The 54,248-nt window shown below is 70.2% G+C and carries 56 protein-coding genes (1 of these 56 running past the window's edge); 23 read left to right on the forward strand and 33 right to left on the reverse strand.

From position 1 onward, the window contains the following. Positions 1–950 precede the first annotated feature (950 nt). Positions 951–2,411: a PQQ-binding-like beta-propeller repeat protein gene (locus ACIBQ8_RS39140; RefSeq protein WP_397194575.1), complete on the reverse strand. Its 1,461-nt coding sequence runs from the start codon at positions 2,409–2,411 to the stop codon at positions 951–953. A gap of 334 nt (positions 2,412–2,745) precedes the next feature. Continuing rightward, positions 2,746–4,098, reverse strand: a complete 1,353-nt coding sequence (locus ACIBQ8_RS39145) for a hypothetical protein (protein ID WP_397194576.1) — start codon at positions 4,096–4,098, stop codon at positions 2,746–2,748. Positions 4,099–4,415: 317 nt separating this feature from the next. Between ACIBQ8_RS39145 and ACIBQ8_RS39150 the strand changes: the two genes are divergently transcribed. After that, positions 4,416–5,480 (forward strand): serine hydrolase, encoded by a 1,065-nt coding sequence (locus tag ACIBQ8_RS39150; RefSeq protein ID WP_397194577.1) that lies wholly within the window; start codon positions 4,416–4,418, stop codon positions 5,478–5,480. On the opposite strand, the gene ACIBQ8_RS39155 is transcribed toward ACIBQ8_RS39150, so the two are convergent. Genes ACIBQ8_RS39155 through pstS form a run of 5 tightly spaced genes read right to left on the reverse strand, consistent with a single transcriptional unit; the run spans position 5,449 to position 9,937 of the window. Further along, a complete protein-coding gene (locus ACIBQ8_RS39155) occupies positions 5,449–6,174 on the reverse strand; it encodes a response regulator transcription factor (protein WP_352366039.1) in 726 nt (241 codons plus the stop codon). The genes ACIBQ8_RS39150 and ACIBQ8_RS39155 overlap by 32 nt on opposite strands. Continuing rightward, positions 6,174–6,950: a phosphate ABC transporter ATP-binding protein PstB gene (gene pstB / locus ACIBQ8_RS39160; RefSeq protein WP_352322866.1), complete on the reverse strand. Its 777-nt coding sequence runs from the start codon at positions 6,948–6,950 to the stop codon at positions 6,174–6,176. Before pstB ends, ACIBQ8_RS39155 begins: the two co-directional genes overlap by 1 nt. Before the next feature lie 15 nt (positions 6,951–6,965). After that, positions 6,966–7,838, reverse strand: a complete 873-nt coding sequence (gene pstA / locus ACIBQ8_RS39165; RefSeq protein WP_397179831.1) for a phosphate ABC transporter permease PstA — start codon at positions 7,836–7,838, stop codon at positions 6,966–6,968. After that, positions 7,835–8,815, reverse strand: a complete 981-nt coding sequence (gene pstC / locus ACIBQ8_RS39170; protein ID WP_352322868.1) for a phosphate ABC transporter permease subunit PstC — start codon at positions 8,813–8,815, stop codon at positions 7,835–7,837. Before pstC ends, pstA begins: the two co-directional genes overlap by 4 nt. A 6-nt stretch (positions 8,816–8,821) precedes the next feature. Next, positions 8,822–9,937, reverse strand: coding sequence for a phosphate ABC transporter substrate-binding protein PstS (pstS, locus tag ACIBQ8_RS39175; protein WP_397179830.1), 1,116 nt, complete (start codon positions 9,935–9,937; stop codon positions 8,822–8,824). Between the two features lie 137 nt (positions 9,938–10,074). Between pstS and ACIBQ8_RS39180 the strand changes: the two genes are divergently transcribed. The 3 genes from ACIBQ8_RS39180 (at position 10,075) to ACIBQ8_RS39190 (ending at position 11,858) form a co-directional block, all read left to right on the forward strand. Beyond that, positions 10,075–10,548, forward strand: a complete 474-nt coding sequence (locus tag ACIBQ8_RS39180) for a low molecular weight protein-tyrosine-phosphatase (protein ID WP_387671284.1) — start codon at positions 10,075–10,077, stop codon at positions 10,546–10,548. Next, positions 10,535–11,320, forward strand: a complete 786-nt coding sequence (locus ACIBQ8_RS39185) for a fructosamine kinase family protein (RefSeq protein WP_397179828.1) — start codon at positions 10,535–10,537, stop codon at positions 11,318–11,320. The genes ACIBQ8_RS39180 and ACIBQ8_RS39185 overlap by 14 nt, the downstream gene beginning before the upstream one ends. 166 nt (positions 11,321–11,486) lie before the next feature. Beyond that, the gene (locus ACIBQ8_RS39190) at positions 11,487–11,858 is read left to right on the forward strand and encodes an Rv3235 family protein (protein WP_397179827.1); all 372 of its coding nucleotides are present in this window, start codon (positions 11,487–11,489) and stop codon (positions 11,856–11,858) included. Between the two features lie 9 nt (positions 11,859–11,867). Here ACIBQ8_RS39190 and hisN read toward each other — a convergent pair whose 3' ends face one another. Continuing rightward, positions 11,868–12,701, reverse strand: coding sequence for a histidinol-phosphatase (gene hisN / locus ACIBQ8_RS39195; RefSeq protein WP_397194578.1), 834 nt, complete (start codon positions 12,699–12,701; stop codon positions 11,868–11,870). Positions 12,702–12,755: 54 nt separating this feature from the next. On the opposite strand from hisN, the gene ACIBQ8_RS39200 reads away from it, so the two are divergent. After that, positions 12,756–13,211 carry a DUF4442 domain-containing protein gene (locus ACIBQ8_RS39200; RefSeq protein ID WP_397179825.1) on the forward strand — a complete coding sequence of 152 codons (456 nt, stop codon included), beginning with the start codon at positions 12,756–12,758 and terminating at the stop codon, positions 13,209–13,211. A 12-nt stretch (positions 13,212–13,223) separates the two neighbouring features. On the opposite strand, the gene rsgA is transcribed toward ACIBQ8_RS39200, so the two are convergent. Together rsgA and aroA are read right to left on the reverse strand one after the other, a co-directional pair. Further along, entirely contained in the window at positions 13,224–14,255 is a 1,032-nt protein-coding gene (gene rsgA, locus ACIBQ8_RS39205; RefSeq protein ID WP_397194644.1) for a ribosome small subunit-dependent GTPase A, read from the reverse strand. Positions 14,256–14,346: 91 nt separating this feature from the next. Further along, positions 14,347–15,621 (reverse strand): 3-phosphoshikimate 1-carboxyvinyltransferase, encoded by a 1,275-nt coding sequence (aroA, locus tag ACIBQ8_RS39210; RefSeq protein ID WP_397179824.1) that lies wholly within the window; start codon positions 15,619–15,621, stop codon positions 14,347–14,349. Between the two features lie 176 nt (positions 15,622–15,797). On the opposite strand from aroA, the gene ACIBQ8_RS39215 reads away from it, so the two are divergent. After that, on the forward strand, positions 15,798–16,541 hold the full coding sequence (locus ACIBQ8_RS39215) for an SOS response-associated peptidase (RefSeq protein ID WP_387654916.1): 744 nt from the start codon (positions 15,798–15,800) through the stop codon (positions 16,539–16,541). Positions 16,542–16,697: 156 nt separating this feature from the next. After that, on the forward strand, positions 16,698–17,030 hold the full coding sequence (locus ACIBQ8_RS39220; RefSeq protein WP_397194579.1) for a TraR/DksA family transcriptional regulator: 333 nt from the start codon (positions 16,698–16,700) through the stop codon (positions 17,028–17,030). 66 nt (positions 17,031–17,096) lie between these two features. Here the strand turns inward: ACIBQ8_RS39220 and ACIBQ8_RS39225 are convergent, their stop codons facing one another. Next, the gene (locus ACIBQ8_RS39225) at positions 17,097–17,837 is read right to left on the reverse strand and encodes a class I SAM-dependent methyltransferase (RefSeq protein ID WP_397179822.1); all 741 of its coding nucleotides are present in this window, start codon (positions 17,835–17,837) and stop codon (positions 17,097–17,099) included. Between the two features lie 123 nt (positions 17,838–17,960). On the opposite strand from ACIBQ8_RS39225, the gene ACIBQ8_RS39230 reads away from it, so the two are divergent. The 7 genes from ACIBQ8_RS39230 to ACIBQ8_RS39260 all read left to right on the forward strand — a co-directional run bounded on the left by ACIBQ8_RS39230 (position 17,961) and on the right by ACIBQ8_RS39260 (position 24,499). After that, the gene (locus tag ACIBQ8_RS39230; protein WP_387654924.1) at positions 17,961–18,677 is read left to right on the forward strand and encodes a sigma-70 family RNA polymerase sigma factor; all 717 of its coding nucleotides are present in this window, start codon (positions 17,961–17,963) and stop codon (positions 18,675–18,677) included. Next, positions 18,674–18,940 (forward strand): mycothiol system anti-sigma-R factor, encoded by a 267-nt coding sequence (gene rsrA, locus ACIBQ8_RS39235; RefSeq protein ID WP_352322878.1) that lies wholly within the window; start codon positions 18,674–18,676, stop codon positions 18,938–18,940. Before ACIBQ8_RS39230 ends, rsrA begins: the two co-directional genes overlap by 4 nt. Positions 18,941–18,950: 10 nt before the next feature. Then, positions 18,951–19,889: an NAD-dependent epimerase/dehydratase family protein gene (locus ACIBQ8_RS39240; RefSeq protein WP_397179821.1), complete on the forward strand. Its 939-nt coding sequence runs from the start codon at positions 18,951–18,953 to the stop codon at positions 19,887–19,889. A 225-nt stretch (positions 19,890–20,114) separates the two neighbouring features. After that, entirely contained in the window at positions 20,115–21,470 is a 1,356-nt protein-coding gene (locus ACIBQ8_RS39245; RefSeq protein WP_397179820.1) for an HD-GYP domain-containing protein, read from the forward strand. Next, positions 21,467–22,765 (forward strand): HD-GYP domain-containing protein, encoded by a 1,299-nt coding sequence (locus tag ACIBQ8_RS39250; protein WP_397179819.1) that lies wholly within the window; start codon positions 21,467–21,469, stop codon positions 22,763–22,765. The genes ACIBQ8_RS39245 and ACIBQ8_RS39250 overlap by 4 nt, the downstream gene beginning before the upstream one ends. A gap of 99 nt (positions 22,766–22,864) precedes the next feature. Further along, positions 22,865–24,244 (forward strand): acetyl/propionyl/methylcrotonyl-CoA carboxylase subunit alpha, encoded by a 1,380-nt coding sequence (locus ACIBQ8_RS39255; RefSeq protein ID WP_397179818.1) that lies wholly within the window; start codon positions 22,865–22,867, stop codon positions 24,242–24,244. Between the two features lie 42 nt (positions 24,245–24,286). Beyond that, positions 24,287–24,499 carry a biotin/lipoyl-binding carrier protein gene (locus tag ACIBQ8_RS39260; RefSeq protein WP_397179817.1) on the forward strand — a complete coding sequence of 71 codons (213 nt, stop codon included), beginning with the start codon at positions 24,287–24,289 and terminating at the stop codon, positions 24,497–24,499. Here the strand turns inward: ACIBQ8_RS39260 and ACIBQ8_RS39265 are convergent. After that, positions 24,489–24,872 (reverse strand): thioesterase family protein, encoded by a 384-nt coding sequence (locus ACIBQ8_RS39265; RefSeq protein WP_397179816.1) that lies wholly within the window; start codon positions 24,870–24,872, stop codon positions 24,489–24,491. The two genes, ACIBQ8_RS39260 and ACIBQ8_RS39265, sit on opposite strands and share 11 nt — an antisense overlap. A 239-nt stretch (positions 24,873–25,111) precedes the next feature. On the opposite strand from ACIBQ8_RS39265, the gene ACIBQ8_RS39270 reads away from it, so the two are divergent. Next, positions 25,112–26,800: a serine/threonine-protein kinase gene (locus ACIBQ8_RS39270; protein WP_397194580.1), complete on the forward strand. Its 1,689-nt coding sequence runs from the start codon at positions 25,112–25,114 to the stop codon at positions 26,798–26,800. A 3-nt stretch (positions 26,801–26,803) separates the two neighbouring features. Here the strand turns inward: ACIBQ8_RS39270 and ACIBQ8_RS39275 are convergent, their stop codons facing one another. The 4 genes from ACIBQ8_RS39275 to ACIBQ8_RS39290 form a co-directional block, all read right to left on the reverse strand. Further along, the gene (locus ACIBQ8_RS39275) at positions 26,804–28,450 is read right to left on the reverse strand and encodes an acetolactate synthase (RefSeq protein WP_397179814.1); all 1,647 of its coding nucleotides are present in this window, start codon (positions 28,448–28,450) and stop codon (positions 26,804–26,806) included. A gap of 91 nt (positions 28,451–28,541) precedes the next feature. Continuing rightward, entirely contained in the window at positions 28,542–29,318 is a 777-nt protein-coding gene (locus ACIBQ8_RS39280) for a DUF4097 family beta strand repeat-containing protein (protein ID WP_397194581.1), read from the reverse strand. Then, on the reverse strand, positions 29,315–29,968 hold the full coding sequence (locus tag ACIBQ8_RS39285; protein WP_397179812.1) for a response regulator: 654 nt from the start codon (positions 29,966–29,968) through the stop codon (positions 29,315–29,317). The genes ACIBQ8_RS39280 and ACIBQ8_RS39285 overlap by 4 nt, the downstream gene beginning before the upstream one ends. Continuing rightward, the gene (locus ACIBQ8_RS39290; RefSeq protein ID WP_397194582.1) at positions 29,959–31,119 is read right to left on the reverse strand and encodes a histidine kinase; all 1,161 of its coding nucleotides are present in this window, start codon (positions 31,117–31,119) and stop codon (positions 29,959–29,961) included. The genes ACIBQ8_RS39285 and ACIBQ8_RS39290 overlap by 10 nt, the downstream gene beginning before the upstream one ends. Positions 31,120–31,254: 135 nt before the next feature. Between ACIBQ8_RS39290 and ACIBQ8_RS39295 the strand changes: the two genes are divergently transcribed. After that, positions 31,255–31,830, forward strand: coding sequence for a hypothetical protein (locus tag ACIBQ8_RS39295; RefSeq protein WP_397194583.1), 576 nt, complete (start codon positions 31,255–31,257; stop codon positions 31,828–31,830). Here the strand turns inward: ACIBQ8_RS39295 and bioD are convergent. Both bioD and ACIBQ8_RS39305 read right to left on the reverse strand, forming a co-directional pair. Continuing rightward, a complete protein-coding gene (gene bioD / locus ACIBQ8_RS39300; RefSeq protein WP_397179809.1) occupies positions 31,827–32,534 on the reverse strand; it encodes a dethiobiotin synthase in 708 nt (235 codons plus the stop codon). The two genes, ACIBQ8_RS39295 and bioD, sit on opposite strands and share 4 nt — an antisense overlap. A gap of 35 nt (positions 32,535–32,569) precedes the next feature. After that, positions 32,570–33,289: a GntR family transcriptional regulator gene (locus ACIBQ8_RS39305; protein WP_090772855.1), complete on the reverse strand. Its 720-nt coding sequence runs from the start codon at positions 33,287–33,289 to the stop codon at positions 32,570–32,572. Between the two features lie 452 nt (positions 33,290–33,741). On the opposite strand from ACIBQ8_RS39305, the gene ACIBQ8_RS39310 reads away from it, so the two are divergent. Next, entirely contained in the window at positions 33,742–35,211 is a 1,470-nt protein-coding gene (locus ACIBQ8_RS39310) for a histidine kinase N-terminal domain-containing protein (RefSeq protein ID WP_357985039.1), read from the forward strand. A 184-nt stretch (positions 35,212–35,395) separates the two neighbouring features. Here the strand turns inward: ACIBQ8_RS39310 and ACIBQ8_RS39315 are convergent, their stop codons facing one another. Together ACIBQ8_RS39315 and ACIBQ8_RS39320 are read right to left on the reverse strand one after the other, a co-directional pair. Beyond that, complete coding sequence (locus ACIBQ8_RS39315; protein ID WP_113705541.1) at positions 35,396–35,650, reverse strand: WhiB family transcriptional regulator; 255 nt, start codon at positions 35,648–35,650, stop codon at positions 35,396–35,398. A gap of 275 nt (positions 35,651–35,925) precedes the next feature. Beyond that, entirely contained in the window at positions 35,926–36,891 is a 966-nt protein-coding gene (locus tag ACIBQ8_RS39320; protein ID WP_397179808.1) for a diacylglycerol/lipid kinase family protein, read from the reverse strand. A gap of 89 nt (positions 36,892–36,980) precedes the next feature. On the opposite strand from ACIBQ8_RS39320, the gene ACIBQ8_RS39325 reads away from it, so the two are divergent. After that, on the forward strand, positions 36,981–37,364 hold the full coding sequence (locus tag ACIBQ8_RS39325; protein WP_397194584.1) for a hypothetical protein: 384 nt from the start codon (positions 36,981–36,983) through the stop codon (positions 37,362–37,364). Here the strand turns inward: ACIBQ8_RS39325 and ACIBQ8_RS39330 are convergent. From ACIBQ8_RS39330 to sodN, 3 genes are all read right to left on the reverse strand, one after another. Next, positions 37,361–38,140, reverse strand: a complete 780-nt coding sequence (locus ACIBQ8_RS39330; RefSeq protein ID WP_352322896.1) for an RNA polymerase sigma factor SigF — start codon at positions 38,138–38,140, stop codon at positions 37,361–37,363. The genes ACIBQ8_RS39325 and ACIBQ8_RS39330 overlap by 4 nt on opposite strands. Before the next feature lie 17 nt (positions 38,141–38,157). Next, complete coding sequence (locus ACIBQ8_RS39335) at positions 38,158–38,583, reverse strand: anti-sigma factor (protein WP_352352342.1); 426 nt, start codon at positions 38,581–38,583, stop codon at positions 38,158–38,160. Positions 38,584–38,709: 126 nt separating this feature from the next. Further along, a complete protein-coding gene (gene sodN / locus ACIBQ8_RS39340; RefSeq protein WP_352331376.1) occupies positions 38,710–39,111 on the reverse strand; it encodes a superoxide dismutase, Ni in 402 nt (133 codons plus the stop codon). 89 nt (positions 39,112–39,200) lie between these two features. Here sodN and ACIBQ8_RS39345 point away from each other — a divergent pair, with 89 nt between their 5' ends. After that, on the forward strand, positions 39,201–39,494 hold the full coding sequence (locus tag ACIBQ8_RS39345) for a S24 family peptidase (protein WP_352331378.1): 294 nt from the start codon (positions 39,201–39,203) through the stop codon (positions 39,492–39,494). 16 nt (positions 39,495–39,510) lie between these two features. Here ACIBQ8_RS39345 and ACIBQ8_RS39350 read toward each other — a convergent pair whose 3' ends face one another. Genes ACIBQ8_RS39350 through ACIBQ8_RS39365 form a run of 4 tightly spaced genes read right to left on the reverse strand, consistent with a single transcriptional unit; the run spans position 39,511 to position 42,423 of the window. Next, positions 39,511–39,939 carry a CGNR zinc finger domain-containing protein gene (locus tag ACIBQ8_RS39350; protein ID WP_397194585.1) on the reverse strand — a complete coding sequence of 143 codons (429 nt, stop codon included), beginning with the start codon at positions 39,937–39,939 and terminating at the stop codon, positions 39,511–39,513. Between the two features lie 55 nt (positions 39,940–39,994). After that, complete coding sequence (locus tag ACIBQ8_RS39355) at positions 39,995–40,738, reverse strand: amino acid ABC transporter ATP-binding protein (RefSeq protein WP_397179805.1); 744 nt, start codon at positions 40,736–40,738, stop codon at positions 39,995–39,997. Continuing rightward, positions 40,735–41,562 carry an amino acid ABC transporter permease gene (locus tag ACIBQ8_RS39360; RefSeq protein WP_397179804.1) on the reverse strand — a complete coding sequence of 276 codons (828 nt, stop codon included), beginning with the start codon at positions 41,560–41,562 and terminating at the stop codon, positions 40,735–40,737. Before ACIBQ8_RS39360 ends, ACIBQ8_RS39355 begins: the two co-directional genes overlap by 4 nt. A gap of 3 nt (positions 41,563–41,565) precedes the next feature. Then, entirely contained in the window at positions 41,566–42,423 is an 858-nt protein-coding gene (locus tag ACIBQ8_RS39365) for an ABC transporter substrate-binding protein (RefSeq protein ID WP_364391396.1), read from the reverse strand. 263 nt (positions 42,424–42,686) lie between these two features. On the opposite strand from ACIBQ8_RS39365, the gene ACIBQ8_RS39370 reads away from it, so the two are divergent. Both ACIBQ8_RS39370 and ACIBQ8_RS39375 read left to right on the forward strand, forming a co-directional pair. After that, a complete protein-coding gene (locus tag ACIBQ8_RS39370) occupies positions 42,687–43,895 on the forward strand; it encodes an NADP-dependent malic enzyme (RefSeq protein ID WP_397194586.1) in 1,209 nt (402 codons plus the stop codon). Positions 43,896–44,172: 277 nt separating this feature from the next. Next, positions 44,173–45,531, forward strand: a complete 1,359-nt coding sequence (locus ACIBQ8_RS39375; RefSeq protein ID WP_397179803.1) for a hypothetical protein — start codon at positions 44,173–44,175, stop codon at positions 45,529–45,531. Between the two features lie 168 nt (positions 45,532–45,699). On the opposite strand, the gene ACIBQ8_RS39380 is transcribed toward ACIBQ8_RS39375, so the two are convergent. From ACIBQ8_RS39380 to ACIBQ8_RS39405, 6 genes are all read right to left on the reverse strand, one after another. Continuing rightward, the gene (locus ACIBQ8_RS39380; RefSeq protein WP_397194587.1) at positions 45,700–47,244 is read right to left on the reverse strand and encodes a trypsin-like serine peptidase; all 1,545 of its coding nucleotides are present in this window, start codon (positions 47,242–47,244) and stop codon (positions 45,700–45,702) included. A 180-nt stretch (positions 47,245–47,424) separates the two neighbouring features. Beyond that, positions 47,425–49,050 carry a hypothetical protein gene (locus tag ACIBQ8_RS39385; RefSeq protein ID WP_397194588.1) on the reverse strand — a complete coding sequence of 542 codons (1,626 nt, stop codon included), beginning with the start codon at positions 49,048–49,050 and terminating at the stop codon, positions 47,425–47,427. A gap of 438 nt (positions 49,051–49,488) precedes the next feature. Then, on the reverse strand, positions 49,489–51,105 hold the full coding sequence (locus tag ACIBQ8_RS39390; protein WP_397194589.1) for a trypsin-like serine peptidase: 1,617 nt from the start codon (positions 51,103–51,105) through the stop codon (positions 49,489–49,491). 496 nt (positions 51,106–51,601) lie between these two features. Next, positions 51,602–52,396 (reverse strand): inositol monophosphatase family protein, encoded by a 795-nt coding sequence (locus tag ACIBQ8_RS39395; protein ID WP_397194590.1) that lies wholly within the window; start codon positions 52,394–52,396, stop codon positions 51,602–51,604. Positions 52,397–52,420: 24 nt separating this feature from the next. Next, on the reverse strand, positions 52,421–52,846 hold the full coding sequence (locus ACIBQ8_RS39400) for a hypothetical protein (RefSeq protein WP_397194591.1): 426 nt from the start codon (positions 52,844–52,846) through the stop codon (positions 52,421–52,423). A gap of 89 nt (positions 52,847–52,935) precedes the next feature. Next, positions 52,936–53,151: a DUF397 domain-containing protein gene (locus ACIBQ8_RS39405; RefSeq protein WP_397179797.1), complete on the reverse strand. Its 216-nt coding sequence runs from the start codon at positions 53,149–53,151 to the stop codon at positions 52,936–52,938. Between the two features lie 150 nt (positions 53,152–53,301). On the opposite strand from ACIBQ8_RS39405, the gene ACIBQ8_RS39410 reads away from it, so the two are divergent. Together ACIBQ8_RS39410 and ACIBQ8_RS39415 are read left to right on the forward strand one after the other, a co-directional pair. Beyond that, on the forward strand, positions 53,302–53,553 hold the full coding sequence (locus tag ACIBQ8_RS39410) for a GntR family transcriptional regulator (RefSeq protein WP_397194592.1): 252 nt from the start codon (positions 53,302–53,304) through the stop codon (positions 53,551–53,553). A 405-nt stretch (positions 53,554–53,958) separates the two neighbouring features. After that, a protein-coding gene (locus ACIBQ8_RS39415; RefSeq protein ID WP_397194593.1) for a hypothetical protein crosses the window boundary here: on the forward strand, positions 53,959–54,248 show its 5' portion. It continues 91 nt past the right edge of the window; only the first 290 of its 381 coding nucleotides appear in the window; it begins with the start codon at positions 53,959–53,961; its stop codon lies beyond the right edge, outside the window.

Genomic DNA, 54,248 nt, shown 5'->3' on the forward strand with positions numbered 1-54,248 from the left:
CGGAAGTTAAGCTTCTCTGCGCCGATGGTACTGCACTCGGGAGGGTGTGGGAGAGTAGGTCACCGCCGGACAATCTTTCGAAGAGGCCTCACACGTATCGTGTGGGGCCTCTTCGCGTTGTGTGGGCTTCGACTTCGGCCGGGGCCCTTTCTGTGTTTGGGAGGGCTCCGGCTGCGGTCGGGGCCCTTCTTGCATTTCCGGGGGTGTTTCTTCTCTGCAGGTGCTGTCGCGGGGTGCAGGAGGCGGGCGGCGCCGCCCCAGCCGTCCCGCGGGACCGGCTCGTGCAGGCTCGTGGCAGGCTCTGGTGGATCGGTGGATCGGTGGATCGGCGCGGGGGCTCGCCGCTGCAAGGCGTGGGGCCGCTTATCGGTGGTTTCCAGTTGGTTCCACCTCTAGTCAGTCCGAGCCGGCCCACTTCGGAGGCTGAGGGTTCGGATTCCGCTCTACTTTGGAGGAGGCTGAGGGGCGTAGGCGGCCTCGCCTCGCACCTATCTGGCTCGTAGACCGAGGCATCTCCAGCGCCGTCCTGGGGCGGCCCTACGAATCCGCTGAACGTCGACCTTCGCCACGCTTGCGCAAGGTGGCCCTAATTGCGCGACCGCAGACAGAGTTCAGGTGTCATCAGCCCGCAGAGGTGGCATATCTTCGCGTGGCTGGGCCCGGTCCTCTCCCTCACGTAGGGCCGGTGGGATCGGACAGCGGCATGCGAGGCGAGTGTGGGGGCGTCGTGCCCTCCGGCATGTGAGGTTTCCCCGCTATACACACCATGCCTGGTGTCGCCGCACTCCCGGCTTCTCCGGGCTTTCGGGATCTCTCAGCCGGCCAAACGCGAGACCGGATGGCGCCTTGGAGGTGCAGGGTGAGGGGCTGGGGAGGAATTGGTTCGGGGAGGTGGGGAGATGGGAGAAGGGCCCGACGCAAGCAGCGTGGGGCCCTTCTGTGGTTGAGGGTTAGTTTGCTTTGGTGTTGACGTAGGTGACGGCGTATCTGGTGGCTACGGAGGTCCAGGGGACGGTGATCACTACGCCGTTGCGTTCGAAGACGCGGGCCTTTTCGGCCTCGGTGCCGTACTTCTGGGGGAGGGTGGCCAGTTCGGCGGCCTTGCCGGTGGCGGCGTCGAGGCGGACGAGGCGGGGGGCCAGGTCGCGGCGGTCGCCGGTTTCGAGGGCCAGCAGGCCCTGGTCGTCGGCGCGGATGTAGGTGAGGATCGTGTCCTGGGTGCCGGACGACTCCCACAGCTGCTTGCCGGTCTTCAGGTCGTAGGCGAGGGCCTTGTTGCGGGAGCGCATGCTCTGCGGGACGTTCTGCGGGAAGGTGGCCAGGTAGAGGCGGTCGCCGTGGATGGTGTAGCGGTGTTGTTCGAACAGGCCGTCGACCATGGCCACGGTGTTCATGGCGAGCATGTCCACCTCGGGGGTCTTGATCTCGGTCACCTTGGTGGCGGCGTCGGAGTAGACCGTGAAGGTGTTCTGGCCGCCGGACTCGCTGCGGATGATGGCGGGAGAGGCTGACAGAAGGCTGGTCATGAGGCTGAGCTGGCCCAGCGTGGCCTGCTTGGTGATCTTGCCGGTCTTCGGGTCGAGGTACTGGAGGCGGGTGCCGCCTCTGAAGGTGCAGTCGAGGATGACGGCGACCCGGGTGGCGGCGGTGTTGATGTCCTTGATGTGGCAGCCGTCGTCGGGGGACGCGGTGAGGCCCCACAGTTTGTGACCGTCGGTGAGGCGGTAGGCGGCCACCGCGTCGTCCAGCTCGGTGACGGCCACGCCGTCGGCGCTCATGATGCGGGGGACGTTGATGGAGTTCGCGAGGGTGGACTTCTCGGCCGGGATCTTGATCTTCCAGGTGAGCTTGCCCGTGGTGGCGTCGATGCCGGCCAGGTGGTCGCACGAGCTGCTGCTGCCGTACGCGATGGCGGCCTTGCCGGCGGACAGGTCCGGGGTGGCGCCGCAGAGCTGGGCGCCCGGCGAGGGGATGCCCCAGGAGCGTTTTCCGGACGTCAGGTCGTAGGCGAGGACGCCGTCCTTCTGGGCGCGGATGATGACCTTGTCGGTCAGCCAGCTGCCGAAGGCCAGGGCGGTGGTGAAGTCCCCGCTGCCGGCGTTGGGGAGGGGGACGTCCCATTCTGCCCCGTCGCTGCTCCCGCCGCCGAACGCGGTGAGGCCGCCGCCGGTCGTTCCGGTGGTGGCGACGAACCAGGCGGTGCCCGTGCTGACGGAGAGGAGGACCACGGCCGCGCCGGTGGCCAGCAGGGCGGTCTTCCACTTGGGCCGGGGGCTCTGCGGCTGCGGGGGTGCGGGGTGGTCGCCGTACGGTGTGCCGCTGCCCGGTGCGGGGGGCTGCGGGGGTTGGCCGTACGGCGAGGGCGCGCCGGGGGAGGGGTGGTTCGCCGGGTATGTGGACTGGTTGCCCATGGGCGGCGGGTATGCGGGCTGGTTGCCCGTAGGGGGTGGGTATGTGGGTTGGTTGCCTGGTGGCGGTGGGTATGCGGCTGGGTTGCCCGTTGGCGGGGCGTACGCGCCAGGAGAAGGAGCGTAGGGGGTGGCGGGCGGTTGCGGGTAGCCCGCGGGTGGGTAGGCGGCCGGGGCCGTGCCCTGCGGGGGGTGGGCGGCCGGGCTCTGGGGCCACGGCTGCGCGGGCGGAGGGTAGGCGCCGGGGTTGGGAGCCGGCTGGCCGTACGGGTTGGGGGGTGGGGAGCCGTACGGGCCGGGTGGGGTGTTGGAGTGGTCGGTCATGGTTGTTCCCCGTTCAGGCCAGCTGCCCGCGGACGTACGACGCCCACTGCCGTTCGAAGTCCGCCTTGCTCACGCCCAGCACCTTGAACAGTGCCGCCTCGCTGTCGTCGCCCTTGGCCCGGTAGGCCGCGATCACCGCGCTGGTCAGCTTCTGCTCGCCGTACCGCTGGGCGATGTAGCGCATGGCCAGGTGTCCCATCAGGTAGTGCACGTTCGTCATGCCGTTGGAGTCCCACGACGGGTTGTCGGGGAGCTCGCCTGAGAAGCGGGTGCTCAGGCGGCCGGCGAGGTAGGCGCGGCCTTCCTGGAAGCGGATGTTCTGGTTGATCGGGTGGCCGCGGTTGGCGGCGTACTCGGCGAAGCCCTCGATGACCCAGTTGGGCTTGCCGAAAAGGGAGAAGTCGGCGCTGTCCAGCCCGGCCAGGAGAGAGTGGGCCAGCTCGTGCGTGCTGATCTCCATGATGCCCTCGGACGACCGGAAGAAGGACGTGGTGGTGTCCATGACCACCCGGGTGCCGCCGACCTTGACGTCGTCGCCCAGGGAGGTCCAGGAGAGCATGGGGATGGACACGCCCGCTTCGTGCGCCTTCTCCTTGCGGAACAGGTTGCCGAGCTGGTTCTGCCCCTCGACCAGCGCGACCGCGAAACCGCCCGGCACGGGTGCGGTGGCGTCGCCGTTGCGCTTCCAGAAGTCCAGGTTCTTCTTCGCCGCGCCGGCGACCACCGGGGCGACGCGCCTGGCCATGGCCGCGTCCTGGGGACGGGCCAGGACGATGCTGGCGCCCGCGCGGACCACGGCGATGTCGGGCCAGATGTCCCACGGGCCCGGGTAGTACACGGACTTGCTGCCCTCGCTCACCATGGGCGGCGGCGCGCCGTCCACCTTGGTGACGACCAGGGGCGCGTCCTTGGACGCCTTCTCCAGCGTCCAGCGGTACCACTCCGAGACCGGTCGCAGGTCGATGCCGGCGAACCGGTGGACGAACGCGACGTCCTGGGTGAACTTCAGTGCCCGCCCGAAGCTGTCCTCGGCGCGGCCCTCGCGGCGCATCACCTTGTACGACGCCTCACTGAGCGGCACCTTGCGCAGGTTGGTGAACACCCTGCGCTGGTCGCGGATGAGCGTGACGTTGTCCTTGTCGAAGATCGAGGTGAACGCGTCGGCGTTGCCGCTGCTCAGCGCCTTGCCGTGCTCGTAGACCAGCTTGTCGATCTCCTGGTCGGTGACGACCACGGCGTTCGGGTCGCTCTTGCCGGACGCCTCCTGCCGGCGCAGCGGGTCCTGCTCGCCGTTGATGCGCTCGCGCAGGACGAGGCCCACGCCGGCGCCCACGGCGATCGCCACCACGAGGGAGACGATGCCCATGGTGACCCAGAAGCCGGTCCGGCGCCTGGGCGGAGAAGGCGGACTGGGTGGAGGTGGTGGTGGCGGCGGCTGCATGGCCGGCCACTGTTGCTGCTGCTGTTGCCCGTGATACTGCGGATAACTCGGCCCCGTTGTCACTTTTGCCCCGAGAGTGCTGGGAAACCCCGAAAGAGGGGAATCGTACCAGTGGCCACATCGCGCGTCTTCGGGGTGGTCGGGTTCTTTGTGGAGTGGTGAGTAGGTGAAGATGATTTCCGGCGACTCGTAGCGCGGTGTTGCCATTTTTCGTGATAATTCACCGCATGATCGCGGGCAGCGTGAGGACGCTTCCACGGCTGGCCATCGCGCTCGCCCTCCTGCCACCCCTGCTCGCCCCGGACACCGCCGCCGGGACGGCGGCACTGACCCCCCACGCGGCGCCGAGGCCGGGGAGCGCGCACGTGGCGCAGGGGCCCGCGAGCACGCACGTGGCGCAGGGGCCCGGGAGCACGCATGTGGCCTCGGAACCGGTGACCGGGCGCGCCGCGCCCGGCCCGGTACGCATGCCGCACCGCCTCGGCCCCCCGGCGATCATCGGGAAGGCCCCGGCCGAGCAACCGAAGGCTGAGCAACCGAAGGCCGTGAAACCGAAGGCCGTGAAACCCGTCCCGACGAAGAAGATCACCGAGCGGCTCGACCGGTTCCTGGCGGGCCGGCCGGGCCCGGTCACGGCCATGGTCAAGGATCTGACGACCGGCCGCGTCTACCGCTACCACCCGGGCGAACGGCTGATCACCGCCAGCACGGCCAAGGTCCAGATCCTGATGGCGCTGCTGCTCGGGACGCCGTGGCGCGAGCTGCCCGAGTCCGTCAGGCACGACGCCGAGCTCATGATCCGCTACAGCGACAACCACGCGGCCGACCGCCTGTGGTTGCGGATCGGCGGCGCGGCGGGCTTCACCGGGGCCGGCAGGAGGTTCGGGCTCAAGCACACCAGGGGCGTCCCGGGAGACTGCGTCGACCTCTACTGCTGGGGCATCACCGAGACGTCGGTGGACGACCAGGTCCGCCTGATGAAGGCGCTGGTGTCCGGGAAGAGCCCGCTGAAGGCGAAGGAGCGCGCGCGGGTGCTCAGGCTGATGGGCGCGGTCGTCCGCGGCCAGGACTGGGGCGTCTCCGCCGCGGCCTGCGCGGGCGAGCGCGTGCGGCTGAAGAACGGCTGGCTGAAGCGCGTCTCCAACGGGCGCTGGGCCACGGTCAGCGTGGGGCTGATCCGGGGCCGCGGCCACGACTACGCGGTCGCCGTCCTCACCGAGGGCAGCGCCGAGGTGGGGGACGGCATCGCGACCGTCGAGGGCGTCGCCGCGCGGATCATGCGGGACTTCCGGAAGTGCCGGGCGTGACCAGCCGGTAGCCGACGCCGCGCACGGTCTGGATGAGCTGGTCGTCGTTGTCGCCGAGGCGCGCGCGCAGCCGTTTGACGTGCACGGCGATCGTGTTCGTCGAGGTGGTCGCGGCGGCGTGCCACACGTGCCGCATGATCTGCTCGCGGGTGACCGTGCGGTCGGCGTTGCGCATCAGGTACTGCAGCAGCTCGAACTCGCGCAGCGGGAGGTGCACGACGCGGCCCTCGACGCGTACCTGGTAGGCCTGGACGTCCAGTTCGACGCCGCCGACGGCCAGCACCTTGCGGGACTCGGGGGAGGCCGCCTGGATGAACGGCAGCAGTTCCGGCACCCGGTACGGCCGGGCCACGCAGGCCGCCGCCCCCGCCGCGAGCGCGCGTACGGCCTGCTCGGCGTTCCCCTCGCCGACGCCGAGCAGGACGGGCACGGCTCGCGCGAGCCGTACCGCGCGGACGAAGTCGACCGCGTCGATGACCGGGAGCGTGGCCGACACGAGCACCACGTCGGGCTGCAGCGCCCCCGCCTGGAGCAGCCCTTGGGCGCCGTCCGGCGCGCCGGTGACGGCCACGCCCTCGCGTTCCAGCGCCGTGGCCAGGTCATCCACCACGGCGTCGTCGGGGTCGGCGATGAGCAGTACGGGCTTGGTCCGCGTGTCCCCGTTCATCGTGGATGCCGCCTGCTGTGGGGTCATCAGCCGAAGCGTCCCGTGATGTAGTCCTCTGTTGCCTTCTCCGAAGGATTGGTGAACATGCGGGAGGTCTCGTCCATCTCGATGACCTTGCCGGGCTTGCCCTGGGCGGCCAGGTTGAAGAACGCGGTCCGGTCGCTGACCCGGGCGGCCTGCTGCATGTTGTGGGTCACGATCACGATCGTGAACTCTTCCTTGAGCTGGGCCATCAGGTCCTCGATGGCCAGCGTCGAGATCGGGTCGAGCGCCGAGCACGGCTCGTCCATGAGCAGGACCTGCGGCTTGACCGCGATCGCGCGGGCGATGCACAGACGCTGCTGCTGACCGCCGGACAGGCCGGCGCCGGGCTTGTTCAGCCGGTCCTTGACCTCGTTCCAGAGGTTGGCGCCCTTCAGCGACTCCTCCACGATGCCGTCGAGGGTGGACTTGCCGACCCGCCCGTTGAGGCGGAGCCCGGCGGCCACGTTCTCGTAGATCGACATCGTGGGGAACGGGTTGGGGCGCTGGAAGACCATGCCGACCATGCGCCGGACCGAGACCGGCTCGACGGTGGGGGCGTACAGGTCTTCGCCGTCGAGCATGACCTTGCCCTCGACGCGGGCGCCGGGGATCACCTCGTGCATGCGGTTGAGCGTGCGCAGGAACGTCGACTTGCCGCATCCGGACGGGCCGATGAACGCGGTGATCGAGCGCGGCTCGATGGTCATCGACACGTCCTCGATCGCCTTGTGCGACCCGTAGTACGCGTCGAGGCCCGAGACCTGGATCTGCTTGGACATTGTGGCGGTTACCCCCTATCGGCCCCTGGCGGGCCTGCGCCACCAGGCGATCAGGCGCGCCACCAGGTTGAGCAGCATGACGATCAGGATCAGCGTGAGGGCTCCGGCCCAGGCGCGGTCGATGGCGGTGTCGTTGGGACGGGCCGCCTGGTCGAAGACGAAGAGCGGAAGGCCCATCTGCGGCCCGCTGAACGGATCGTTGTTGATGGAGTCGGTGAAGAACACCGTGAGCAGCAGCGGCGCGGTCTCGCCGGCCACGCGGGCGACGGCCAGCATGACGCCGGTGACGATGCCGGTGAACGCGGTCGGCAGCACGACCTTCAGGATCGTGCGCCACTTGGCCACGCCCAGCGCGTACGAGGCTTCGCGCAGGTCGTTGGGGACGAGCCGGAGCATCTCCTCGGCCGATCTGACCACGGTCGGCATCATCAGGATCGACAGCGCCAGCGCGCCGGCGAAGCCGGAGAACGGGTTGCCCAGGAAGAGCACCCAGAAGGCGAGGATGAACAGGCCGGAAACGACTGAAGGGACGCCGGTCATGACGTCCACGAAGAAGCTGATGGCCCGGCTCAGGCGGCCGCCGTGGCCGTACTCGACCAGGTAGATGGCGGTGAACAGGCCGATCGGGACCGAGATGAGCGAGGCCAGCAGGACCTGCTCCAACGTGCCGATGATGGCGTGGTAGGCGCCGCCGCCGACGTCGCGGGCGCCGATGTTCCGCATCGAGTGGGTGAGGAACTCCATGTCGAAGCGGGCCAGGCCGTTCGAGATCACCAGCCAGAGGACCGACACGAGCGGCACCACGGCCAGCGCGAACGCCAGGTAGACCAGCCCCTGGACGAACCTGTCCTTGATCCGGCGGCCGGTCGAGATGTGCTGGATGGTCATGCCCCCACCGCCCTGAACTCCTTGCGCCGGTTGATCACCATGCGTGCGCCCATGTTGACCAGCAGCGTGATGACGAACAGCACCAGACCGGAGGCGATCAGCGCGCCCCGGCCGACCTGCGTGGCCTCGCCGAAGCCGTTGGCGATGTTGGCCGCGATGCTGTTGGCGTGCGGGGTGAGGATCTCGAAGCTGATGTCGAAGGTGGCGGGGAAGATCAGCGCGACCGCGATGGTCTCGCCCATCGCGCGGCCGAGGCCGAGCATGGCGGCGCTGATGACGCCGGGCCGGCCGAACGGCAGCACGGCCATCCTGATCATCTCCCAGCGGGTGGCGCCGAGCGCCAGGGCCGCCTCCTCGTTCATCTTCGGGGCCTGGAGGAAGACCTCGCGCGAGATGGCCGCGATGATCGGCAGGATCATGATCGCCAGGACGATGCCGCCGGCGAGCATGGTCTTGCCGCCGATGGCCCCCTCGCCGGAGAACAGCGGGAACCAGCCGAGGTGCTCGTTGAGCCACTGCGACGGCGTGCGCAGCAGCGGCACCAGGAACGTCACGCCCCACAGGCCGTAGACGACGCTGGGCACGGCGGCCAGCAGGTCGACCAGGTAGCCGAGCGGCCCGGCCAGGCGGCGGGGCGCGTAGTGGGAGATGAACAGCGCCACGCCCACCGCGATGGGGGTGGCGATGACCAGCGCGATCGCCGAGCTGAGGACGGTGCCGAAGGCCAGCGCGCCGATGCCGAAGACCTGGCTGCCGTTGGGCTCCCAGATCAGGTCGGTGAAGAAGTTGCCCTTGTTCGCCTGCAGGGCCGGCACGGCCTCGCTGATGAGGAAGACGGCGATGGCCGCCATGATCCCCAGCAGCAGGACGCCGGCGCCGGTGGAGACGAACTTGAAGGGTCCTTCACCATGGCTGCGCCGCGAGGCGGACCGGCGCGTGGCCGGCCCGCCCCCACGGGTACGAACGTTGGTCGTCATGTGCTGCTAGGAGATCGCGCCGACGGCGGTGCGGACCTTGGTGAGCAGCTCGCCCGCGAGCGGGGCGTAGCCTAGGTCCTTCAGCGCGGCCTGGCCCTCGTCGCTGGAGGTGTAGGTGAGGAACTCCTTGACGAGCTTGGCCTGCTCGGGCGCGAGGCCCTTCTCGCAGGTGATCTCGTACGTCACCAGCACGATCGGGTACGCGCCCGCCGTCTTGGTGGCGTAGTCGATGCTCAGCTTGAGGTCGTTGCCGGTGCCGGTGATCTCGGCGGTCTCGACCGTCTTGGCCGCGCTGTCGGCGGTCAGCTCGACGAACTCGCCGGAGCCGTTGGCCACCTTGGCCTTGCTGAGCTGGGAGTTCTCGGCGAAGGAGAGCTCGACGTAGCCGATGGAGCCCTCGGTGCTCTTGACGCTGGCCGCGACCTGGTCCGAGCCCTTGGCGCCCTGGCCCTTGGCCTCGGCGGGCCAGGCCTTGGCGGGCTCGTACGGCCAGCCGGCGGTCGCCTTGAGGAACTTGGTGAAGTTGTCGCTGGTGCCCGACTCGTCCGAGCGGTGGAAGGCCGAGATCGGCGTGGACGGGAGCTTGGCGTCGGGGTTGTCGGCCTTGATGGCCGCGTCGTCCCACTTGGTGATCTTGCTGTCGAAGATGCCGCCGATGGTCTTGGGCGACAGCTGCAGGCCGTCCACGCCGGGGAGGTTGTAGACCACCGCGACCGGGCCGGTCACCATCGGGATGTTGATGGCCTTGCCGGTCTTGCACCGGGCGTCGGCCTGGGCGGGCTCGCCCTTGTCGTCCTTGAGAGCGGAGTCCGAACCCGCGAAGTCGACCGTGCCCGCGATGAACGACTGCACACCGGCACCCGAACCGCTCGGCTGGTAGTTCAGGCTCACGCCCGAGTTCTTGGCCTGGAAGTCCTTCTTCCACTGGTCGATCGCGTTGGCCTGGGCCGACGAGCCGGCGGCGTTGATGGTGCCGCTCAGGCCGTTGTCGTTGCCCGCGGCGGGAGCGCTGGCGGAGCTGGTGCCGTCCGTGCCCCCGGAGCTGTTGTTGTCTGTGCCGCACGCAGCGAGCGAGAGCGCGCCGACGACGGCGACGGCGGCGAGCCGGCCTGCATACTTCACGGTTGGGTTCCCCTCACTTGGTCCTTAGTCGTCCATGAAGTTATGCAGGCAAAGTGACTCAGACCCCCCAACAAGGGTGAACGTTCGGTGAACGCGCCTGGTCGTCTCCATCAATTTGACCAGCGAAGATGGGATACATGAGCTATCGCGTGTGTCTCGTGTGCATGGGCAACATCTGCCGTTCCCCGATGGCGGAGGTGGTGCTCCGCCGGACCCTGGAGGAGCGCGGGCTCGGCGGCCGGGTCGTCGTCGAGAGCGCGGGCACCGGCGGCTGGCACGCCGGCGATCCGATGGACGAGCGGGCGCTGGGCATCCTGGCCGAGCACGGTTACGACGGCGCCGCCCACCGCGCCAGGCAGTTCACGCGGGACTGGTTCGACCGCTACGACCTGGTGCTGGCGATGGACCGGGACAACGCGGCCAACCTGCGCCGCCTGGCGCCCGCCGGCGTCGAGGTGCGCCTGTTCCGCTCGTTCGACCCCGGCGCGCCGGACGGCGCCGAGGTGCCCGACCCCTATTACGGTGGCCGCGAGGGTTTCGAGGAGGTGCTGACCATGCTGGAGACGGCCTCCAAGGGCGTGGCCGCGCACATCGCCGATGAGATCGACTGAGGACCTCGGCTCCTCCCACGGCCGGCGGCTGCAGCGCGGCGTGCTGGCGGACGGGCGGCAGGTGTTCGCCAAGATCGGTCCTGCCTCCGGCGTGTTCGCCTCGGAGGCCGCCGGGTTGCGCTGGCTGGGCGAGGCGATCACCGTGCCCGAGGTCGTGGAGGCCGGTCCCGACCGGCTGGTGCTGTCATGGGTGCCGCAGGAGGCGCCCACCGCCGAGGCGGCCCTGCGGTTCGGCCGTGACCTGGCCCGTCTGCACCGCGCCGGGGCGGCCGGGTTCGGCGCGCCGTGGCCCGGGTTCATCGCCGAGCTGCCCATGGACAACTCGCCCGACGGCGACTGGCCGTCCTTCTACGCCTCCCGGCGGGTGCTGCCGTTCCTGCGCCGGGCGCGGCTGCCGGCCGCGGACGTGACGCTGGTCGAGCGGGCCGTGGCGCGGTTCGCCGAGGTGGCCGGGCCGCCGGAGCCGCCCGCCCGCCTCCATGGGGATCTGTGGAGCGGGAACGTGTTGTGGTCGGGCGGCACCGGGGTGCTCGTCGATCCGGCGGCCCACGGCGGGCACCGGGAGACGGATCTGGCCATGCTCGCCCTGTTCGGGCTGCCGTACCTGGATCGGGTGATGGGGGCGTACCAGGAGGAGTTCCCGCTCGCGGCGGGGTGGCGGGCGCGGGTGCCGCTGCACCAGCTCCATCCGCTGCTGGTGCACGTGGTGCTGTACGGAGCCGCCTACCGCGACTCGTTGCTGAATGCGGTCGCCCACGTGTTGTCGCTCTGAACAACCGATAAAGAAAGAGGGGATCCAGCCCCGCGATGCATTTCTCCGCCCAAGGGGAGGAAAGAGGACGGCGGCCGGGTAAAGTTGGCGGATTTCGTATCGGGCGGCCCCGGCCGAAAACTCATTAAGGCGTTTCCTTCTTCCCCCTGAGTCAAAAGGAGGGCGCATGGCGGACGACTCCACGCACGGCGCACTGGCCCTGACCCCGCTGGTCTGGGGCCCGCCCGGAGCCCGGCCCGACGAACGCGGGCTGCGCCAGCTCGGGCAGGCGCTGGCCGAGGTGCTGACGGGTCGCCGCCCGCCGGAGTCGGTGGCCGACCGGCTCACCGGCGGGGCCTACCGCGACCTCGTCAGGGCCGGGCGGATGATCTCCGCCGAGCGGCCGCCGTTCGTCGGGAGCCCCCATGTCAAGGAGCCGAGGGAAGGGGCCGTCGAGATGTGCGTGCTGGTGCACTGCGGGGAGCGCAGCCACGTCCTGGCCGTACGGCTGGAGCGGCACGGGCACCGATGGTTGTGCACCGACTTCGAGACGGCCTGAGGTGAGCCGTCAGGAGATGACCGTGGTGCCGTTGAGCCGGTTGAGCACCTCGTCGTGGAGGGCGCCGTTCGTGCAGACCAGGCTGCCGCCCTCCAGGCCGCGCACGCCGGCGAGGTCGGTCCAGACGCCGCCGGCCTCCTCGACGATCACGGTCAGGGCCGCCATGTCCCACGGCGACAGCTCCGGCTCGGCGGACACGTCGGCCGAGCCCTCGGCGACCATCATGTGCGACCAGAAGTCGCCGTACGCGCGGGTGCGCCAGCAGGCGCGGCCGAGGTCGAGGAAGTTGTCCAGCTTGCCGAGCTCCTCCCAGCCGCCGAAGCTGGAGTAGGAGAAGGAGGCGTCCTCCAGCGCGGTGACCGAGGAGACGCTCATCCTGGTGGCCTTGGCCAGGCTCTTGCCGGTCCAGGCGCCGCCGCCGGTCGCCGCCCACCAGCGACGGCCGAGCGCGGGGGCCGAGACCAGGCCGACGACGACCTTGCCGTACTCCATGAGCGCGATCAGCGTGGCCCAGACGGGCACGCCGCGCACGTAGTTCTTGGTGCCGTCGATGGGGTCGATGATCCACGACCGGGCTCCCTGCCCGGTCGTGCCGAACTCCTCGCCCACCACCGCGTCGCGCGGCCGGGCCCGGCGCAGCGTGCCGCGGATGGCCTCCTCGACGGCGCGGTCGGCGTCGCTGACCGGCGTCAGGTCGGGCTTGGTCTCGACCTTGAGGTCGACCGCCTTGAAGCGCCGCATGGTCAGGTCGTCGGCGGCGTCCGCCATGACGTGAGCGAGGCGTAGATCGTCGTTGTAACCCTGCACGGTCAGCCACGCTATCGCGTCGGTCGCGCCGGACATCAGTCGCCGGCACCCCTTTTCTGGTAACTCCCTTTTCGGCTACTGGCCAGTAACATGTCTCCTATGTCCACTGATGTAGGTGCCTTCCTTCTCGAAACCGTTCCATTCGCCCGGACGCTGGGAATCGTGTTCGACTCGGTCGAGGACGGCCGGGCGGAATGCCGGCTGCCCGACCGGCCCGAGCTGCACAACCACGTGGCCGGGCCGCACGCGGGCACGCTGTTCACCCTGGCCGAGTCGGCGTCGGGCGCGGCGGTGCTGTCCAGGTTCGGCGACCAGCTCAGCCGCAGCGTGCCGCTGCCCACCACGGCGACCATCGAGTTCCGGAAGGTGGCCCTGGGGGAGGTGCGGGCCGAGGCGCGCGTGGCCGCCACCAGGGAGGAGGTCGTCGGCAAGCTGGACGCCGGCCAGCGGCCGGTCTTCGACGTGCTGGTCGACATACGGGACGCGGCCGGCACCCTGGTCTCCGGCCTCACCGTCACCTGGACCCTGCGTCCCAACCGGCCCTGAACCGGCCGCGGATCAGGCGGCCGGCTCGTCGGGGGCGCCCTCGCGGCTGGACAGCAGGCGGCGCAGCGACTCAAGGCGCGCCGGGTCGGCGTTGCCCGCGGCCGCCCAGGCGTCGAGCGCGCAGCCGTCGCCGAGGTGGGTGCAGCCCTTCGGGCAGGTGACCGTGCCCTCCACCAGGTCGGGGAAGGCGGCCAGCACGGTCTCGACCGACACGTGGGCCAGGCCGAAGCTGCGCACCCCCGGCGTGTCGATGATCCAGCCGCCCTCGGGCAGCTCCAGCGCGACGGCCGAGGTGGAGGTGTGCCGGCCGCGGCCGGTGACCGCGTTGACGTGCGAGACCGCGCGGTTGGCGTCCGGCACCAGGGCGTTGACCAGGGTGGACTTGCCCACGCCCGAATGGCCCACCAGCACGCTGATGCGGCCGGCCAGGTGGTCGCGCAGCTCGTCGAGGGAGCCGCCCTTGTGGACCACGATGTGCGGCACGCCCAGCGGCTCGTACAGGGCGACCAGCTCGTCCGGCGGGGCGAGGTCGGACTTGGTCAGGCAGAGCAGGGCGTCGATCTCGGCGTCGAACGCCGCCACCAGGATCCGGTCGATCATCCGGGGCCGGGGCGGCGGGTCGGCCAGCGCCGTGACGATCACGAGCTGGTCGGCGTTGGCCACGACCGGGCGCTCGATGCCGTCGGTGTCGTCGGTGTCGTCGGCCGAGCGGCGCAACATCGAGGTGCGCGGCTCCACCCGGACCACCCTGGCCAGCGTGTCGGGGCGGCCCGACACGTCGCCGACCAGGGCCACCCGGTCGCCGACCACGATGCCCTTGCGGCCCAGCTCGCGGGCCTTCATGGCGACCACGAGCCGGCGCTGCTGCTGCTTGCGCCTGTGGCCGCGCTCGGGCTCGACCAGGATGGTGTAGCGGCCCCGGTCGACGGCGACCACGAAGCCCTCCACGGCGTCCTCATGCGCGGGACGGATGCGGGTGCGCGGGCGCGAGCCCTTGCCCGGCCTGACCCGTACGTCGTCCTCGTCGTACTCCCGCTTTCTCAGCGGTCCGCTCCCATGCGCTCGCTTCCTCTCACGCCGGACCCTTCTGCGAAGTGCCCCCGCCGCCTGCCGCGAAACGCGCGATCATCGCCGCTCATCGGGACTCCAGCATCGCCGCCCACATCTGGACGAACTCGGGCAACGTCTTGGCTGTCGTCGCGATGTTCTCCACCTCCACGCCCGGCACGGCGAGGCCGATCACGGCTCCGGCCGTGGCCATGCGGTGGTCGTCGTAGCTGTGGAACACGCCGCCGTGCAGCGGGCGCGGACGGATGATCAGGCCGTCGGCCGTCTCCTCCGCGTCGCCGCCGAGGGCGTTGATCTCGGCGGCCAGCGCGGCCAGCCGGTCGGTCTCGTGGCCGCGCAGGTGGCCGACCCCGCGGATGCGGCTCGGCGTGGTGGCCAGGGCGGCCAGCGCGGCGATCGTGGGGGTCAGCTCGCCCACCTCGTGCAGGTCGGCGTCGAGGCCCTTGACCTCGCCCGTGCCGGTGACGACCAGGTCGTCGCCGTCGCGGGTCACCGTGGCGCCCATGGTGGTGAGCAGGCCGCGCAGCGCGTCGCCCGGCTGGGTGGTCTCCGCCGGCCAGCAGGGGACGGTGACCGTGCCGCCCGTGACCAGCGCGGCGGCCAGGAACGGCGCCGCGTTGGACAGGTCGGGCTCGACCGTCATGTCCCTGGCCGCGATCGGGCCCGGTTCGACCCGCCACACGTCGCGCTCGGTGTCGTCGACCTTGACCCCGGCCTCGCGCAGCATGTGGACGGTCATCTCGATGTGCGGCTGGGAGGGCACCGGCGGGCCGACGTGCCGGATCGTCACGCCCTTGGCGAACCGCGCCGCCGTCAGCATCAGCCCCGAGACGAACTGCGAGGAGCCGGAGGCGTCGATCGTGACCTCGCCGCCGGTCAGCGGGCCGGTGATGGTGAACGGGAGCGCGTCGTTGTCGATGCGCGCCCCGAGCGCGCGCAGGGCGTCGAGGATCGGGCCCATCGGACGCCTGCGGGCGTAGGGGTCGCCGTCGAAGAAGACCGGCCCGTCGGCCAGCGCCGCCATCGGCGGGACGAACCGCATGACCGTGCCCGCCAGCCCGGCGTCGATGCGCGCGCCGCCGCGGACCGGGCCCGGCCGCACCTCCCAGTCGACCGCGTCGGTGGTCTCGCGCACGGCCGTCAGCGTGGCGCCGAGCGCGCGCAGGGCCGACACCATGAGGTCGGCGTCGCGGCTGCGCAGCGCCTGCCGGACGACGCCCGGACCGTCGGCCAGCGCGGCGAGCAGCAGCGCCCGGTTGGTGACGGACTTGGAGCCGGGCAGGCGGACGGAGGCGTTGACGGGCGTGTCGGCCGTCGGCGCGGGCCAGTGCTGAGCGGGCATGTCCAAAGCCTACTGGCCCTGGTACGGCGCGTTCACGGCCTGTGGACGACGCGTCGCCCTTCCGCCGGGCCGCGCCGCCCCGGCCGGACGCGTCGGCCTTCCGCCGAGGCGAGCCGAGTCGCACCGGCCGGAGGCGAAGCCGCGAGCGACCCTCCGGCGTATGGCAATGTGGGGACATGTGCGGTAGATACGCCTCGGCGCGCAAGAAGCACGAGCTGCTGGAGGAGTTCCAGGTCGAGCTCGACGGCGAGCCCGACAAGGAGCTGGGCGCCGACTTCAACGTCGCCCCCACCAAGAACGTCTACGCGGTCATGAGCCGCTCCTCCAAGGAGGACGAGCACCCGGTCCGGCAGCTCAGGATCGTCAAGTGGGGCCTCGTGCCCGTCTGGGCCAAGGATCCGTCGATCGGCTCCCGGCTGATCAACGCCAGGGCCGAGACGCTGGCCGAGAAGCCGTCGTTCCGGCAGGCGTTCGCCAAGCGCAGGTGCCTGATCCCGGCCGACGGCTACTTCGAGTGGATGGCCGTCGAGGGCGAGAAGAAGAAGCAGCCGTACTTCATCCACCCGGCCGACGGCGGCGTGCTGGCCATGGCGGGCCTGTACGAGTTCTGGAAGGACCGCACCCGCGACGACGACGACCCGCTCAAGTGGCTGGTCACCTGCACGGTCATCACCACGGACGCCGAAGACCAGCTCGGCCGCATCCACGACAGGATGCCGATGATGATCGAGCGCGACCGCTGGGCCGACTGGCTCGACCCGGGCCTCACCGACACCGAGCGCGCCTCACGACTCCTGGTGCCCGCGGAGGCCGGGAGACTGGCGGCATATCCCGTTTCTACTGATGTCAATAATGTCCGGAACAATGGGCCGGATCTCATCAAACCGCTTCCCGATGAGGAGGAAGCCGGCCTTTTCTAAAGGTGTAAGAAGCATGGTAAGTGGGCATTCGGTGAGGAAAGCGATGCGACCGTTCACTCGGTGTCACCGCCACAACATGCCCCTAATTGCGCCGGGCGGGACAACCGGGGAGTCCTAGCCGCGGGCTTCCCCCTTTTCACCCGGAGGTGCGGATTCGTGGACGTCACGACCGCTCGTAAGCGGCTCGAAGACATGCTCGCGGAGCTGGACCGCTCGATCGGGGTCCTCCAGGGCGACCCCGTCGCGATCCGCGAGCACTCGGCGGCCGACGCGGGCTCCGACCTCACCGACGCCGACCGCGCGCAGGCCATGCTCACCGTGGCGACCGCGCAACGCCGCGCGGTGACCGAGGCGATCAGGCGCCTGGACGACGGCGCGTACGGCCGGTGCGTCGACTGCGACCAGCCGGTGCCCGAGGGCCGGCTGGAGGCCCGCCCGGAGGCCGCCCGCTGCGTGCAGTGCCAGGGAAGGCGCGAACGCCGCCGCTGACCGGCCGCCGCGGCCGAAGGCCGCCGGACACGGAGAACGGCGGCCCTCGACGAGCCGGGCGGCGGCTCAGCTCTTGCGGGCGCTGGCCACCAGGTGGATGCCCACCGTGTCGTCGTCGTCGGGATGGGCGTCGAGCTCGGTGCGCACGAGCCAGGTCAGGGCCCGCCCGTCGGACCCGAGCACGTGGTCCACCGTGGACGGCGACAGCACCGTGCGCGGCCGCATCCACTCCACCTCCAGCCCGGCCCCCATCAGCAGCTCGCGGAGCTGGCCGCTGCTGAAGCAGCGCGTGATGCTGCCGTCGGGCCAGGGCACCAGCATGACCTCGCCGGTCTGCCGCAGGTGCTGCCACTGCTCCTGCTCGGCCAGGATCGCCATGCCGAGCACCAGCGAGTCGACGCACACCAGCGCCCGCCCGCCCGGACGCAGCACCCTGGCCACGTCGCTCATCGCCGACTCGGCCATGAGCTCGATCGACATCGCCCGTTCCTCGGCGAGCACCGCGTCGACGCTCTCATCGGGGAGAAAGGCCAGATCGTCGGCGCGTACGTGCCGAACCCGGTCGGCGTCCCGCAAACGGGACTGCGCGTCCACGGTCCGGCGGAAGTCGAGCACTTCGATCACCCGGTGTCCCGCCCTCGCGGCCTGGCCGGACCAGCGTCCGCGGCCGCCGGACAGATCGAGGATCACCGACGGCTCGCCGGGGAGCCAGCGGTTCAGTTGCTCGGCGGCGACGGCGTTGTAGAAGGTCCAGTACGGCCCGAGCGTCCCAGAGCCGTTCAGTTCCTCGGCCGGAATGGGCAGCACACGCGACTCCTGAGTTCCGGAAAAAGGGCTACCAGCCGGTACGTATGGACGTTCCCCGCACCGGGTCCTCTGTACCTTCTATCTTGCGGGAACAGACAAGGGCGCGGGCGTGTTGCGACGAGCATGCTCACATTGGAAAGACCGCGCCCCGATGACCAGGAGGTCATCGGCCAGCGGGTATTCTCCCCTGAGTACGGTGTACCGCCACAGCCGGCCACCGGTGATCTTAGGGGGGTGGGTCCGGTGCCCGCGACAGGCGCGGAGACTCTGGAGCAGCGCAGCGAGCGGTTCGAGCGCGACGTCATGCCGTATCTCGAACAGCTCTACTCCGCCGCGCTCCGGATGACCCGGAATCCAGCGGACGCGGAGGACCTGCTTCAGGAGACCTTCGCCAAGGCGTTCGCGTCGTTCCACCAGTTCCAGGAGGGCACGAACCTCAAGGCGTGGCTCTACCGGATCCTGACGAACACGTTCATCAACAGCTACCGCAAGAAGCAGCGTGAGCCCAAGCAGTCCGGCACCGAGGAGATCGAGGACTGGCAGCTCGCGCGCGCCGAGTCCCACACCTCGAGCGGGCTGAAGTCGGCCGAGGTCGAGGCGCTGGAGCACCTCCCCGACGGCGACATCAAGCAGGCGCTCGCGGCGCTGCCGGAAGAGTTCAGGATCGCCGTCTACCTCGCCGACGTCGAAGGCTTCCCCTACAAGGAGATCGCCGACATCATGGGCACTCCCATCGGCACCGTGATGTCCAGGCTGCATCGGGGACGCAGGCAGCTCCGGGGCCTCCTTGAGGACTACGCCCGCGAGCGCGGCCTGGTCCCCTCGGAGGGATCGAAATGAGCTGTGGCAACCCGCACGACACCGACTGTCGCGAGGTGCTGGACAAGGTCTACGCCTACCTCGACGGCGAGCTGACCGATGGTGACGTCTCCGACATCCGCGTGCATCTCGACGAGTGCAGCCCGTGCCTGAAGGAGTACGACCTCGACAAGGCGGTCAAGGCGCTCGTGGCCAAGCACTGCGGCTGCGACCCCGTCCCCGCCGATCTGCGTTCCAAGGTGCTGGCGCGGATCGAGCAGGTGAGGTCGGAGCTGGCCGACTAGGATTCACGCCATGCGCGTCCTAGTCACCGGTGGTGCCGGTTTCATCGGGTCGAATCTCGTCGACCGCCTGCTCGCGGACGGACACGAGGTCGTGGCCGTAGACGACCTGTCCTCCGGCAGCAGGGACAACCTGGTCAACGCCGCCGAGAGCGACCGTTTCAGCCTGCACGTCCTCGACGTGCGCGACCCGGCGATCATCGGGCTGGCGGCCGAGCTGCGGCCCGAGGTCATCTGCCACCTGGCCGCCCAGATCAGCGTACGCAAGAGCGTCGCCGACCCCGTGCACGACGCCCGGCTCAACGTCGAGGGCACCGCGTCGGTGCTGACGGCGGCCAAGGAGGGCACCACGCGCAAGGTGGTGTTCGCCTCGTCGGTGGCGGTCTACGGCCGGCCCGCCACGATCCCCGTGCCCGGCGACGCGCCCACCGACCCGCGCTCGCCGTACGCGGCCTCCAAGCTGAGCGCCGAGATCTACCTGGCGACCTTCCGCGCCCTGTACGGCCTGGAGTACACCACGCTGGTGCTCTCCAACGTCTACGGCCCCCGCCAGTCGCCCGACGGCGAGGCCGGCGTCGTGTCGATCTTCACCGACGCCCTGCTCAACGGCACCCCCACCGTCCTCTACGGCGACGGCACCCAGACCCGCGACTACGTCTACGTCGACGACGTGGTCGACGGCTTCGTCCGGGCCTGCGGCAGCGAGGGCAACGGCCGCCGCTTCAACCTCGGCACCGGCATCCAGACCACCGACAGGCGCCTGCACTCGCTGATCGCCGACGCCGCCGGGGCCCAGGACAAGCCGGGCTTCGCGCAGCCGCGCCTCGGCGACCTGCCCGCGATGGCCGTCGATCCGGTGCCCGCCCACGAGGGGCTCCGCTGGGAGCCGCGCACCGACCTGCCGACCGGCGTGAAGAGCACCGTGGCCTGGGCGCGGAGTCGCGCCAGGTAGTTGCTTGATTACACTTTGCTTGCGATTTCCCGCTCGGCCCGTACGGTGACGTCCTGTTCTGTAGCGTGAGCTCCAGAAGTCGACGTGGAGGCATGTGGGATGTTGAAGGACAGGTTCACCCGGTCGCTCGCCGCCGTCATCGTGGTCGCCTCGATGGTGGCCCTGGCCGGCATCGGCGCGCTTCCGCCAGGGGTTTCCTGGACCTGACCGCCGTAGGGGGCCGCAATGCGTGACCTGCCCTGGCCCGCGAGGGTCTACCTGGTCGCCGTGATCGCGGCGGCGGCCGCTCTCATCGGGCACAGCGCGATCGTCTCCGGCCCGCTCGTGGCGCCGGAGAATCTCGACATCCTGCTGGTGCTCGCGCTGCTCTTCCTGGTGTGCGAGTCGATGCCGACGCTGCTCAACGTGGAGCAGTTCGCGGTGTCGGTGAGCTTCTCGGCGTCGCTGGCCGCGGTCGTGCTGATCGGGCCGGAGGGCGCGGCGCTGGTGGGGCTCACCGCCGCGGTCAGCGTGCGCCCGGGGCTGCCGCTGATCAAGCGGCTGTTCAACGGCGCCCAGTTCGCCATCTGCGGCTACGCCTCCGGCTGGGTCTACGAGTGGCTGCACGGCGCGGTCGGGGTGCCGCGGGTCAACGAGTTCGACAGCCTCATCGGCCCCTACGCCGCCGCGACCGCCGTGTTCGTGCCGCTCAACATCGTGCTCACGCTGACCATGATCAGCCTGGCCACCAGCGTGCGGGCCACGGAGGTGCCGCTGCGCGGCATGGTCCAGTTCCTGCTGTCCTATCTCGGTTACGGCACGTTCGGGCTGCTGGTGGCCGGGTTGTGGGCGACCGTGCAGTCGATCTCGGCGGTGCTGGTGCTGATGCCGCTGTTCGTGGCCCGGTGGGCGTTCGGCCAGTACCACGCCCAGCAGCGCTCCTACGACGCCACCATCGCCGCGCTGTGCCAGGCCGTCGAGACCAAGGACTACTACACCCGGGGCCACTGCACGCGCGTCTCGCTCGCCTCCAGCATGATCGCCGAGGAGATCGGCATGCGGCTCGAACGCCTGCGCGCCATCCGCTACGCCGGCATGCTGCACGACGTCGGCAAGCTGGGCGTGCCCACGAAGGTGCTGCAGAAGGACGGCCCGCTCACCGAGGGGGAGCTCGCCGCGATCCAGCTCCATCCGATGCGCGGGCTGGAGATCGTGCGCGGCATCGGCTTCCTCGACGAGGCCTACGCCGGGATCATGCACCACCACGAGCGCCACGACGGCACCGGCTACCCGATGGGCCTGGCCGGCGACGAGATCCCCGAGTTCGCCAAGGTGATCGCGGTGGCCGACGCGTTCGACTCGATGACCTCCGACCGTTCCTACCGGGGGGCGCGCCCGGTCGAGGTGGCCGTGGAGGAGCTGCGCAAGTGCTCCGGCACGCACTTCGACCCGGTCATGGTGGCCGCGTTCATCCGGGCGCTGGAACGCAATCCCTGGCAGCCGCCGCGCCGGGTCGAGGCGCCGCCGCCCGACGCCGCCGAGGCGACGATCAAGGACCACGACGACCCGACGATGCCGATCCAGGTCGTGAGCGGGCCATGACCACCACAGAGCGCGTCCGGCGCGCCGACCGGGCACAGGCCGCCGTCCTGCGCCGGCTCGACTCCGGCCAGTTGCTGCTGATCTGCGCGGCCGGGCTGGTCGCCGTCGCGGGGGTGGCGCACACGGCGGCCGTGGGGCTCGACCGTCCCGAGATCGCCATCGGGTTCGGGGCGTTGATCGCGGTCGGCGAGCTGGCCCGGCTGACCATGCCGGGCAACAGGGAGGTCGCGCCCATCGGCGCCGCCGCGGCGCTCGGCTACACGCTGCTGCTCGACCTCAGCCAGAACCAGTTGCGCCACTCCGCGCTGCAGGTCGTGGCCGTGATCGCGGCCGGGATGATCGCGGGCGCGCTGCCCCACCTGGCCGTCGGCCGGCCGCCGCGGCTCGACGCGATGGCCCGCCGCCTGCTCACCGGCGCGCTGCTGGCCTTCGCCTTCCGCCCGCTGGCCGACCCGCTCTACCAGCTCACCAAGCCGCCGCCGGGCGCCCACACCTGGTGGCCGGCGCTCGTGGTGATGGTCTCGCTGATCACGGTGACGCTGCTGGTCGACGTGCTGATCGCGGCGCTGCTGCGGGCCGAGCGGCTGCGCACCGCGTTCCGGGTGGCGGTGCGCGACGAGATCAACATGGCGTTCCCGCTGGGCGCGGCGGTGGCCGCCTCCGGCGTGCTGCTCGCGCTCGCCACGCACAGCATGGACCTGGTGGCGCTGCTGGTGTTCGCCGCGCCGCTGCTGGTCACGCAGGTGGCCTTCCGCAAGTACGCCGGCATCCGCGCCACCTACCTGCAGACCGTCCGCGCCCTGTCGCGGGTCACCGAGGTCGGCGGCTACGTCGAGCCCGGCCACTCGCGCCGGGTGTCCCGGCTGGCCGTGGCGGTCGGCCGGGAGCTGGGCATGGCCGAGCCCGAGCTGCTGGAGCTGGAGTACGCGGCCCTCATGCACGACATCGGCCAGCTCTCGCTGCGCGACCCCATCCCGGGCGGCGCCACCGTGCTGGCCGATCCGGAGCAGGCCCGGCGCATCGCCGAGCTGGGGGCCGAGGTGATCAGGCAGACGGGGGTCCTCGACCGGGTGGCCGAGGTGGTCCGGCGGCAGTGCGACGAGATCGCCGACGACCCGCCGCTGTCCAGCCGCATCATCAGGGTCGCCAACGCCTACGACGACCTGGTGGGTCCGTCCACCGATCGCGACCGGTCGGGGGCGGCGCTGGAGCGCATCGGGCTCACGGCGGGCAGCGCGTACGACGCCGCCGCCCTCGACGCCCTGACCCGGGTGGTCGGCAGAGGCCGCGTGTAGCCGATTGCCCATAACTGTGGGGTTCCTACAGATGATTCTCCGCTGATCGGTACTTCACGAGAAAAGGGACGAGCAGACCCCGGTCATAGGGTGGTCCGCGTGATTGCTGAGACGCTCGGACCCGTTCTGATCGCCAACCGGGGGGAGATCGCCCGGCGGATCATCCGTACGGTCAGGCGGATGGGGCTGCGTGCCGTCGCCGTGCACTCCGAGGCCGACGCCGGGCTGCCGTTCGTGCGCGAGGCCGACGAGGCGGTGCTGATCGGCCCGGCCGACCCCGCGCGGAGCTATCTCGACCCCGCCAGGGTGCTGGAGGCGGCCCGCGCCACGGGAGCGGGCGCGGTGCATCCCGGTTACGGCTTCCTGTCGGAGAACGCCGCGTTCGCGCGGGCGGTGATCGAGGCCGGGCTGGTGTGGATCGGGCCGTCGCCGGAGTCCATCGACCGGATGGGCGACAAGATCAACGCCAGGAACCTCATGGAGCAGGCGGGCGTGCCCGTCGCCGCGGGCACCAGGGAACCGGTCACCGACCTGGTCGCGGCGCTCGACGCGGCCGAGCTGATCGGCTACCCGGTCATGGTCAAGACCGCCGGCGGCGGTGGCGGGATCGGCATGAGCGTGGCCCGTGACGACGCCGGGCTGGCCAAGGCGTTCGAGCAGGCGGCCAGGGCGGCGGCCAGGTTCGCCGCGGCGGCCGCGGCGGGCGGCGCGGGCGACGCGCTGGCCGGGCCCGCGGTCCTGCTGGAGCGCTACGTCGAACGCGCCCGCCACGTCGAGGTGCAGATCCTCGGCCTGCCCGACGGCCGGGTGCTGGCCCTGGGCGAGCGCGACTGCTCGGTGCAGCGCCGCCACCAGAAGGTCGTCGAGGAGTCGCCGTCCCCCGGCATCGGCCCCGAGCTGCGCGAACGCATGCTGGCCGCGGCCGTGCGGGCCGGCCAGGCCGTCGGCTATCTCGGCGCGGGCACGGTCGAGTGCCTGGTCGACGCCGACGCCCAGGACTTCGTGTTCCTGGAGATGAACACCAGGCTCCAGGTCGAGCACCCGGTCACCGAGCTGGTCACCGGCCTGGACCTGGTGGAGCTGCAACTGCGCGTGGCCGCCGGGGAGAGCCCGCAGATCACGGTGGCGCCCGAGGGGCACGCGATCGAGTTCCGGATCTACGCCGAGGACCCCCGACGCTTCCTGCCCGGACCCGGCCGGATCACCACCTGGGACGAGCCCGCCGGCGACGGCATCCGCGTCGACTCCGGCTACGCGGCGGGCGACACGGTGACCATGTTCTACGACCCGCTGATGGCCAAGCTGTGCGTGGTCGGGGCCGACCGTACCGAGGCGCTGGAGCTGGGCCGCAAGGCGGTCGCGGAGTTCACCGTCGAGGGGCCGAAGAGCAATCTGCCCTTCTGTGCCGAGCTGCTGGAGAACCCGGCATTCGTCGCGGGAGACTACGACACGGGTCTGGTCGGGCGAATGCGGCCCTGACCCGGTCGACATTGTTGGTGACGTCGGAACAGGAGAGCGCCGGTGGCCGAGGTACGCGCCGAGATGGTGGCGAACGTGTGGAAAGTGGTCGTCCGGGAGGGCGAGACGGTCTCCGAGGGGGACACGCTGGTCATCCTTGAGTCGATGAAGATGGAGATCCCCGTGCTCGCCGAGGACGGGGGCGTGGTGTCGCAGCTCAAGGTGGCCGAGGGCGACGTGATCCAGGAGGGCGACCTGATCGCCGTCATCGACTGAGGCGGGCCAGGAACCTGGCGCGGTCGACGACCATCCGCTCGACCGTGCCGCGGCCCACGAGCGTGCCGTGCCGGTCGCGGGCCTCGAAGGCGAAGACCAGGCGCCGGCCGTCGACGCCGGTGAGCTCCGCGGTGAGCTCGACGTGGTCGCCGACGGCGCTGGCGGCCAGGTGTTCGAGCTCGACCCGGGTGCCGACGGACGTCTCGCCCTCGGCCAGGTGCGGGCGCACGGCCTCGACGGTGGCCCGTTCGGCCAGCGCGAGCAGCCTGGGCGTGGCCAGCACGGGCACGTCGCCGCTGCCGGCTCGCTCGGCTGTGTCGGATCTCTCGACCATGGTGAGCAGTTGCGAGCGGAGGCCAGGTGAGAGCGTCATGGGGGTCAGCCTACCGAGGGCGGTTCTGATCTCCGGGAAACGCGGACAACACCGCCCATAAGGCTCCAGGATAGGGTTTGTACGGCTTGCGGCATATGAGTGGCATATGGGGCTCCTGAGACAGGTACACTCTCGGAGTTTCCGTGACCACTGTGTTACCTCACCGCGACAAAAGTTCGCTTTGTTGGAGAACCGCGGGGTGGGCGAGGTTACCGATGTAGGGGGGTAGCGGGGGAGTCATGGTGGCCCAAGGCACGACGCTGGCGGGGCGGTATCGACTGGATACCCGCATCGGCGCCGGCGGCATGGGCGAGGTGTGGCGAGGCGAGGACATCGTGCTCGCCCGCACCGTCGCCGTCAAAGTGCTGCTCCCAGGCCGCATGGATGATCGGGGGTTCGTCGCCAGGTTCCAGGGGGAAGCCAGGGCGATGGCCACGATCAACCATTCCGGCGTGGTCGACGTCTACGACTACGGGGTGAGCGGCGACACCGTCTACCTCGTGATGAAGTTCGTGGACGGAGAGCCGCTCGACCGGCTCCTGGCCCGGCTCGGCCGGATCCCGCCGCAGGCGGCCATGGAGCTCATCGCGCAGGCCGCCTCGGCCCTGCAGGCGGTGCACGACCAGGGAATCGTGCACCGCGACGTGAAACCGGGCAACCTGCTCGTCCAGCGCGACGGCACGCTGGTGCTCACCGACTTCGGCATCGCCCGTTCCGACCTGGCCAACCGGCTGACCGACGCCGGCATGGTGCTCGGCACGGCCGCCTACTGCGCGCCCGAGCAGGCCGAGGGCGCGCCCGTCACCCCGGCCGTGGACATCTACGCGCTCGGCGTGGTGGCCTACGAGTGCCTGCTGGGACAGCGGCCGTTCGACGGTGACAGCGCGGTCACGATCGCGCTCAAGCACATCCGCGAGGCCCCGCCGCCACTGCCCGCCGACATCCCGCCGCAGATCCGGACGCTGGTGGAGGTGGCGCTGTCGAAGGACCCCGCCCGGCGGTTCCCGACGGCGAAGGCCATGAGCGAGGCGGCCCGCGCGGCCGGGCAGGGCCAGGCGATCACGCCGGTGGCCGAGATCGCGCCGCCGGCCACGGGCGCCACGATGGCCGCGCCGCCCGAGTCGTACCAGACCGGCGCCTACCAGGCGGGCCACTCCCAGCCGACGGGCGCCCACCAGCCGCCCCCCTACCCGGGAGGGCAGCCGCCGGCCGGGGCCGGCGCGTTCCAGACCGGAGCGCACCTGCCGGCCTCGGCGGAGGAGACCACCGCCGCCGTCGGCGAGCGCCGCCCGGGCGGCCGCCGCGCCGCCAAGGCGCCGCGCCGGACCGGCCTGGTCGTCGGCCTCGCGGTCGCGGTGGTGCTCGGCGTGGGCGCGGGGGCGGTGGCGCTGACGGGCATGGTGCCCGGCGCGCCGACGCCGACCGTCACGGCCTCCAACAACGGCAACAGCGACGACATCCCCGGCCCGACGAAGAGCGGTCCCAAGAAGCCCAAGCCTTCGCCGACGCCTTCCACGAAGCCGCCCACGACGCCCACCAGGCCGCCCACGCATCCTCCGAGCGAGGAGCCGTCGGAGCCCGAGGAGGAGCCGACGACCACGCCCACCACCACCCCGACCACCACGAAGGAGCCGACCAAGTCGCCGTCGAGCACGCCGACGCCGACGGTCAAGAAGATCACGGTGCCCAAGGTCGCCGGGCTGCCCTTCCTCAAGGGGCAGGAGATGGTCGAGGCCGCGGGGCTGCAGGTGCACGTCCGCGACTCGTCCGTGACCACCGACGACCCCGCCTGCCGCAGGATCACCAAGACGGTGCCGGCCGGCGGCACGGTGGTCCCTGAGACGAAGGTGGTCACGCTCTACGTCATCGACGGCATCTGCACGACGCCGACGCCGTCGCCGTCCCCCACGGCGACGCCGAAGTCGTAGAGGTCAGATGCCCGTGGTGTTGCGGGGGTAGGCGATCTGCGGGTCGGTGGCGATGTTCACCATGTACGGGATGCCGGAGTCGAACGCCCTGCGCAGCGCCGGCCCGATCTCCGACGGCTTGGTGACCAGCTCGCCGCCGCCGCCCAGCGCGGTGACGACCTGGTCGTAGCGGCACTGCGGCTGGAGGTCGGCGGCCACGTCGTAGCCGTACAGGAACCGCATGGGGTGCTTCTCCAGGCCCCACATGCCGTTGTTGCCGCAGATCATGACGACCGGCAGCCGGTGGCGGACGAGGGTGTCGACGTCCATCAGGGAGAAGCCGGCGGCGCCGTCGCCGAGCAGGAGCACGACCTGCGAGGACGGGCGGGCCAGGCGGGCGGCGATGGAGTAGCCGAGCCCGGTGCCCAGGCACCCGTACGGGCCGGGGTCGAGCCAGTTGCCCGGCTGCCTGGGCTCGACGTACTTGCCGGCGTAGGAGACGAAGTCGCCGCCGTCGCCGATCACCACGGCGTCGTCGGCCAGGACCTTGCCCAGCTCGCCGTAGATGCGCATGGGGTGGATCGGGTCGGTGTCGGCGGCCAGCAGCTCGGCGTCGTCCTCGATCGCCGCGGCGGCGGCCTCGGACAGCGTCGACAGCCAGGAGGCGTACGAGCTGGGCTTGACCCCCGCGTCGCCGCAGGCGGCGCCGAGGCTCCACAACACCACCGACAGGTCGCCTGCGGCCTTGGCGGCGGGCTGCATGTGGGTGGCGAGCTGCGAGGGCGCGTCGGCGATGTGCACGACGCGGGCCAGGGGCGCGCCGTTCTTGCCGCCGAATGAGCCGTAGCCGAGCCGGAAGTCGAGCGGGGTGCCGATCACGACGACCAGGTCGGCCTGGGAGAAGGCCAGGCTGCGGGCGCGGGTGACGAGCAGCTCGTGCCCGGCGGGCAGGATGCCGCGGCCCTGGCCGTTGGGGATGACCGGCAGCCGCCAGGTCTCGGCGAAGTCGCGCGCGGCCTCCTCGGCCCGGTCCATCCACACGTCGGAGCCGTAGACCAGCACCGGGCGCTCGGCCTCCGACAGCAGCCGGGCGATGGCGGCCAGGTCGTCGGGGTCGGGCTCCAGCGGCGAGGGCGACTGCGTGTGCACCTCATGGGCGGGCGAGGGGGCGAACAGGTGGTCCATGTAGAAGTCGAGGAAGACCGGGCCGCGCTGGGGCGCGACGGCGGTGCGGAAGGCCGACTCGACGTCCTGGCCGACCGAGTCGGCGCCGGAGGCGGTGAACGACAGCTTGGTGATCGGGCCGAGCAGCGGCGGGTGGTCCATCTCCTGCAGGGCGCCGCTGCCCCAGCGCGACTGCGGCGCGCGGCCGCCCATGACGACCACCGGCGAGCCGTTGAAGTGCGCGGTCGCGATGCCGCTGACGCCGTTGGTGATGCCGGGCCCGGCGGTCAGCACGGCCAGGCCGGGCTTCCTGGTCAGCCGGGCCGTCGCCTCGGCGGCGAAGACCGCGCTCTGTTCGTGGCGTACGTCGAGGATGCGCATGCCCTCGTGGACCGCGCCGTCGTACAGCGGGAAGACGTGGCCTCCCGAGAGCGTGAACATGGTCTCGACGCCGTAGGCCTTGGACACGGCGACGGCGACGTCACCGGCGTGCTTCGCAGACTCCATGCCGGGAACTTACCAACCAGTGATAAGAGTAAACAGATCTTAAGGCTCGCGTCCGGCCGCCGCCGGCGCGACCCCGGCACCCGGCCGGGCTTCAGTGTCCGCAGCAGACGCTGACCGAGCCGAGCGGCGCCCGCGCCTCGATCTTCCGGGGCGCGCCCTTCACCGCGTCGACCTCCACCTCGGTACGGCGGCCCTCGGTCGTCACGTCGTAGATCTCCGGCGGCAGCCGCAGGTCGACGTCTCCGGTGGCCCGCGCGACCGCCCTGACCGCGAGGGGCGGGCTGACGAAGTCGAGCCGGACGTCGCCCGAGCCGGTCTCGACGTCGGCCTGGCCGCCGAGCATCGAGTGGCCGGAGACGGACCCGGAACCCGACCTGGCCCAGACCTCGCCGGTGACCCCGTCGGCCCGCACGTTCCCCGACACGGTCGTCAGCCGCACGGCGCCGACCACGTTGCTGACCCCGAGGTCGCCGACGGTCGTCCGGGCCTCGACGCCGGTCTCGAAGGGCACCAGCAGCGTGTAGTCCGCCCGGCACACCGGTCCGTCCCGCCGGGAGGCGGTTCCGCACCGGATGTCCAGCCGCAGGGTGTCGCCGTTCCAGTCCTCGGTGATCACCGGCCGGTCGATCGAGGTCCAGCCCACGGACCGGTAGATCGTCAGCTCTCCCGCGGGGCCCGGCACGATCTCGACGTTCACCTCGCCGCTGCCCGTGGTGACCTTCAGCGTGTCCAGCGCGAACGGGACCGTCCTGGCCCGCGTCTCCTGCGGCGCGGTGGCGCGGGCGAACCCGTTCCAGACCAGCAGGACGGACAGCAGCAGGGCGGCCACCGTCGCCACGGCCCCCGCCGTCAGCCAGATGGTCCTCACGGCATGCTCCTGATCTTGAGGAACTGCAGGACGGCGAGGACCCGGCGGTGATCGCCCTCGGCGGGGGACAGGTCGAGCTTGGTGAAGATGTTGCCGATGTGCTTGCCCACCGCCCCCTCGCTGAGCACGAGGGCCTGGCCGATGCCGGCGTTCGAGCGGCCCTCGGCCATGAGCTTGAGCACCTCGTGCTCGCGGGGCGTCAGCCGTTCCAGCGGGTCGCTGTCGCCGCGCAGCAGGAGCTGGGCGACGACCTCGGGGTCGAGGGCGGTGCCGCCGCCGGCGACCCTGCGCAGGGCGTCGATGAACTCGGCCACGTCGGCCACCCGGTCCTTGAGCAGGTAGCCGACGCCGCCGGTCGCCGTGGCCAGCAGGCGGGCGGCGTAGCGTTCCTCGACGTACTGGGAGAGCACCAGCACGGCCAGGCCGGCATGCTGGCGGCGCAGCACGAGAGCCGCGCGCAGCCCCTCGTCGGTGTGCGTGGGCGGCATCCGGACGTCGGTGATCACCAGCTCCGGCCGGTGCTCCTCGACGGCCCGCAGCAGGCCCTCGGCGTCGTCCACGGCCGCCACCACCCGCATGCCGGACGCGTCGAGCAGCCTGATCAGCCCCTCGCGCAGCAGGACGGAGTCCTCGGCCAGCACTACTCGCACGGCAGTTCCACCTCGATCGCGGTCGGCCCGCCGAACGGGCTGGACAGGCGCAGCGTCCCGTCCACGGAGTCGATGCGCTGGGCCAGGCCGCGCAGGCCGGTGCCGCCGTCGAGCCGGGCGCCGCCGCAGCCGTCGTCGTGGACGAGCACGTGCAGGCGGTCGCGCTCGCGCCGGACCGTCACCTCGGCCCTGGTCGCGGCGGAGTGTTTGGCGATGTTGGTCAGTGCTTCGGACACGATGAAGAAGGCCACCGCCTCGATGGTCGGGGAGGCGCGCCGGTCGATGTCGACGCGCAGGCGTACGGGGAGCGGGGCGCGGGCCGCGACGCCGGACAGCGCCGCGTCGAGCCCCTGGTCGTTGAGCACGGCCGGATGCAGGCCGCGGACGAAGTCGCGCAGCTCCTTGAGCGCCTGCTTGGCCTCCTCGTGGGCCCGCTCGATCGCCTCGCGGGCGGGCTCGGGCAGGTCGGTGAGGGTGGCCCTGGCCAGGCCGAGGTTCATGGCGAGCGAGACCAGGCGCTGCTGGGCGCCGTCGTGCAGGTCGCGCTCGATCCTGCGGCGCTCGGCGTCGGCGGCGTCGATCACGCCGGCCCGGCTCTCGGTCAGCGTCTCGATGCGCTGTCCCAGCTCGGTGCGGCTGGGCCCGAGCAGGGTGCGCGCCACCGACAGGTCCAGCGCCGCCATGCCCCTGGCCAGGACCGGGGCGAGCAGCAGCAGCGCCAGTCCGGTCGCCATGGAGATCCCCACGACGACCGGGTCGCGCAGATCGACGAGGAACACCAGCGGCGGCGCCTGCACCCGCGGTGGCACGAACGACAGCAGCCCGACCACGGCCCCGCCCCACGCCAGCGCGACGAGGAAGGCCGCCGCCGCGCCCACGAAGGGCGACAGCAGGTGGTAGGCGATCTGCCGCCAGGTGGCCGCCCTGCGCCAGCCGGCCGGCGCCACCGGCGGCGGGATGCGGACGTCGAGGAAGGCCGCGAACCTGGACCGCTGCACCCGGGTGAACACCGGGACGCCGCGCCGCAGCACCGGCGGGGCCACGGCCAGCATCAGCGTGAGCCCGCCGAGCACCACGGCGACCGGCAGCCCGATCATCACGTGGGACGTGTCGAGCCAGGCACGCGCCGACCAGGGACGGGGGACTTTCATGCGTCAAAGGTATTGACCCACCAGACCCCCACGAAATGGGCCTGGTGTGCCGGTGGACGGTAGAGCTAGCCCCACCCCCGAACGATTGCCGCGCACCGGACATCTCACTCCCCAGCAGACCAAGAGGAGGCTCGCATGTTCGCAGCAGGGGTCGCCGCGCTGACGGCCGCGTCCACGCTCCTGGGCGGGTTACCGCCCGGCATGTTGTCCCTGGAGAAGCACCCGCCCGCCAGGCAGTGGGAGACCTACACCGTCAAGAACTCCGCCACGCAGCCGCTCCGGCTCGACCCCTGCCTGTCCTACCGGCGGCGGGACGGCGGCCGGCTGGAGGCGCGGGCCGTCCTGTACTCCAGCGAGGACGAGATGAAGTACGAGCAGCTCGTCGTCTACCGGAGCGTCCGGCACGCCAAGGACGCCATGCGCGTCCTGCGCGCGGACCTGCGGCGCTGCGCCGACGTGGGCAAGGGCGTCAACCGCCGCCGCTACTTCACCAAGCCCCTGGCCGTGGGCGACGACGGCCTGCGCGCCGGCGGCCGCTTCTTCGAGAGCGGCGAGCACGCGGTCGCGGTCAGGCGCGGCGCGGCCCTCTACATCGCCGGCGAGTCGGCCTGGCCCACCAAGAGCCTGCCGCTCAAGGGCTTCCGGGGGCTGATCGACCAGGCGCGCCGGATGACCGTCAAGGTCTGCCGCCTGCCCGAGGCCGCCTGCTAGAGCACCCCCACCCGCCGCTTGAAGGCGGACGGGTCGAAGGAACCGCCCAGCGTGACGCCCAGCCCCTCGCGCGCCAGCCGGGCGAACGCCTCGCGGCCGAGTCGCCCGGCCCCTTCGGGCAGCACTCCCGCCAGCGGCCGCGCGGCCAGCATCTCCAGGTCGGCGACGGTGCTCCGCTCGGTGATCCCGGCCTCCCGCGGCCAGCGCCCGATCACCACGCCCGCCGGGTCGAGCCCCCGGTGCGCCAGCGCCTCCAGGGTCAGCGCCGTGTGGTTGAGCGCCCCGATCCCGGCCCCCGCCACGACCAGCACCTGCGCGCCCACCAGCCGGGCCAGGTCGGCGATCGTCGCGCCGTCCTCGTCGAAGCGCACCAGCAGGCCGCCGGCGCCCTCCACGACGACCAGCCGGTTGCTCTCGGCCAGCTCCTCGACGAACCGGGCGGCGGCCGTCAGCGACACCGGCGGCACCCCGGCCACCCGCGCCGCGGCGGCCGGGGAAAGCGGCTCGGCGAAACGCGCCAGCTCGAACGTGGTGCTCGCCCCGGAGAGCCGGATCACCTCGTCGAGGTCGTGCCCGCCGCCGGTCTGCGCCGGCTTCACCACGGCGACGGACGCCCCCCGCTCCCTGGCCAGGGCGGCCACCGCGGCCGTGACGACGGTCTTGCCCACGCCGAAGTCGGTTCCGGACACGACGAGAACGCTCATCGTCCCAGCCTAGAAGCCGCCGCCCGCCGTCCCGGTCAGGGACGCCGCAGGCGCGTGACGAACTTGTACCGGTCGCCGCGGTAGAGGGACTGCGCCCACTCCACCGGGTTGCCGTCGGCGTCGAAGGCGTGGCGGGTCAGCAGCAGCATCGGCAGGCCGACGTCCACGCCGAGGGCCTTGGCGTCGTACGGGGTGGCGAGGACGGTCTCGATGATCTCCTCGGCGTCCGTGAGCCGTACGTTGTAGGCGTTGTGCAGCGTCTCGTACAGGGAGGCGTGCACCTCCAGCTCCCGCCGCAGGCGGGGGAAGCGCCGGGCGGACAGGTGGGTGGTGTCGATCGAGACCGGCTCGCCGTTGGCCAGCCGGAGCCGGTGGATGCGCAGCACCCGGCCGCCGGGGTTGATGGCCAGCCGCCGCGCCAGGGCCTCGTCCGCGGTGATGTAGCCGATCTCCAGGATCTTCGTGTCCGGCTCCAGGCCCGCCGTGCGCAGGTCGCCGATGTAGGAGGTGAGCTGGAGCACCTGCGCCACCTTCGGCTGGGCCACGAACGTGCCCTTGCCCTGGATGCGCAGCAGCCGGCCCTCCACGACCAGCTCGGTCAGCGCCTGGCGGACGGTGGTGCGCGAGGTCTCGAACCGCACGGCCAGCGTGCGCTCGGGAGGCAGGGCGGTGCCCGCGGGCAGGCTCTTGGTGAGCTCCAGAAGACTGCGTTTCACGTCGTAGTACTTGGGAACGCGGGGGCCGTCGTCGGTCACGCTCTCACCTTCACTTCTGGCACGGCGGTGAGGGCGTGTCTGATCACCGCGAGATCATCGGAACTCATATCGGCCCGAGCGGTCAACCACCTGGGAGGACGGCATATCCGCACGGAGCGCGCACACCGCCAAGTACGCGCGAATCCGGGCAGCTCAGACTGATTGTGAAGGATATCCACAGCTGCGTGCGCGATCGCAACCGAGGCCGGTGTCAGGCCCGCGTCGTCGAGGAGCCACCCGCCCGTGTCGATCACCTCCGGCAATGCCCGTGAAGCGCCGTCATGGGGATCGAGCGATCCCGCCGTGTGACGGTTCTCACAGTACGAGATTCCCCGAAAGAGGCGCCGGGTGCACGGCGACGCACCCGTGCCGCGTCCTTCCTGGCCGGGAGCTGCGCATTCGATCAGGGGGTCGGTTTGGCTGTTGGCGGCGAAAGCACGCATGATGCACTCGTGCCGACTCTCAGCGACCTCGTCGCCCGCCACACCGCACTCGACGAGGCGGACCTCGACTGGCTGCACTCGCTGGTCTCCGACTGGCAGCTGCTGGCCGACCTGTCCTTCGCCGACCTCATCCTGTGGGCGCCGCTGCTCGGTGAGAACGGCTGGATCGCCATCGCCCAGATGCGCCCCACCACCGGCCCCACCGTCTACCACGACGACATCGTCGGCAGCGTGGCCGCCAAGGGCGAGCGCCACCTCATCGACACCGCCTGGAACGAGCGCCGCATCTGCCGCGAGGGCGATCCCGACTGGTCCACGGGCGTCCCGGTGCGCGAGGAGACGATCCCGGTGCGCCGGGCGGTCGACAACGGCGAGGGCCGCTTCCTCGGGGTGATCCAGCGCTCCACGAACCTGTCCTCGGCCCGCACGCCGTCCCGGCTGGAGCTGACCTACCTGCAGAGCGCCTCCGACCTGGCGCAGATGGTCGCCGAGGGACGCTTCCCGTTCTCGGGGGAGGAGCCGATCCTGGTCCGCTCGCCGCGCGTCGGCGACGGCCTGCTGCGGCTCGACCGGGCCGGACGGGTCACCTACGCCTCGCCCAACGCGTTGTCGGCCTACCGGCGGCTGGGCCTGCACGCCGACCTGGTCGGCGCCGAGCTGGGCCGGGTGACGGCGACGCTGTGCTACTCCGACGAGCCGATCAACGAAGACCTGATGATCGTGGCCAGCGGGCGCGCGGCCAAGGAGACCGAGGTCGAGTCGGGCGGCACGATCGTGCAGCTCAGAGCCATCCCGCTGATCGTCGGCGGCGGCCGCATCGGCGCGCTCGTCCTCATAAGGGACGTCACCGAGCTGCGGCGGCGCGAGCGCGAGCTGATGACCAAGGACGCCACGATCCGCGAGATCCACCACCGCGTGAAGAACAACCTCCAGACGGTCGCCGCGCTGCTGCGGCTCCAGGCGCGGCGCCTGCAGGTGCCCGAGGGCCGCGAGGCGCTGGAGGAGGCCGTGCGCCGCGTCGGCTCGATCGCCATCGTGCACGAGACGCTGTCGCACGCGCCGGAGGAGTTCGTCGACTTCGACGAGATCGCCGACCGGGTGATCGCGATGGCGGGCGAGGTGTCGGCGGCCGAGGCGGCGGTCACGCCGCGCCGGGTGGGCGCGTTCGGCGTGCTGCCCTCGCTCATCGCCACGCCGCTGGCCATGGCGCTGACCGAGCTGTTGCAGAACGCGTTGCAGCACGGGCGCCCCAAGCGGATGGAGGTGCTGGTCGAGCCCGCCCCCGACCGGCTGAACGTCACCGTCTGGGACGACGGGCGCGGCCTTCCCGCCGACTTCGACCTCGACAAGTCCACCAGTCTGGGGCTGCAGATCGTCCGCACGCTGGTGGAGGGGGAGCTGTCGGGCAAGCTCACGATCGAGCCGCGGGAGGGCGGCGGCACGCACGTCGGGTTGTCGATCCCGTTGCCGTCCGCCTGAGAGTCCGCCGGGCCGGGCGACCGTCTTCGAGGGCGGCGCCCGGTCCGTGCGAGCCTGGCCGCCGCGTGCGCGACGCGGCGGGGTCTTGGCGGAAACGTCGATCACGCCAAGCTGGGCGGCTCCTGCGGGGAAGGCAGGGTCGAGCGGAGGTGGAACAGATCAGGCGAGATGGATCAGGGGCAGATCAGGCGGAGGCGCGGGCGCGGGCGCGGGCGGTGCGGCGCTTGAGTGCGCGGCGCTCGTCCTCGCTCAGGCCGCCCCAGACGCCGGCGTCCTGTCCGGACTCCAGCGCCCACTTCAGGCAGGCGTCGACGGCCGGGCAGGACCGGCAGACCTGCTTGGCCTCTTCGATCTGCATCAGGGCAGGGCCGGTGTTGCCGATCGGGAAGAACAGCTCGGGGTCCACGTCACGGCAGGCAGCTCGGTGGCGCCAGTCCATGCGTCCACTCCTTAGTAGATGGAACCTTTGGTCGGCTCCGTGCGGCTACTACTTTGTGAAGAGTTTCACTAACTCGCGCGAACAATTACCCGGATCCAGGTGTTGGACCGGGGTTGTCCGCCTGACGGCCGGAGGGCCTTGGGGTTGTTAAAGGTCCTACGTTCCGACGTCAGTCTTGAGCCTTCCAGCCACGGAGAGTGCACGCAAGGGGGTTGGGGCGAAGTTTTGGCGGTTATGGATGTCGGATGCGTCACACAATGACCGAATGTAACCAGCTAGACCAGAACTTGTAACGCGTTCGGGGTAGACCGGAACGTTACGGATTCGCGTTCGCCCAGGTAGTCCCCGTCCAGCTGGAAGGCCACGGGACGGTCGGCGGCGAGGGTGAACTCGGCCTCGTCGTGCAACTGGACGAGGTGTTTCCCGGACGGGACGGCGTCACTCTCCGTGAGGATCTGCCGGATCAGCCCGGCGATCTGGACGGGCCCCATCCGCCGCAGCCCGAGCAGGTCGAGCCCGGTCTCGAAGCTCGCCCACGGCGTCGGTGTCACCGGCTTGGCCCCCAGGTACGTCCACGGCGAGGTGTTGGAGATGATCGCCATGAACACGCCCTCGGCCGCCGGGATGCCCGGCCCGGTCAGGGTCATCGGGGCGTGCCGTTTGTCCGTGGCCAGATAGTGCCGCAGAGCCGTGTTCACATACCGGGCGGGAGTTGCCTTCCGCCCCGTGCCCCGCAGGCCCTCCACGGCCCGTACGACCTCGGCGTCGTACCCCATGCCCGCGCAGAACGTGAAGTACCGGCTCTCTCCCTCCCAGAGCGCGTGCCCCAGGCCCACGGTCCGGCGGCGGTCCTCTCTCAGCGCCTCCAGGACCGCGCCGGTGGCCTCGACCGGGTCGTTCGGCAGGCCGAGGGAGCGGGCGAACACGTTCGCGCTGCCGCCGGGGATCACGATGAGGCCGGGACGGCCCGAGCTCGGATCGTCGGCCGGCGGGACGTCGTGGCCGTTGACCGGGTTGAGCAGGCCGTTGACCGTCTCGTTGATCGTGCCGTCGCCGCCGAGCACCGCGACCACGTCGAAGCCCTTGGCGCGGGCCGTGGCCGCCAGCGTCGCGGCGTGCCCCCGGTAGCCGGTCTCCTCCACCGACAGCTCCACGGCCGCGCCCAGCGCGCGGATCAACACGTCCCTCGTGCGGGCGTTGGTGGTGGTGGCCTTGGGATTGACCAGCAACATTGCGCGCATATCGCCAGCGTAGTCGCTGATCGCCGACCCGCTCGGGGTGGGGGAACATCCCCGGCCGGACCGGACCCGGGGGCGGATAGGGTTCAGCTGTGTCGAAGCGTCCGTGGAGTTTGCTCGTCGCCGCCGTCGTCGTGGCCCTGGAGGGGCTCATCGCGCTCGGGCTCGGGATCTACGTCGCGGTGGAGACGGTGGTGAGCACACCTGACAGTCTCACCACGGCCATCGCGGAGTCGGCCTTCGGGCTGCTGATCGGGGCCGGGCTGCTCTGGGTCGCCTGGGGCGGCCTGCTGCGGGCGGAGCGGTGGGGGAGGTCGCCGGGCGTGCTGGCACAGATCTTCCTGCTGCCCGTCGGGGTCACGCTCATCCAGTCGGACCAGCCACTGATCGGCGTGCCGCTGATCGTGGTCGCCCTGACCGGGCTGGTGGCGCTGCTCGCGCCCCCCACCACCCATGCTCTCTACGGGGACGGTTAGTCCTCCGCGGTCAGCCCCTCGCGCAACTGGGCGAGGGTACGGGCCAGCAACCGGGACACGTGCATCTGCGAGATGCCCAGCTCGGTCGCGATCTGCGACTGCGTCATGTTCCCGAAGAACCGCAGCAGCAGGATGCGCTTCTCACGCGGCGGCAGCCGTTCGAGCAGCGGCTTGAGCGACTCGCGGTACTCGACGCCCTCCAGCGACTCGTCGACGATGCCCAGCGAGTCGGACACCGCGGGGGCGTCGTCGTCGCCGGAGTCGGGCGCGTCGAGGGACACCGTGGAGTAGGCGTTGGCCGACTCCAGGCCCTCCAGCACCTCCTCCTCGGTCATCTTGAGGTAGGAGGCCAGCTCGGCGACCGTGGGCGCGCGGCCCTCGCGCTGCGACAGGTCGCTGATCGCCTTCGTCAGCGAGAGCTTCAGCTCCTGCAGGCGGCGCGGCACCCGGACCGCCCAGCCCTTGTCGCGGAAGTGCCGCTTGATCTCGCCGACGATGGTGGGCGTGGCGTAGGTGGAGAACTCCACCCCGCGTTTGAGATCGAACCGGTCGATCGACTTGATCAGCCCGATCGTGGCGACCTGGGTGAGGTCGTCGAGCCACTCGCCGCGGTTGCGGAAGCGGCGGGCCAGGTATTCGACCAGCGGAAGGTGAAGCTCGACCAGCTCGTCCCTGATGCGCTGGCGTCGCGGTTCCTCGGGACCCAGCTCGGCCAGCTCGGCGAAGAGCAAGCGGGCGCGAACCCTGTCGGGCACGGCGTGTTCGCTGGTGGCCATGGCTCCAGTCCTTTCCGTCACGCCGGCCTCGCTGCGCCTCGGCGCTTACGCAGGACGATCGCCATGCGGTCGGGGGAGTCGGTCACGGCGTCGACGTCGTCGGCCAGGGCGGTCAGCACCATCCAGGCGAAGTCGTCGCGCTTGGGGGCGGAGCTGCCGACGGTGGCCACCTCGACGCTGACCTTCATCACGTCGCCGGTCAGCTCGAACTCGGCGGTCAGGTCGGTGCCCGGAACCGCCTCGCTCAGCAACATGGCGCACGCCTCGTCGACCGCGATGCGCAGATCTTCGATCTCGTCCAGGGTGAAGTCAAGCCGGGCGGCCAGGCCGGCGGTGGCCGTGCGCAGCACCGACAGGTAAGCACTCGCGGCGGGGAGCCTGATGCTCACCACGTCGCGGATGCCCGCTACACCCTCCGCACGCGTCTCGGTTTCCTCGGTCACGTTCCTCCTCGCGTTTCCGACGCCAACTGCAACTTACCGCCCCCGGGAGGTCCTTGGCGGATTCAGACTCGCCATCAACGGAAAAGGCTCTGTGCGGTCTGGACCGCACAGAGCCTTTTATGCCGTTTAGGCGGCCTTGGTCTCCCAGAAGATCTTGGAGATCTCGTCGATCTTGGCCAGGAGCTCGTCGGCCTTGCCGCCGTCGACGGTGCCCTTGGCGGCCGCGGCGCCGGCCAGCTTGGTGGCCTCCCAGAAGAGCTGGTGCAGCTGGGGGTACTGCTCCAGGTGCGGCGGCTTGAAGTAGTCGGTCCAGAGCACCCACAGGTGGTGCTTGACCAGCTCGGCCCGCTGCTCCTTGATGATGAGCGCGCGGGTGCGGAAGACCGGGTCGTCGCTGGCCTCGTACTTCTCCATGATCGCCTTGACCGACTCGGCCTCGATCCGGGCCTGGGCGGGGTCGTAGACCCCACAGGGCAGGTCGCAGTGGGCGGAAGCGACATGCTTGGGTCGTAGCAGTCGTGCGAGCATCAGAAAGTCCTTCCTTGATGCTGAATCAGCTTGGTCCACAACCGACCTTACTCGGGTCCCAACGCCTGTGGAGTAGGGGGTCTCTGCCCATGAGAGTGCGTGTCGAGGGCGATTCGATGCGTCCGGCGCTGGTCCCCGGCGACTGGCTCCTGGTCCGCCGGGGAGCCGCCGTCCATCCGGGTGACCTCGTCGTGGCCCGGCTGCCCGGCGACCCCGATCAGCTCATCGTGAAACGCGCCCAGTGGCACGGCGAGGGCGGCTGGTGGCTGGAGAGCGACAACCAGCGCGCCGGCGGCCGCCGCGACAGCTGGGACTTCGGGCCGGTCGAGGAGATCGTCGGGCGCGTCGTGCTGCGTTACTGGCCGCTGGTACGCCGCAGATGACCACGTCGACGCCCCCTCAGCCCTCCTGGGCGCTCCTGCGGCGCCGGTAGGCCGCCACGTTGGCGCGCGTGGCGCAGCGGGGGGAGCAGTAGCGGCGGGAGCGGTTGGAGGAGGTGTCGAGGAAGGCGCGGGCGCAGCGCGGCTCGTGGCAGCGGCCCAGCCGGTCGGGGCCCACCTCGGCGACGACGGCCGCCAGGCCCATCACCGCGCTGGCGGCGGAGTCCTCGGCCAGGTGGAGGTGCCAGCCCTGGCCGTCGTGGTCCGACAGCCGCGGGTGCACCGGATAGCGCACGAGCAGGGCGTTGAGGCGCTCGGCGACGGCGTGCGCGTCGCCCGCGACGTCGAACACGGCGGCCAGCTCGGCGCGCAGGGCGGTGAGCTCAGGGGGAGGGGCGGGATCGTTGATCAGGCGGACCGCCCACTCTGCGTAAGAGGTCAGGTCCATGCCGGAGTATTACACGAGTCGCCGGGCCCCCGGCGCCTCCGGGGGCCCGCACGGCTCACTCCTCCGGGTGCAGCACCCGGTGCAGGAACGCGCGGGTGCGCTCCTGCTGCGGATCGCCGATCACCTGGGCGGGCTCGCCGTCCTCGACGACGACGCCGCCGTCCATGAAGACCACCCGGTCGGCCACCTGGCGGGCGAAGCCCATCTCGTGGGTGACCACGAGCATGGTCATGCCCTCCTCGGCCAGCTTGCGCATGACCGTGAGCACGTCGCCGACCAGCTCCGGGTCGAGCGCGGAGGTGGGCTCGTCGAACAGCATCAGGTCGGGGTTCATGGCCAGCGCCCTGGCGATGGCCACCCGCTGCTGCTGCCCGCCGGAGAGCTGGGTGGGGTAGGAGTCGCACTTGGCGCCGACGCCCACCTTCTCCAGGTTCTCCCGGGCCACGACCTCGGCCTCCCGCCTGCCGCGCTTCAGCACGCGCTGCTGGGCGATCATGACGTTCTGCAGCGCGGTCATGTGCGGGAACAGGTTGAACTGCTGGAAGACCATCCCGATGCGGCGTCGTACGGCGTCGATGTCCACGTCGGGGTCGGTCACCTCCACGCCCTGCACGAACACCTTGCCCTTGGTGGGCTCCTCCAGCAGGTTCACGCAGCGCAGCAGCGTGGACTTGCCCGAGCCGGACGGCCCGATGACGCACACCACCTGGCCCGGCTCGACCGTCATGTCGATGCCCTTGAGCACTTCGTTCCTGCCGAAGTACTTGTGCAGCTCTCGTAGCTCGATGGCGTGCGTCATTGGCTCCTCCGCTTACGCCCCTCAAGCCGGGACGCGAGGTAGCCCAGCGGGATCGTGACGATCAGGTACGTCACGCCGGCGACCATGATGGGCGTGGCGTTGGCGTACTGGGAGGCCAGGTCGTTGCCGAACTTGGCCAGCTCGACGTACTCGCCGGAGACGCCCAGGAACAGCACCAGCGACGAGTCCTTGAGCAGGGACACGAACTGGTTGGTGGTCGGCGGGATGACCATGCGGATGGCCTGCGGGATGACCACCGTCACCTGCGCCCTGGTCGCGGACATGCCGAGCGACCTGGCGGCCTCCGTCTGGCCCTTGGGGACCGCCTGCAGGCCCGCCCGGAAGACCTCCGCCTGGTAGGCGGCGCCGACCAGGCCGAGGCCCAGGATGCCCTGTCCGTACGTGCCGAACGGCACCTCGAACCCGGGCAGCGCCAGCGGCAGGAAGGTGATCATCAGGAAGATGAGCAGCGCCGGCAGGCCGCGGAAGATCTCGATGTAGATGGTCGCGATCCACCGGTACGGCCGCACCTGCGACAACCGCATGAGCGCGAGCAGCAGCCCGAGCACGAACGAGAAGACGAAACCGCCCACCGTGTAGATGATCGTGTTGCGCAGCGCGATCGTGAACAGGTCGGGCAGGGCCTGCTTGGCCACGTCGACCTTGGCGAAGTTCTGGGCGAGGCTGGCCCAGTCGGCGTACAGGACGACAGCGACGAGCGCGGCGGCCAGCACGACGTACTGGACGGCCCGCGTGATCCGCTGTTTCTTCCGAGGGCTGAGCCCGGTACGGCCGGGCTCAGCGATCTTCGGCTGGTCGGCCATGGATCAGCCCAGCTCGCCGGGCTTCTTGCCGAACCACTTCACGTAGATCTTCTCGTAGTTGCCGTCCTGCTTGGCCTTGGTGATCTCTTCGTTGATCGTCTTGAGCAGGGTCGGGTCGGCGCCCTTCTTCAGGCCGATGCCGTACTGCTCGCCGGTGTCCAGGCTGGCGATCAGCTCGAACTTCTCGGCGATCTCGGGCTTCTTCAGCCAGGTCAGCACCACGGGAAGGTCCTGGACGATCACGTCGGCCTGCCCGGCCTGCAGGGCCAGCAGCTCCTTGGCCGAGTCGGCGTACTCGGTGGGGTTGAAGCCCTGCTTCTTGACGTAGTCGAGGCCCGTCGTGCTGGCCTGCGCGCCCAGCTTGAGGTTCTTGGCCTTGACGTCCTCAAGGGACTTGGCGCCCGAGCCCTTCTTGGCCAGCAGCGCCTGGGTGGCGTCGAAGTAGGGCTCGGAGAAGTCGATGTTCTGCTTGCGCTCGTCGGTGATCGTCATGCCGGCGGCGGCCACGTCGCACTTGCCCGCGGCCATGGCGGCGCCACTCTTGATCACCGCGAAGTCGATGTCCACGATGTTCTGGGTCACGCCGAGCTTCTTGGCGGCGAGGTCGACGATGTCCACGTCGAACCCGACGATCTTGCCGCTGTCGTCCTTGAACTGGAACGGCTCGTACGGGATGTTCGTGCAGACCGTGAGCTTGCCGGGCTGGACGAGCTTCACGCCGCCGGCCGCGGAGGCGCTCGCGCCGGTCGTGCTGCCGGAGGAGCCTCCGGTGTCGCTGCCACAGGCGCTGAGGGCGAGAGCGGCGGTCAGGGCGAGCGCGCCGACAGCGTAGCCACGGCGGCCCTTGGGGCTGAGGGCCATGTACGGCCTCCTCGAAAGAGTTATGCCACGTAACTTGCGTTTTGTGCAGTTTAAATGGGGTTTAGCTGCGGTCCGTCATCCCGCGTTTAACAATGCGTCAACGGAACGGCGTCGGCTCCGACACCATCGACCATCTCACCATGTGGCACTATGGGGAGACGGGTGACCCCCGTAACCCCTCAGAGACGACCGACGAGGGGGAGCTTGGCAGCTACCGAAGCCAGCCCACTCGCGCTCGTACGCCGAAGGTCTCTTCCGCTCCGATGAATACAGGGGTCGCTGTGTCTGCCACGCCCGCTTCTGCTTCCGTCGAACCGCTCGACCTCGATCCGGCCTTCGCGCTCCACCGCGGGGGCAAGCTGGAGGTCCGCTCGACCATTCCCGTCCGCGACGCCGACGACCTGTCGCTCGCCTACACGCCCGGCGTCGCCCGGGTCTGCACCGCCATCGCCGAGACGCCTTCGCTGGTCAACGACTACACCTGGGTCTCCAACGTGGTCGCCGTCGTCACCGACGGCACCGCCGTGCTCGGCCTGGGCGACATCGGGCCGTCGGCCGCCATGCCGGTCATGGAGGGCAAGGCGCTGCTGTTCAAGGAGTTCGGCAACGTCGACGCCGTCCCGATCTGCCTCGACTGCACCGACGTCGACGCGCTCGTCGAGACCGTCGTGCGCCTCGCGCCGTCGTTCGGCGGCGTCAACCTGGAGGACATCAGCGCCCCGCGCTGCTTCGAGGTCGAGGACCGGCTGCGCGACCTGCTCGACATCCCCGTCTTCCACGACGACCAGCACGGCACCGCCATCGTCGCCCTGGCCGCCCTGCGCAACGCCGCCCGCCTGACCGGCCGCGCGCTCGGCGACCTGCGGGCCGTCGTGGCCGGCGCGGGCGCGTCCGGCGTCGCCGTCACCCGCATCCTGCTGGGCGCCGGCATCGGCGACATCGCGGTCGCCGACTCCAAGGGCATGATCTACGAGGGCCGCGAAGGGCTCAACCCGGTCAAGGAGGCCCTGGCCCGCGAGACCAACCGGGCCGGCCACACCGGCTCCACCGAGGAGGCCCTGGCCGGCGCCGACGTCTTCCTCGGGCTGTCCGGCTCGACCGTCTCCGAGGCGGCCATCGCGTCCATGGCGCCCGAGGCCATCGTCTTCGCGCTGTCCAACCCCACCCCGGAGGTCCATCCCGAGGTGGCCGCCAGGCACGCCCGGGTGGTCGCCACCGGGCGCTCCGACTTCCCCAACCAGATCAACAACGTCCTGGCCTTCCCGGGGGTCTTCCGCGGCGCCCTCGACGTGCGGGCCACGACGATCACCGAGAACATGAAGGTGGCCGCCGCCGAGGCGCTGGCCGCCGTCGTCGGCGACGACCTCTCGGCCACGTACGTCATCCCGAGCCCGTTCGACCGGCGGGTGGCCCCCGCGGTGACCGCCGCCGTGGCCGCCCAGGCCCGCGCCGACGGCGTCGCGCGCGCCTGATCCACCGTCACGAGCGGGGGCCGGTCGGCCCCCGCTCGCTCGTTCTCCCGCTTCCGCCCAGGTCAGCGGGCATTGCGGTTTCCCGCCCGCCGCATGGGTAGGTGAGTTCCCCGTCCAGGTGAGCCGGATCCAGATCCTGAGCCCGAGCAGGACTGGCGAAGGGATTGCGATGGAGTTCGCGTGACCTTTGGGAACTGTCGAAAACCCTTTACGCAACGTGCTATAAAAATAGCTCTCTGTAAGGATGTGGGCGCCGACTCCTGTGACGAGGAGAGCGATGGAACGCGAGCCTAACCGACTGCTCCAGCAGCTCATCGCGGAGGCGGGTTTCTCCCACAAGGGATTGGCCAGGCGCCTCAACGACCTGGGAGCCGCGCGCGGCACCCCGGGTCTGAAGTACGACCACAGCTCTGTGCTGCGGTGGATCGGGGGTCAGAAGCCACGGGATCCCGTCCCGTGCCTGCTCACGGAGATATTCGCGCTGCGGCTCGGCCGCCCGGTGAGCTCGGAGGACCTGGGCATGCCGACCAACGTCACGCCCCTCGATCTCGGTCAGGAGTTCACCCACACGTGGCAGGAGGGGGTCGCGACCGTGACGGCGTTGTGGCGGGCCGACGTGGAGAGGCGGAGGTTTCTGATCGACTCCACCTTCGCGATCGGCGCAGGATCCGTCGGAGCCATCCGCTGGCTGACGGCGCCTCCAGAAGGGCGTCCCAGCGGCACCGGGGCGCGCCGGGTGGGCAGGGCCGACATCGCCGCGATCCACGAGGTGACCCGGTCCTTCGGCGAGCTCGACAACCGCTTCGGCAGCGGCCGGGTGCGCTCGTCCGTCGTGAAGTACCTCGACACCGCCGTCTCCCCCCTGCTGAAAGACGGCAGCTACGGGGAGTCCACCGGCAAGCAACTGGCCGTCGCGGCCGCCGAGCTGACCCGCCTGGCCGGCTGGATGGCCTACGACATGGAGCAGCACGGCCTGGCCCAGCGCTACCTCATCCAGGCCCTCCGCCTGGCCAGGGGCGCCGACGACCACACCCTGGGCGGCGAGATCCTGGCCGGCATGGCCCACCAGGCGATCTACATGGGCCAGCCGGCCCACGCCCTCGACCTGGCCAGGGCCGCCCAGCTCGCGGCCCGGCGGGCCGGCGTCCAGACCCTGCTGGCCTCCGCGCAGGTCCTGGAGGCCCACGCGCACGCGGGCCTCGGCGACCCCAGGTCCTGCGGGGCCTCCCTGCACCAGGCCGAGCTGGCCTTCGACGCCCGCAGGCCCACCGAGGAGCCGCGCTGGCTCAGCTACTTCGACGAGGCCTACCTGTCGGCCAAGTTCGCCCACTGCTTCCGCGACCTGGGGGAGGGCGAGCGCACGGTGCGGCTGGCGCGGCGCTCCCTTGACATGGACACCCGGTACGTGCGGGGGCGGATGTTCAACCTGTCCCTGCTGGCGGCCGGGCTGCTGGAGAGCGGCGAGCTGGAGGAGGCCTGCCAGGCCGCGGGCAACGCGCTGGCGCTGGCGGGGGAGCTGCAGTCGGCGCGGTCCCGGTCGTACGCGGCAGACCTGCGGCGGCGGTTGGAGCCGTACAAGAACGAGCGGGCCGTGATGGCGTTGCGGGAGCGTACGCGCGAGCTCACGTCCGTGTGACGGCTCCGGGACCGGTTCCGGGGTGGCTTCCGGGGCCGGTTTCCGGGTGGTTTGCGGGTGGTTTCCGAGGCCGGTCTCCGGGCGGTTTGCGGGACCGGTTCTGGGGTGGCTTTTCTGGCGGGTGGAGCCCCGGGCCGCCGCTTCGGCGGGCCCGGGGCTTCGGCGTCGTCAGTTGAGCAGTTCGCCGTTCGGGCCGACGATGCTCTTGGTCTCGGCGTAGTTGGCCTTGTTGTAGACGTCGGCCACCTCGCCGTCGAAGTAGGCGGAGCTGACGAAGTCGATCCGGTCGTTGCCGTCCTGGTCGTGGAACATGCTCGTCACGCCGTTGACGTAACCGGTGCGCTTGCCGTTGTCGTACTTCATGAGCCAGGGGCCGCCGTCGGCGCCGGGGGTCATGGAGCACTTGAGCACCTGGTGCTCCTCGACCCGGAAGGTGTTGACCTGGTACGTCTTGGTGCCGGTCGTGCCGGAGCACCACTTGGGGGTCACGCCGGTGTAGGGCTTGTCGCCGTCGGGGTGGGGGGCGGCGGGGTAGCCGAAGACGGTGACCTTCTGGCCGCGCGGCTGGTTCCACGCGAACCCCTGCCCGCCGACGACGTCCCCGAGCCGACCCATGTCCTTGGCCATGCCGATGAAGTAGTGGTCGCGGAAGTAGCGGACCGTCTTGCTCTCCTTGACCCACTGCTTGAGGTAGTAGTGGGTCTCGTACCAGGCGATCTCGTTGCCGTTCTTGTCCTTGACCGCCTCGATCCAGCCGAGCACCTTGCCCTCGGCCTTCTCGGCCGCCAGCTTCTTGTACGCCTCCTGGCTGATGGCGGTAGGGCCGACCTGCTCGTACTGTTCCCCACTCTTGTTGGCTTCGGTGCTCTTGGGCGCGGCCTCGTACACCGTCTTGGTGACTTCGACCTTGGTCAGGGTCTTGGCGCCGGTGTAGTCGTGGCCGACCTTCTCCGGCGTGAGATCGAACTCCTTCGACCAGTACGGCCCGTCGGGCCCGTACTTCGCGAAGAGCGGCTCGAACTCCTCCTTCTTGATCTCCTCATGATCGACCCACTTGTCTCCGGCCCACTTGGAGAAGTCCTCCTTGTTGACTTCCTTACGCCCGGCGAGTGAAAAGCCGTTGTGGACCGCGACGAAGGCGAAGTCGCCGTCATAGTCGTCGTAGGTGTCGAGGTCGTACGCCGTGAAGGCGTACGCGCCGACGTAGACGCCCCAAGGAGCCTTGCCCTGGTAGTAGCCGGGCACGAAGATCCACTTGGCGTAGACGTCCTTGCCGGTTTCGTACACGCAGTGGCCGGCGGTCGCCACGAGGTTGCGGTGGCGGGCCTGGATGGAGGTGGCCGAGCACCAGCGGTAGCGGCCCGCGTGGTCGACGAAGAACACCTTGCCGATGGTCTTGGGCAGGTTGACGTTCTTGCTGGCTGTGGGCTTCGGCGTGCCGGTGGGAGCGGTCAGGCCGGGCTTGCCGTCGGGGGCGCCGTCCTTGCTCTGCGTGGCGACCAGCTTGGAGACGTTCTTGGCGTCCCAGTAGTACTGCGTCGCCTTGCGCAGGGCCGCGCCGTTCGCGCCCAGCCAGAACTTGGCGGTGCTGTACGCGTCGGCGGGCTTGGGCATCAGGTTGTCGCTGACCCAGTCGGGGGCGGCGCTGGACGGCTGGGCAAGGAGTGCGGCGCTCAAGCCGGCGGCGGCGAGGGGGATGAGCAGGCGCTTCAAGGGAGGCTCCACGAAGTTGTCAAGAAGGGCGTCAAAACCCTATCGACCCTCTTGTCGCTCTGGTAAGGGATCGTCTCAGTTTTCGCCAGAAAAGGCCGAAGGGCCCGGCAAATGCCGAGCCCTTCGGGTGAAGCTAGGTTGAGCGGAGGTTTGGACCCTCAGCCCGGATCATTCCGAAGATCAGCTGTCAGCCTTCGGGATGATGCTGCCCGACCACACGTTCGCCGCGGAGGTGTAGACCGAGTTGGTCTCACCGTCGAAGTACGGCGAGGACATGTAGTCCCAGCGGTCGTTGCCGTCCGTGTCGTACAGAACGCTGGTCACGCCGTTGACGTAGCCCATGCGCTTGGCGTTGCTGTACTTGAGGAGCCACGGGGCGCCGTTGTAGCCGCCGGTGACGGCGCACTTCAGCGAGATGTGCTCTTCGATCTTCAGGCTCGGGACCTTGGTGGCCTTCGCACCGGTCTTGCCGTAGCACCACTTCGGCGTGACGCCGGAGTAGGGCTTCGAGCCGTCGGGGTGCTTGGCGTAGGGGTAGCCGAAGGTACGGACGTACTGGCCGGTCTTCTGGTTCCACGCGAAGCCCTGGCCGCCGACGTTGTCGCCGAGGCGACCAGCGTCGGTCACCGTCACGAACGGGTTCTCGACGATGTAGTAGCCGACGATCTTGAAGTACTCGAGCGAGTCAGCCGGGGTCGCGAACCACTGCTTGACGTAGTACTGCTGCTTGTACCAGCCGCCGTTCTCGGCGGTCACCTTGCCGAGGTACTCGCCCTTGGCCTTCTTGGCCACGAGCTCCTTGTACTCCGACTCGGAGATCGCAACCTTGGACAGGTTGACCGGCTTGCCGTCGCCCAGCAGGTCCTTGCAGTTGCTGATGGTGAGGCACTTCTCACCGTTCAGCTGCGCGGGGGAGCCGTTCGCTGCCTTGTTGTAGTCGAACTCGGTAACCTCGATGCCGCCGAGGGCCTTGACCTCGCCAGCGGCGGGGGTGTAGTCCTTGGCAACCTTCTTGGTCGCGCCCTTGACGGTCTTGGTCGTGAAGGGACCCTCGGGACCGTACTTCGCCACACCGGCGTCGTACTCGTCCTTCGTGATCTTCTCGAGCTTGACGTCCTTGTCGCCCTTGTAAGCCTCGAACTCGGCCTTGTCGACCTGCTTGACCGACGGGCCGGTGCCCTTGAGGTTCACACCGTTGTAGACGGTGACGAACGCGTAGTCGCGGTCGAAGTCCTCGTAGTTCGAGAAGTCGTAGTGCGTGAAGGCCTGCTTGCCGACGTAGATGCCCCACGGGGCCTTGCCCTGGTAGTAACCCGGGACGAACACCCAGCGGGAGACGACCTCGTCGTTGGCAGCGATGTCGTAGACGCAGTGACCGGCAGTCGCGACCAGGTTGCGGTACTTCGACTGGATCGAGGTGCCGGAGCACCAGTACAGCTTGCCGTCGCGGCCCTCGAAGAACACCTTGCCGATGGACTTCGGCAGGTTCACGTTCTGCGACTTGACCGTGGTGGTCTTCTCGGCGCCGATCGGCGGGGTGGAGCCGGGCTTGCCGTCAGCGACGTACCCGCCCTTCTGCACGATCTTCTTGACGTCCTTGTTGTCCCAGTAGTAGGCCGTGGCCTGCTTCAGGGCAGCGTTGTCGGACTTCATCCAGAAGTTGAGGACCTCAGCGGCCTTCTGCTCGCTGGCAGCGAGAGCGGCGGCGTCGACGTCCGGGTCGGCCTGGGCGGCACCGGCGAGGCCGGCAGCCAGCAGACCGGTGGCCAGCAGGGCGCCACCGGCGGGGAGGAGGATGCGCTTCAAGGTAACTCCTTGCGCTGTCGTGGAACGCCTCTTGCGTCCCATGCGTCAGTAAAGGGATAGCCAGGAACATACAGTGTCGATCTTGAAGTCGGGTAGCCGCTTTGAGAGGAAAAGATGCGACAAGCCGGGCGTTATCGTTCTGTGATGTTTAGGTCCCTGTTGCGTAGGAGTCAGCAGAAGTCGGGCTTAAGGCTGTTTGCCCTGATCAACATAAAGAGCGTGTGAGTGGTGCTGGCGGACCCGGCCGCCGCCCTTGATCCGACGCGCTCGGACGGTGTGACGCAGATCACATTGGCTTGATGGCACCAATTCGGCTCCGCGTGCGTCCAAACGCCTTCACATTCCGGCCCGGAAAGGCCGAAGGGCCCGGCGGATGCCGAGCCCTTCGGGTGCTGACGGTTCGCACGAACGGTCAAGACCGGTCGTGGGAAGCCGTCATTAGACGATCTTGCCGGACCAAACGTTGGCAGCGGCCTTGTAGACGACGTTCGTCTCACCGTCGAAGTACGGCGAGGAGATGTAGTCCACGCGGTTGTTGCCGTCCTGGTCGTTGAAGGTGCTGGTGACACCGTTCACGTAACCGAGGCGCTTGGAGTTGCTGTAGTTGAGGAGCCAAGGACCACCGTCGGCGCCCTCGGTCATGGCGCACTTCAGCGCCACGTGCTCCTCGATCTTCTTGGCGGCCGAACCGACCAGCTTCTTGGTGGTCTTGCCGTAGCACCACTTCGGCGTGATGCCGGTGTAGTTCTTGTGGCCGTCGGGGTGCGGCGCGGCCGGGTAGCCGAACACGCGGACGTACTTGCCGGTGGGCTGGTTCCAGGCGAAGCCCTGACCGCCGACGTTGTCGCCGAGGCGACCGGCGTCCTTGACCGCGACCGAGGGGCCCTCGACGACGAAGTAGCCGATGACCTTGTAGTACTTGATCTGGTCAGCGTCGGTCTTGACCCACTGCTTGACCCAGTACTGGGTCTTGTACCAGCCGCCGTTCTTGGCCTCGACCTTGCCGAGGAACTCGCCCTTGGCCTTCTTGGCGACGAGCTCCTTGTACTCGGCCTCGGAGATCGCCACGGTCACGCCACTCTGACCCTTGGCCTTCGTCGGGTCGGAGAGCGAGATCTGGCAGATCGTCGGGCACTGCTCGCCATTGGCCAGAGCGTTGGTGCCCTTGGGGGCCTTGTTGTAGTCGTACTCGGTGACCTCGCGACCCGTGAGGATCTTGGTCTCGCCCGCGGCAGGCTTGTAGTCCTGGCCGACGTTGCTGACGCTGCCCTTGACGACGTCGAAGGCGAAGGGGCCCTCGGGACCGTACTTGGCCACGCCGGCCTCGTACTCGTCCTTCGAGATCTCCTCGACCTTTACCTTCTTCTCGCCCTTGTAGGCCTCGTACTCGCTCTTGTCGACCTGCTTGAGGGCCGGGCCGCTACCGGTGAGCGAGACGCCGTTGTACACGGTCACGAACGCGTAGTCGCGGTCGTAGTCCTCGTACACGTCGAAGTCGTAGTGGGTGAAGGCCTGCTTGCCCACGTAGATGCCCCACGGAGCCTTGCCCTGGTAGTAACCGGGGACGAAGACCCACTTGGACATGACGTCGGCGTTGGCGCCGGTGTCGTAGACGCAGTGGCCGGCCGTGGCGACCAGGTTGCGGTACTTCGACTGGAGCGAGGTGGCGGAGCACCACTTCTTCTCGCCCTTGCCGTTGACGAAGAACACCTTGCCGATGGTCTTCGGCATGTTGACGTTCTGCGTCTTGGCGGTGGTCTTCTTCTCCTCACCAATCGGGGCAGTGGTGCCCGGCTTGGTGTCGGCGCTGTAGCCGCCCTTGCTCTGCAGCTTGGCGACGTCCGCCTTGTCCCAGACGTTGGACTCGGTGGCGGCCCGGAGGGCGGCACCGTTGTTCTCGGCCCAGAACTGGGCGATCGCCTTCGCGTTGGCCGCGCTCGCCGCCATCGCGTCGGTGGAGATGTCGCTGTCGGCCGAGGCCGTACCGGCGAGGCCGGCGGCCAGGAGGCCGGTAGCCAGGATGGCGCCACCGGCGGGGATGAGGATGCGCTTCAAGGGAACTGCTCCTTGGTCTGTCGTGGGTCGCAACATGCGTCCCATGCGTCAGTAAAGGGATAGCAAGGAACATAGCCAGTGATCTCCGCAGGTGAAAGCCGTTCTGAGGGGATCGGTAAGGGGCGTTTCCCCCGTTACCGTGCTGTTATCTGTCAGAGGCTTTGTCGTGACGTTACCGGAAGGTGATGTTTTCGCTGGCCCTGGAGGGGATTTGGCGGTCGGGACGAAAGTTCCGTTAGCGGGCGGTTGCGCTGTGTGATCGAATGAATGTGACCCAGATCACAGGAACCGTTTTGGAGCCCCATCCGTCTAACTCGGCCTGCCACTCACAGGTGATCTTCAGGTTCGTGTCAGGATCCCTCAGAATTCGACAATCTGCCCGATTCTGTGGGTGGCTTCGGCGCAACCTGCCCTGCGTGCTATATGGCTGTTTGGGGTATTTGTCGTTTTTGGGCATGGCGAAGCGAGGGGCGGCGGCAGCCGCGACCCGGGAGCGTCAGGGGAGAAGGATGGTGCGCACCGTCCGCCAGGAGGCTGCGTCGGCTGCGTTCAGCAGGCCCGGCTTGGGGACGGACGGGCTGTACGGGGTGGCGTCGAGGTGGCGGGCGGCGCCGCCGGCCTCCGTCAGCAGCAGGACGCCCGGCGCGTGGTCCCAGGGGAGCGTCCGGTGGAACAGCAGGAAGTCCTGGTCGCCGTTCAGAAGGCGGGGATAGTCGACGCCGGCGCACTTCGTCCCCGGGGTGAGGGCGGCGAAGCGGGGTTCGGCCGCCACCACGTGGGCCTTGGCGTGGTCGTCCAGGAAACGGGTGAGGACGGCGCCGCGCAGCCGGGCGGGGTCGGCGGGAGGCGCGGCGCGGTGCACGGGGATGCCGTTCCGCCAGGCGCCGGAGCCGAGCTCGGCGACGTAGACGTCGTCCTCGGCCGGCCGCACGATCCAGGACGCCACCGTCTGGCCCGACCGGACCAGGGCGGCCATCACCGCGTACTCGGGGCGGCCCGCGACGAAGTTGGCCGTGCCGTCCAGGGGGTCGACCAGCCAGGCGGTGGGGGCGTCGTGCAGGGCGGACAGCAGTGCTGGGTCGGCGGAGGCCGCCTCCTCGCCGACGACGGGGGCGTCCAGGAGGTCGCGGAGGCGGCGGCTGATCAGCTCCTCGGCCTCGCGGTCGGCCACGGTGACCACTTCGCCCGGCGCCTTCTCCGAGACGTCCCCGGCGGCGAGGGCGCGGAACCGGGGGAGGATCGCGATCTCGGCGGTCTCGCGGAGGATGTCGGTCACCGCGTCGATCAGCATGGGTCTCACCCTAGACATCGGGTGCTATGGGGCTGAATGCGGCCTTCGTCCGTTGGGGCGGTTGATCGGGCATGGATGGGAGACGTGCCGGTTCGGGCAGCAGATCACGCCGGTCGTCAGGAACCGGCCGCTCTGGAGCCATTCGCCCCACTGCACGTCGACGCCTCGGGGGAGCAGGTCGAGGGCTGTCGCCAGTCGTTCCCCGAGAGGGATCCCCTCGGGCGGTCGGAGCTGGTCGCGCGTCTTGCCGTACTCGGCCGCCAGCCACCTGGTCGCCGGCTCGGGGGTCTCGAACGTGGCCGCGATGCGCGTCGCCGGCTTGGCCAGCCAGTCGCCCGTACGCATCGGGGGGAGCGGCGAGGCGGGGAACTCGGGGGAGCCGGGGCGGCGTTCGGCCTCTCTTGCGCGCTCGGCGCCGTTGCCGGTCCACAGGTAGGCGTGCCAGTGCATGGTGCTCCCCTGTGGACGGCGGCGCCGCCCCTGCTCGTTTCGGTCCTGGGGCCTTGATTTCGGGCAGGGGCCGGCTGTGGCGGGCTCGGCTAGATGGTGGCGATTCCGGCGGCGCGCAGTTCGGTGCCGGTGAAGCGGAGCGTCCCGGCGTCGGGGTTCTTGGAGTCGCGGAGCGCGTAGGCGTCGTCGATGCCGGGGATCTGGGCGATCAGGACGCAGGTCTCCACGTGCTCGCCCTGTGGGCCGTCGCCGCGGAGCTGGGTGAAGGGCACGTCATCGAGGCTGCCGCCGTACAGGTCTGTCATGAGTGCTTCCTTTCGTCTCGTCAGCGGCCCGCGGGGGGGATCGCCGGGAAGATACAAGCACTAGACATGATAGGACCTCTCCATACCTTGAACGAGGTAGTCATTTGTCCTCGTAGGTTCTGCGTCCCTTAGCTTTTTTCTATGGCCTTGGTGGACAAAAGCGATCGCATCGACCATGTCGGGCCGAACCTGGTGTGGCGGCAGGTGGCGGAGGACGTCGAGAACGACATCGCCTCCGGCCTGCTGGCTCCCGGCGCCAAGCTGCCCGCCGAGCTGGAGCTGGCGAGCCAGTACGGCGTCTCCCGGGTGACGGTCCGCCGCGCGGTCAAGGATCTGGCGGAGTGCGGCCTGCTGGTCGTCGTCCACGGGCGGGGGACGTTCGTGTCGCGCGGTTCCGCGTGAGGGCTGGCGCGGGAGATCGCCACGGGGGGCGCATGCAGCCCCGGACGTCGGCGAGCTGACGATCGCGTTCGAGCGCACCAGCGCGTCGAAGTGTCCGGTCAGCTTCGACGTGGACGGGTACTTCCAGGGGCTGCTCGCCGGGCGAGCAGACGATCCAGTACCGCCTCGTCGGCGCAGGGGAGTGGAAGACGCTCGTCGTGCCGGCCAAGCGGCTGATCGTCCACCGGGCGTTGCTGGAGACCGTCACGTGGGAGTCGGCGCCGGAGCCGGGTGAGTACTCGGTGCAGATCGAGCTCAACCAGGCCGACGGCCTGCGGTCCAACGTCCTGTACTACTTCAGGTGCAACACCCCGCCGGCGGGGGAGACGTTCGGCGAGGCCGCCGGGGCCGTCGCCCGTACGGCCAGTGGGGGCCCGATGGCCGAGCTGGCGGCCGACGCGCAGCCTGGCCATCGACGTCCAGCCCATGACCGGCGGTCAGCTCAAGGCTCTGCTGGCCACGCCCAATCCGGCAGGCTGGGTGCTGACCCCGTCCGCCGGGCTGCGCTACACCCTCGGCGGCGGGAAGGTCATGTCGATGACGCTCGACGGGGCGCCGGTGAGCGCCACGCAGGAGATCAAGGTCGCGGGCGCCTGGAGCCTCATCGCGGGCTTCGACGGCTGGCCGCGCTGGGAGGGGGCGACCACGTACACCGG

This window comes from Nonomuraea sp. NPDC049646 (assembly GCF_044465525.1).
Taxonomy (GTDB): domain Bacteria; phylum Actinomycetota; class Actinomycetes; order Streptosporangiales; family Streptosporangiaceae; genus Nonomuraea.

Excerpts from the sequence above, each read along its gene's own strand:
- ACIBQ8_RS39405 (WP_397179797.1), bottom strand. The coding sequence starts at position 53,151 with ATGACAGACCTGTACGGCGGCAGCCTCGATGACGTGCCCTTCACCCAG.
- ACIBQ8_RS39290 (WP_397194582.1), bottom strand. The coding sequence starts at position 31,119 with ATGAAAGTCCCCCGTCCCTGGTCGGCGCGTGCCTGGCTCGACACGTCC.
- ACIBQ8_RS39275 (WP_397179814.1), bottom strand. The coding sequence starts at position 28,450 with ATGGAGTCTGCGAAGCACGCCGGTGACGTCGCCGTCGCCGTGTCCAAG.
- ACIBQ8_RS39365 (WP_364391396.1), bottom strand. The coding sequence starts at position 42,423 with ATGGCCCTCAGCCCCAAGGGCCGCCGTGGCTACGCTGTCGGCGCGCTC.
- pstC (WP_352322868.1), bottom strand. The coding sequence starts at position 8,815 with ATGACGACCAACGTTCGTACCCGTGGGGGCGGGCCGGCCACGCGCCGG.
- ACIBQ8_RS39240 (WP_397179821.1), top strand. The coding sequence starts at position 18,951 with ATGCGCGTCCTAGTCACCGGTGGTGCCGGTTTCATCGGGTCGAATCTC.
- ACIBQ8_RS39295 (WP_397194583.1), top strand. The coding sequence starts at position 31,255 with ATGTTCGCAGCAGGGGTCGCCGCGCTGACGGCCGCGTCCACGCTCCTG.
- ACIBQ8_RS39350 (WP_397194585.1), bottom strand. The coding sequence starts at position 39,939 with ATGGACCTGACCTCTTACGCAGAGTGGGCGGTCCGCCTGATCAACGAT.
- ACIBQ8_RS39180 (WP_387671284.1), top strand. The coding sequence starts at position 10,075 with ATGAGCTATCGCGTGTGTCTCGTGTGCATGGGCAACATCTGCCGTTCC.
- ACIBQ8_RS39155 (WP_352366039.1), bottom strand. The coding sequence starts at position 6,174 with ATGACCCCACAGCAGGCGGCATCCACGATGAACGGGGACACGCGGACC.
- ACIBQ8_RS39185 (WP_397179828.1), top strand. The coding sequence starts at position 10,535 with ATGAGATCGACTGAGGACCTCGGCTCCTCCCACGGCCGGCGGCTGCAG.
- ACIBQ8_RS39145 (WP_397194576.1), bottom strand. The coding sequence starts at position 4,098 with ATGGGCATCGTCTCCCTCGTGGTGGCGATCGCCGTGGGCGCCGGCGTG.
- ACIBQ8_RS39345 (WP_352331378.1), top strand. The coding sequence starts at position 39,201 with ATGAGAGTGCGTGTCGAGGGCGATTCGATGCGTCCGGCGCTGGTCCCC.
- ACIBQ8_RS39375 (WP_397179803.1), top strand. The coding sequence starts at position 44,173 with ATGGAACGCGAGCCTAACCGACTGCTCCAGCAGCTCATCGCGGAGGCG.
- ACIBQ8_RS39315 (WP_113705541.1), bottom strand. The coding sequence starts at position 35,650 with ATGGACTGGCGCCACCGAGCTGCCTGCCGTGACGTGGACCCCGAGCTG.
- ACIBQ8_RS39330 (WP_352322896.1), bottom strand. The coding sequence starts at position 38,140 with ATGGCCACCAGCGAACACGCCGTGCCCGACAGGGTTCGCGCCCGCTTG.
- ACIBQ8_RS39395 (WP_397194590.1), bottom strand. The coding sequence starts at position 52,396 with ATGCTGATCGACGCGGTGACCGACATCCTCCGCGAGACCGCCGAGATC.
- ACIBQ8_RS39230 (WP_387654924.1), top strand. The coding sequence starts at position 17,961 with ATGCTCACATTGGAAAGACCGCGCCCCGATGACCAGGAGGTCATCGGC.
- ACIBQ8_RS39320 (WP_397179808.1), bottom strand. The coding sequence starts at position 36,891 with ATGCGCGCAATGTTGCTGGTCAATCCCAAGGCCACCACCACCAACGCC.
- pstB (WP_352322866.1), bottom strand. The coding sequence starts at position 6,950 with ATGTCCAAGCAGATCCAGGTCTCGGGCCTCGACGCGTACTACGGGTCG.
- ACIBQ8_RS39200 (WP_397179825.1), top strand. The coding sequence starts at position 12,756 with ATGTCTCCTATGTCCACTGATGTAGGTGCCTTCCTTCTCGAAACCGTT.
- ACIBQ8_RS39360 (WP_397179804.1), bottom strand. The coding sequence starts at position 41,562 with ATGGCCGACCAGCCGAAGATCGCTGAGCCCGGCCGTACCGGGCTCAGC.
- ACIBQ8_RS39215 (WP_387654916.1), top strand. The coding sequence starts at position 15,798 with ATGTGCGGTAGATACGCCTCGGCGCGCAAGAAGCACGAGCTGCTGGAG.
- sodN (WP_352331376.1), bottom strand. The coding sequence starts at position 39,111 with ATGCTCGCACGACTGCTACGACCCAAGCATGTCGCTTCCGCCCACTGC.
- aroA (WP_397179824.1), bottom strand. The coding sequence starts at position 15,621 with ATGCCCGCTCAGCACTGGCCCGCGCCGACGGCCGACACGCCCGTCAAC.
- ACIBQ8_RS39250 (WP_397179819.1), top strand. The coding sequence starts at position 21,467 with ATGACCACCACAGAGCGCGTCCGGCGCGCCGACCGGGCACAGGCCGCC.
- hisN (WP_397194578.1), bottom strand. The coding sequence starts at position 12,701 with ATGTCCGGCGCGACCGACGCGATAGCGTGGCTGACCGTGCAGGGTTAC.
- ACIBQ8_RS39265 (WP_397179816.1), bottom strand. The coding sequence starts at position 24,872 with ATGACGCTCTCACCTGGCCTCCGCTCGCAACTGCTCACCATGGTCGAG.
- rsrA (WP_352322878.1), top strand. The coding sequence starts at position 18,674 with ATGAGCTGTGGCAACCCGCACGACACCGACTGTCGCGAGGTGCTGGAC.
- ACIBQ8_RS39140 (WP_397194575.1), bottom strand. The coding sequence starts at position 2,411 with ATGGGCAACCAGTCCACATACCCGGCGAACCACCCCTCCCCCGGCGCG.
- ACIBQ8_RS39355 (WP_397179805.1), bottom strand. The coding sequence starts at position 40,738 with ATGACGCACGCCATCGAGCTACGAGAGCTGCACAAGTACTTCGGCAGG.
- ACIBQ8_RS39245 (WP_397179820.1), top strand. The coding sequence starts at position 20,115 with ATGCGTGACCTGCCCTGGCCCGCGAGGGTCTACCTGGTCGCCGTGATC.
- ACIBQ8_RS39370 (WP_397194586.1), top strand. The coding sequence starts at position 42,687 with ATGAATACAGGGGTCGCTGTGTCTGCCACGCCCGCTTCTGCTTCCGTC.
- ACIBQ8_RS39270 (WP_397194580.1), top strand. The coding sequence starts at position 25,112 with ATGGTGGCCCAAGGCACGACGCTGGCGGGGCGGTATCGACTGGATACC.
- bioD (WP_397179809.1), bottom strand. The coding sequence starts at position 32,534 with ATGAGCGTTCTCGTCGTGTCCGGAACCGACTTCGGCGTGGGCAAGACC.
- ACIBQ8_RS39400 (WP_397194591.1), bottom strand. The coding sequence starts at position 52,846 with ATGCACTGGCACGCCTACCTGTGGACCGGCAACGGCGCCGAGCGCGCA.
- pstA (WP_397179831.1), bottom strand. The coding sequence starts at position 7,838 with ATGACCATCCAGCACATCTCGACCGGCCGCCGGATCAAGGACAGGTTC.
- ACIBQ8_RS39190 (WP_397179827.1), top strand. The coding sequence starts at position 11,487 with ATGGCGGACGACTCCACGCACGGCGCACTGGCCCTGACCCCGCTGGTC.